This is a genomic window from Oceanimonas sp. GK1 (assembly GCF_000243075.1).
GTDB lineage: Bacteria > Pseudomonadota > Gammaproteobacteria > Enterobacterales > Aeromonadaceae > Oceanimonas.
The window spans coordinates 1,123,396-1,178,120 of sequence record NC_016745.1; the positions used below are offsets into that span (position 1 = coordinate 1,123,396).

General features: G+C 61.5%; 56 protein-coding genes and 4 tRNA genes (1 of these 60 running past the window's edge). 37 read left to right on the top strand and 23 right to left on the bottom strand.

The genetic code is table 11. The features are described from left to right. Positions 1-26: 26 nt before the first annotated feature. Positions 27-1,025 carry a cytochrome-c peroxidase gene (locus tag GU3_RS05360; protein WP_014291525.1) on the top strand — a complete coding sequence of 333 codons (999 nt, stop codon included), beginning with the start codon at positions 27-29 and terminating at the stop codon, positions 1,023-1,025. A gap of 49 nt (positions 1,026-1,074) precedes the next feature. Here GU3_RS05360 and GU3_RS05365 read toward each other — a convergent pair whose 3' ends face one another. Together GU3_RS05365 and GU3_RS05370 are read right to left on the bottom strand one after the other, a co-directional pair. Continuing rightward, entirely contained in the window at positions 1,075-1,944 is an 870-nt protein-coding gene (locus GU3_RS05365) for a phosphoribulokinase (RefSeq protein WP_014291526.1), read from the bottom strand. Between the two features lie 60 nt (positions 1,945-2,004). After that, the gene (locus tag GU3_RS05370) at positions 2,005-2,229 is read right to left on the bottom strand and encodes a YheU family protein (RefSeq protein ID WP_014291527.1); all 225 of its coding nucleotides are present in this window, start codon (positions 2,227-2,229) and stop codon (positions 2,005-2,007) included. Positions 2,230-2,402: 173 nt separating this feature from the next. Here GU3_RS05370 and GU3_RS05375 point away from each other — a divergent pair, with 173 nt between their 5' ends. The 3 genes from GU3_RS05375 (at position 2,403) to GU3_RS05385 (ending at position 5,075) form a co-directional block, all read left to right on the top strand. Continuing rightward, positions 2,403-2,990: a LysE family translocator gene (locus tag GU3_RS05375; RefSeq protein WP_041543524.1), complete on the top strand. Its 588-nt coding sequence runs from the start codon at positions 2,403-2,405 to the stop codon at positions 2,988-2,990. A gap of 78 nt (positions 2,991-3,068) precedes the next feature. Further along, positions 3,069-4,172 carry a 1-acyl-sn-glycerol-3-phosphate acyltransferase gene (locus GU3_RS05380; RefSeq protein WP_041542960.1) on the top strand — a complete coding sequence of 368 codons (1,104 nt, stop codon included), beginning with the start codon at positions 3,069-3,071 and terminating at the stop codon, positions 4,170-4,172. Further along, positions 4,173-5,075, top strand: a complete 903-nt coding sequence (locus tag GU3_RS05385; RefSeq protein WP_014291530.1) for a LysR substrate-binding domain-containing protein — start codon at positions 4,173-4,175, stop codon at positions 5,073-5,075. A 317-nt stretch (positions 5,076-5,392) separates the two neighbouring features. Here the strand turns inward: GU3_RS05385 and GU3_RS05390 are convergent, their stop codons facing one another. The 4 genes from GU3_RS05390 to GU3_RS05405 are packed head-to-tail and all read right to left on the bottom strand — an operon-like array spanning position 5,393 to position 9,287. Further along, complete coding sequence (locus tag GU3_RS05390; protein WP_014291531.1) at positions 5,393-6,235, bottom strand: 23S rRNA (adenine(2030)-N(6))-methyltransferase RlmJ; 843 nt, start codon at positions 6,233-6,235, stop codon at positions 5,393-5,395. 11 nt (positions 6,236-6,246) lie between these two features. Beyond that, the gene (locus GU3_RS05395; protein WP_014291532.1) at positions 6,247-6,672 is read right to left on the bottom strand and encodes a TIGR02444 family protein; all 426 of its coding nucleotides are present in this window, start codon (positions 6,670-6,672) and stop codon (positions 6,247-6,249) included. Further along, a complete protein-coding gene (locus GU3_RS05400; protein WP_014291533.1) occupies positions 6,669-8,567 on the bottom strand; it encodes an ABC transporter ATP-binding protein in 1,899 nt (632 codons plus the stop codon). Before GU3_RS05400 ends, GU3_RS05395 begins: the two co-directional genes overlap by 4 nt. A 30-nt stretch (positions 8,568-8,597) precedes the next feature. Further along, positions 8,598-9,287: a hypothetical protein gene (locus GU3_RS05405; RefSeq protein WP_014291534.1), complete on the bottom strand. Its 690-nt coding sequence runs from the start codon at positions 9,285-9,287 to the stop codon at positions 8,598-8,600. A 62-nt stretch (positions 9,288-9,349) separates the two neighbouring features. Here GU3_RS05405 and GU3_RS05410 point away from each other — a divergent pair, with 62 nt between their 5' ends. Beyond that, positions 9,350-9,550: a YheV family putative zinc ribbon protein gene (locus GU3_RS05410; RefSeq protein ID WP_014291535.1), complete on the top strand. Its 201-nt coding sequence runs from the start codon at positions 9,350-9,352 to the stop codon at positions 9,548-9,550. Between the two features lie 236 nt (positions 9,551-9,786). After that, on the top strand, positions 9,787-10,299 hold the full coding sequence (gene slyD, locus GU3_RS05415) for a peptidylprolyl isomerase (RefSeq protein ID WP_014291536.1): 513 nt from the start codon (positions 9,787-9,789) through the stop codon (positions 10,297-10,299). 87 nt (positions 10,300-10,386) lie between these two features. Here the strand turns inward: slyD and GU3_RS05420 are convergent. From GU3_RS05420 to GU3_RS05435, 3 genes are all read right to left on the bottom strand, one after another. Beyond that, positions 10,387-11,564, bottom strand: a protein-coding gene (locus GU3_RS05420) for an IS3 family transposase (protein ID WP_148265849.1) whose coding sequence is annotated in 2 segments (ribosomal slippage) — positions 10,387-11,273 and positions 11,273-11,564 — 1,179 coding nt in all. Because the reading frame shifts where the segments join, the coding sequence is not laid out codon by codon here. A 109-nt stretch (positions 11,565-11,673) separates the two neighbouring features. Further along, entirely contained in the window at positions 11,674-11,892 is a 219-nt protein-coding gene (locus GU3_RS05430; protein ID WP_014291537.1) for a SlyX family protein, read from the bottom strand. Then, positions 11,882-12,895 carry a WD40 repeat domain-containing protein gene (locus GU3_RS05435; protein WP_083829441.1) on the bottom strand — a complete coding sequence of 338 codons (1,014 nt, stop codon included), beginning with the start codon at positions 12,893-12,895 and terminating at the stop codon, positions 11,882-11,884. The genes GU3_RS05430 and GU3_RS05435 overlap by 11 nt, the downstream gene beginning before the upstream one ends. A gap of 84 nt (positions 12,896-12,979) precedes the next feature. Here GU3_RS05435 and fkpA point away from each other — a divergent pair, with 84 nt between their 5' ends. Further along, positions 12,980-13,780 carry an FKBP-type peptidyl-prolyl cis-trans isomerase gene (gene fkpA / locus GU3_RS05440; RefSeq protein WP_014291539.1) on the top strand — a complete coding sequence of 267 codons (801 nt, stop codon included), beginning with the start codon at positions 12,980-12,982 and terminating at the stop codon, positions 13,778-13,780. 21 nt (positions 13,781-13,801) lie between these two features. Here fkpA and GU3_RS05445 read toward each other — a convergent pair whose 3' ends face one another. Next, the gene (locus tag GU3_RS05445) at positions 13,802-14,110 is read right to left on the bottom strand and encodes a GIY-YIG nuclease family protein (protein WP_014291540.1); all 309 of its coding nucleotides are present in this window, start codon (positions 14,108-14,110) and stop codon (positions 13,802-13,804) included. A 53-nt stretch (positions 14,111-14,163) separates the two neighbouring features. Between GU3_RS05445 and GU3_RS05450 the strand changes: the two genes are divergently transcribed. Next, complete coding sequence (locus tag GU3_RS05450) at positions 14,164-14,874, top strand: SIMPL domain-containing protein (RefSeq protein ID WP_041542962.1); 711 nt, start codon at positions 14,164-14,166, stop codon at positions 14,872-14,874. Position 14,875: 1 nt separating this feature from the next. Here GU3_RS05450 and GU3_RS05455 read toward each other — a convergent pair whose 3' ends face one another. Continuing rightward, entirely contained in the window at positions 14,876-15,307 is a 432-nt protein-coding gene (locus GU3_RS05455; protein ID WP_014291542.1) for a protein-disulfide reductase DsbD domain-containing protein, read from the bottom strand. A 113-nt stretch (positions 15,308-15,420) separates the two neighbouring features. Here GU3_RS05455 and GU3_RS05460 point away from each other — a divergent pair, with 113 nt between their 5' ends. After that, a complete protein-coding gene (locus tag GU3_RS05460; RefSeq protein WP_041543530.1) occupies positions 15,421-15,900 on the top strand; it encodes an FxsA family protein in 480 nt (159 codons plus the stop codon). Between the two features lie 201 nt (positions 15,901-16,101). Here the strand turns inward: GU3_RS05460 and GU3_RS05465 are convergent, their stop codons facing one another. Continuing rightward, positions 16,102-17,454 carry an MATE family efflux transporter gene (locus GU3_RS05465; RefSeq protein WP_014291544.1) on the bottom strand — a complete coding sequence of 451 codons (1,353 nt, stop codon included), beginning with the start codon at positions 17,452-17,454 and terminating at the stop codon, positions 16,102-16,104. Between the two features lie 197 nt (positions 17,455-17,651). Here GU3_RS05465 and GU3_RS05470 point away from each other — a divergent pair, with 197 nt between their 5' ends. From GU3_RS05470 to GU3_RS05485, 4 genes are all read left to right on the top strand, one after another. Continuing rightward, positions 17,652-17,945: a co-chaperone GroES gene (locus GU3_RS05470; RefSeq protein ID WP_014291545.1), complete on the top strand. Its 294-nt coding sequence runs from the start codon at positions 17,652-17,654 to the stop codon at positions 17,943-17,945. Positions 17,946-17,977: 32 nt separating this feature from the next. Beyond that, positions 17,978-19,624 (top strand): chaperonin GroEL, encoded by a 1,647-nt coding sequence (groL, locus tag GU3_RS05475; protein WP_014291546.1) that lies wholly within the window; start codon positions 17,978-17,980, stop codon positions 19,622-19,624. 240 nt (positions 19,625-19,864) lie between these two features. Continuing rightward, entirely contained in the window at positions 19,865-20,362 is a 498-nt protein-coding gene (locus tag GU3_RS05480) for an oxidoreductase molybdopterin-binding protein (RefSeq protein ID WP_014291547.1), read from the top strand. Further along, the gene (locus GU3_RS05485) at positions 20,359-22,317 is read left to right on the top strand and encodes an EAL domain-containing protein (RefSeq protein WP_148265852.1); all 1,959 of its coding nucleotides are present in this window, start codon (positions 20,359-20,361) and stop codon (positions 22,315-22,317) included. Before GU3_RS05480 ends, GU3_RS05485 begins: the two co-directional genes overlap by 4 nt. Here the strand turns inward: GU3_RS05485 and GU3_RS05490 are convergent. Next, complete coding sequence (locus GU3_RS05490; protein WP_014291549.1) at positions 22,301-22,609, bottom strand: hypothetical protein; 309 nt, start codon at positions 22,607-22,609, stop codon at positions 22,301-22,303. The genes GU3_RS05485 and GU3_RS05490 overlap by 17 nt on opposite strands. A 12-nt stretch (positions 22,610-22,621) precedes the next feature. Beyond that, complete coding sequence (gene epmB, locus GU3_RS05495) at positions 22,622-23,641, bottom strand: EF-P beta-lysylation protein EpmB (protein ID WP_014291550.1); 1,020 nt, start codon at positions 23,639-23,641, stop codon at positions 22,622-22,624. Positions 23,642-23,681: 40 nt separating this feature from the next. Here epmB and efp point away from each other — a divergent pair, with 40 nt between their 5' ends. The 3 genes from efp (at position 23,682) to GU3_RS05515 (ending at position 27,003) form a co-directional block, all read left to right on the top strand. Beyond that, positions 23,682-24,248 carry an elongation factor P gene (gene efp, locus GU3_RS05500; protein WP_014291551.1) on the top strand — a complete coding sequence of 189 codons (567 nt, stop codon included), beginning with the start codon at positions 23,682-23,684 and terminating at the stop codon, positions 24,246-24,248. A gap of 120 nt (positions 24,249-24,368) precedes the next feature. Further along, complete coding sequence (locus tag GU3_RS05505) at positions 24,369-25,688, top strand: IS4 family transposase (RefSeq protein ID WP_014290740.1); 1,320 nt, start codon at positions 24,369-24,371, stop codon at positions 25,686-25,688. Between the two features lie 137 nt (positions 25,689-25,825). Then, positions 25,826-27,003, top strand: a protein-coding gene (locus tag GU3_RS05515) for an IS3 family transposase (RefSeq protein WP_148265847.1) whose coding sequence is annotated in 2 segments (ribosomal slippage) — positions 25,826-26,117 and positions 26,117-27,003 — 1,179 coding nt in all. Because the reading frame shifts where the segments join, the coding sequence is not laid out codon by codon here. Between the two features lie 58 nt (positions 27,004-27,061). Here the strand turns inward: GU3_RS05515 and GU3_RS05520 are convergent. Further along, positions 27,062-28,105 carry a GMP reductase gene (locus GU3_RS05520; RefSeq protein ID WP_014291552.1) on the bottom strand — a complete coding sequence of 348 codons (1,044 nt, stop codon included), beginning with the start codon at positions 28,103-28,105 and terminating at the stop codon, positions 27,062-27,064. Between the two features lie 249 nt (positions 28,106-28,354). Here GU3_RS05520 and GU3_RS05525 point away from each other — a divergent pair, with 249 nt between their 5' ends. Both GU3_RS05525 and epmA read left to right on the top strand, forming a co-directional pair. Further along, complete coding sequence (locus tag GU3_RS05525) at positions 28,355-28,771, top strand: VOC family protein (RefSeq protein WP_041542966.1); 417 nt, start codon at positions 28,355-28,357, stop codon at positions 28,769-28,771. Positions 28,772-28,808: 37 nt separating this feature from the next. Then, positions 28,809-29,783, top strand: a complete 975-nt coding sequence (gene epmA, locus GU3_RS05530) for an elongation factor P--(R)-beta-lysine ligase (protein WP_193372537.1) — start codon at positions 28,809-28,811, stop codon at positions 29,781-29,783. Between the two features lie 242 nt (positions 29,784-30,025). Here epmA and GU3_RS05535 read toward each other — a convergent pair whose 3' ends face one another. From GU3_RS05535 to rsgA, 4 genes are all read right to left on the bottom strand, one after another. Continuing rightward, the gene (locus tag GU3_RS05535; protein ID WP_014291555.1) at positions 30,026-30,514 is read right to left on the bottom strand and encodes a DUF4136 domain-containing protein; all 489 of its coding nucleotides are present in this window, start codon (positions 30,512-30,514) and stop codon (positions 30,026-30,028) included. Positions 30,515-30,577: 63 nt separating this feature from the next. Next, positions 30,578-33,904: a miniconductance mechanosensitive channel MscM gene (gene mscM, locus GU3_RS05540; RefSeq protein ID WP_014291556.1), complete on the bottom strand. Its 3,327-nt coding sequence runs from the start codon at positions 33,902-33,904 to the stop codon at positions 30,578-30,580. Between the two features lie 30 nt (positions 33,905-33,934). Continuing rightward, positions 33,935-34,792 (bottom strand): archaetidylserine decarboxylase, encoded by an 858-nt coding sequence (asd, locus tag GU3_RS05545; protein WP_014291557.1) that lies wholly within the window; start codon positions 34,790-34,792, stop codon positions 33,935-33,937. Positions 34,793-34,807: 15 nt separating this feature from the next. Next, positions 34,808-35,842 carry a small ribosomal subunit biogenesis GTPase RsgA gene (gene rsgA, locus GU3_RS05550; RefSeq protein ID WP_014291558.1) on the bottom strand — a complete coding sequence of 345 codons (1,035 nt, stop codon included), beginning with the start codon at positions 35,840-35,842 and terminating at the stop codon, positions 34,808-34,810. An 88-nt stretch (positions 35,843-35,930) separates the two neighbouring features. Here rsgA and orn point away from each other — a divergent pair, with 88 nt between their 5' ends. The 5 genes from orn to GU3_RS05575 all read left to right on the top strand — a co-directional run bounded on the left by orn (position 35,931) and on the right by GU3_RS05575 (position 37,159). Beyond that, positions 35,931-36,476 carry an oligoribonuclease gene (orn, locus tag GU3_RS05555; RefSeq protein WP_014291559.1) on the top strand — a complete coding sequence of 182 codons (546 nt, stop codon included), beginning with the start codon at positions 35,931-35,933 and terminating at the stop codon, positions 36,474-36,476. A gap of 152 nt (positions 36,477-36,628) precedes the next feature. Further along, positions 36,629-36,704, top strand: a tRNA-Gly gene (locus GU3_RS05560). Between the two features lie 139 nt (positions 36,705-36,843). After that, positions 36,844-36,919, top strand: a tRNA-Gly gene (locus GU3_RS05565). A gap of 44 nt (positions 36,920-36,963) precedes the next feature. Beyond that, positions 36,964-37,039, top strand: a tRNA-Gly gene (locus GU3_RS05570). A 44-nt stretch (positions 37,040-37,083) separates the two neighbouring features. Next, a tRNA-Gly gene (locus tag GU3_RS05575) sits at positions 37,084-37,159 on the top strand. Between the two features lie 175 nt (positions 37,160-37,334). On the opposite strand, the gene bluB is transcribed toward GU3_RS05575, so the two are convergent. Together bluB and queG are read right to left on the bottom strand one after the other, a co-directional pair. After that, on the bottom strand, positions 37,335-37,985 hold the full coding sequence (bluB, locus tag GU3_RS05580; RefSeq protein WP_014291560.1) for a 5,6-dimethylbenzimidazole synthase: 651 nt from the start codon (positions 37,983-37,985) through the stop codon (positions 37,335-37,337). A 34-nt stretch (positions 37,986-38,019) separates the two neighbouring features. Continuing rightward, positions 38,020-39,150 carry a tRNA epoxyqueuosine(34) reductase QueG gene (gene queG, locus GU3_RS05585; protein ID WP_014291561.1) on the bottom strand — a complete coding sequence of 377 codons (1,131 nt, stop codon included), beginning with the start codon at positions 39,148-39,150 and terminating at the stop codon, positions 38,020-38,022. Between queG and GU3_RS05590 the strand changes: the two genes are divergently transcribed. The 10 genes from GU3_RS05590 (at position 39,149) to GU3_RS05635 (ending at position 50,404) form a co-directional block, all read left to right on the top strand. After that, positions 39,149-40,666, top strand: a complete 1,518-nt coding sequence (locus tag GU3_RS05590; protein WP_014291562.1) for a bifunctional ADP-dependent NAD(P)H-hydrate dehydratase/NAD(P)H-hydrate epimerase — start codon at positions 39,149-39,151, stop codon at positions 40,664-40,666. The two genes, queG and GU3_RS05590, sit on opposite strands and share 2 nt — an antisense overlap. Next, positions 40,629-41,096 (top strand): tRNA (adenosine(37)-N6)-threonylcarbamoyltransferase complex ATPase subunit type 1 TsaE, encoded by a 468-nt coding sequence (gene tsaE / locus GU3_RS05595; protein WP_014291563.1) that lies wholly within the window; start codon positions 40,629-40,631, stop codon positions 41,094-41,096. Before GU3_RS05590 ends, tsaE begins: the two co-directional genes overlap by 38 nt. After that, complete coding sequence (locus GU3_RS05600) at positions 41,093-42,409, top strand: N-acetylmuramoyl-L-alanine amidase (RefSeq protein WP_014291564.1); 1,317 nt, start codon at positions 41,093-41,095, stop codon at positions 42,407-42,409. Before tsaE ends, GU3_RS05600 begins: the two co-directional genes overlap by 4 nt. A gap of 1 nt (position 42,410) precedes the next feature. Continuing rightward, on the top strand, positions 42,411-44,243 hold the full coding sequence (gene mutL, locus GU3_RS05605) for a DNA mismatch repair endonuclease MutL (protein ID WP_014291565.1): 1,833 nt from the start codon (positions 42,411-42,413) through the stop codon (positions 44,241-44,243). Further along, positions 44,233-45,177 (top strand): tRNA (adenosine(37)-N6)-dimethylallyltransferase MiaA, encoded by a 945-nt coding sequence (miaA, locus tag GU3_RS05610; protein WP_041542968.1) that lies wholly within the window; start codon positions 44,233-44,235, stop codon positions 45,175-45,177. Before mutL ends, miaA begins: the two co-directional genes overlap by 11 nt. 36 nt (positions 45,178-45,213) lie before the next feature. After that, positions 45,214-45,480: an RNA chaperone Hfq gene (gene hfq / locus GU3_RS05615; protein ID WP_014291567.1), complete on the top strand. Its 267-nt coding sequence runs from the start codon at positions 45,214-45,216 to the stop codon at positions 45,478-45,480. A gap of 69 nt (positions 45,481-45,549) precedes the next feature. Then, positions 45,550-46,836, top strand: a complete 1,287-nt coding sequence (hflX, locus tag GU3_RS05620) for a ribosome rescue GTPase HflX (RefSeq protein ID WP_014291568.1) — start codon at positions 45,550-45,552, stop codon at positions 46,834-46,836. A gap of 62 nt (positions 46,837-46,898) precedes the next feature. Next, positions 46,899-48,068, top strand: coding sequence for an FtsH protease activity modulator HflK (hflK, locus tag GU3_RS05625; protein ID WP_014291569.1), 1,170 nt, complete (start codon positions 46,899-46,901; stop codon positions 48,066-48,068). Between the two features lie 3 nt (positions 48,069-48,071). Continuing rightward, entirely contained in the window at positions 48,072-48,959 is an 888-nt protein-coding gene (gene hflC / locus GU3_RS05630; protein ID WP_014291570.1) for a protease modulator HflC, read from the top strand. Between the two features lie 146 nt (positions 48,960-49,105). After that, complete coding sequence (locus GU3_RS05635) at positions 49,106-50,404, top strand: adenylosuccinate synthase (protein WP_014291571.1); 1,299 nt, start codon at positions 49,106-49,108, stop codon at positions 50,402-50,404. Between the two features lie 135 nt (positions 50,405-50,539). On the opposite strand, the gene ispB is transcribed toward GU3_RS05635, so the two are convergent. After that, the gene (gene ispB / locus GU3_RS05640; RefSeq protein WP_014291572.1) at positions 50,540-51,514 is read right to left on the bottom strand and encodes an octaprenyl diphosphate synthase; all 975 of its coding nucleotides are present in this window, start codon (positions 51,512-51,514) and stop codon (positions 50,540-50,542) included. A gap of 235 nt (positions 51,515-51,749) precedes the next feature. On the opposite strand from ispB, the gene rplU reads away from it, so the two are divergent. The 4 genes from rplU to folA all read left to right on the top strand — a co-directional run bounded on the left by rplU (position 51,750) and on the right by folA (position 54,112). After that, entirely contained in the window at positions 51,750-52,061 is a 312-nt protein-coding gene (gene rplU / locus GU3_RS16705; protein ID WP_014291573.1) for a 50S ribosomal protein L21, read from the top strand. A gap of 17 nt (positions 52,062-52,078) precedes the next feature. Then, positions 52,079-52,336 carry a 50S ribosomal protein L27 gene (rpmA, locus tag GU3_RS05650; protein ID WP_014291574.1) on the top strand — a complete coding sequence of 86 codons (258 nt, stop codon included), beginning with the start codon at positions 52,079-52,081 and terminating at the stop codon, positions 52,334-52,336. Positions 52,337-52,452: 116 nt separating this feature from the next. Next, positions 52,453-53,619, top strand: a complete 1,167-nt coding sequence (gene cgtA / locus GU3_RS05655) for an Obg family GTPase CgtA (protein WP_014291575.1) — start codon at positions 52,453-52,455, stop codon at positions 53,617-53,619. 7 nt (positions 53,620-53,626) lie between these two features. After that, positions 53,627-54,112 (top strand): type 3 dihydrofolate reductase, encoded by a 486-nt coding sequence (gene folA, locus GU3_RS05660; RefSeq protein WP_014291576.1) that lies wholly within the window; start codon positions 53,627-53,629, stop codon positions 54,110-54,112. An 81-nt stretch (positions 54,113-54,193) separates the two neighbouring features. Here folA and GU3_RS05665 read toward each other — a convergent pair whose 3' ends face one another. After that, positions 54,194-54,725 carry the 3' portion of a symmetrical bis(5'-nucleosyl)-tetraphosphatase gene (locus tag GU3_RS05665; protein WP_014291577.1) on the bottom strand. The gene runs 284 nt beyond the window's last position, so 532 of the gene's 816 nt are visible here — the last part of the coding sequence; its start codon lies beyond the right edge, outside the window; its stop codon occupies positions 54,194-54,196.

Genomic DNA, 54,725 nt, shown 5'->3' on the forward strand with positions numbered 1-54,725 from the left:
TTCGCCCATCATCAGAAGGAAGCAACATGAAAATGACACTGACCAGCCTGGCTGTCGGTCTGCTGTTGGCAGGCCCGGTGGTTCATGCCCAGGAACTGCGCAGCGAGCCGGTACAGCCGATACCGGTCGCCGAGGTGAGCGACCCGGCCATGGCGGAGCTGGGGAAAAAGCTGTTCTTTGATCCCCGGCTGTCCCGCTCGGGCTTCATTTCCTGCAACTCCTGTCACAACCTGTCGATGGGCGGCACCGACAACCTCAAAACCTCCATCGGCCATAACTGGCAGCAGGGTCCCATCAACTCGCCCACGGTGCTGAATTCCAGCCTCAACCTGGCCCAGTTCTGGGACGGCCGGGCCGCCGATCTCAAAGAGCAGGCGGGCGGGCCCATCGCCAACCCGGGTGAAATGGCCTTTACCCATGAGCTGGCCATCGGGGTGCTGCAGTCCATTCCCGGTTATGTGAGCGAGTTTGAGGCGGTGTTTGGCCAGTCCGAGCTGGACATCGACATGGTCACCGACGCCATCGCCGCCTTTGAGGAAACCCTGGTTACCCCCAACTCGCCGTTCGATCAGTGGCTGATGGGGGATGATGACGCCCTGACCGCCCAGGCCCTGGCCGGTTACCAGCTGTTCAAGCAAAGTGGCTGTGTGGCCTGCCACAATGGTCCCAACCTGGGCGGCACGTCCTTTCAGAAAATGGGGGTGGTGGAGCCCTACCAGTCCGGCTCCGAGGCCCTTGGCCGGGCGGCCGTCACGGGCCGGGATGCGGATCGCTTTACCTTCAAGGTGCCGACCCTGCGCAACGTCGAGCTGACCTATCCCTATTTTCACGATGGCGAGGCGGCGACCCTGGAAGAGGCCGTGGACATCATGGGCCGGCTGCAGCTGGGACGGGTCTATTCGGACCAGGAAATCGGCCAGCTGGTCGCCTTCCTGAAATCGCTGACCGGTGAGCAGCCGCGGTTCGAGCTGCCGATATTGCCGCCGTCCACCAACCAGACCCCGGCGCCGGAGCCCTTTGGCTAAGGGCCGACACGCTCATCACCAGGCCCGGCACCGCCGGGCCTGTTTGCGTTTAGCGGATTTTGCCGGTTTCCAGCAACTGTTCCAGCATGGGGCGTAAAATCAGCTCCATGGCAAAGCCCATCTTGCCGCCGGGCACCACTATGGTGTTGCGCCGGGACATGAAGGAGCCGTCGATCATCGCCAGCAGGTAGGGGAAGTCCACGTTCTTGATGCCGCGAAAGCGGATCACCATCATGCTCTCATCCAGGCTGGGGATCACCTTGGCGCTGAACGGGTTGGAGGTGTCCACCGTCGGCACCCGCTGAAAGTTGATATGGGTGCGGGAAAACTGCGGCGTAATAAAGTTGATGTAATCTTCCATGGAGCGGACGATGGAGTCGGTCACCGCTTCCCGGGAATGGCCGCGCTCGGCGGTGTCGCGAATGAGCTTTTGAATCCACTCCAGGTTGACGATGGGCACCATGCCCACCAGCAGGTCCACATGCTGGGCCACATTGTGCTCGCCGGTCACCACACCGCCGTGCAGGCCTTCATAAAACAGCAGGTTGGTATCATCGGGCAGCTGTTGCCAGGGGGTAAAGGTACCCGGCATCTGATTAAAGGGCACTGCCTCGTCAAAGGTATGCAGATAGCGCCGGAACTGGCCGGTGCCGGTGTCGCCATATTCCTTGAAAAACTGCTCCAGCAGCTCGAAGTCGTTGGCTTCGGGGCCAAAGTAGCTGATGTGCCGGCCCTGCTCCCGGGCCCGGCGAATGGCCACGTCCATTTCCGGGCGGGTATAGCGGTGAAAGCTGTCCCCTTCGAGCACGGCGGCCTTGACCCCGAGCTGGGCGAACATCGACTGAAAGACGTCGGTGGAGGTCGATGTGCCGGCACCCGAAGAGCCGGTCACCGCTATGATGGGGTGCTTGGCGGACATGACGAACCTATATAAATTGATGAAACCGTGAGTGTTTATACGCAGAGCCCCGGGGGCAGGTCAAGGTTTGTGACCGAAGCGCCCGGCCGGCACTATGTTGACGCTGTCGTGCAGCTCGCTGTAGACGATGACCGCTTCACCCCGCTCAAGCTGTTGTTTTACCTCTGATACTTTTTGCTCAAGGGAAACGTCCTGATCGCCGTATTCGGTGCCTTCCTGCAGCACGAAATGCTCGATCAGACTGGTCAGGGTCGCGTCGGGCAGTTCACGAAAGGGAATTATCATGGGGGCTCCTGAGATGAGGCCAAGGGGATTGAATGGGCTCGGTTTGGGCCCTGATCGCCGGCCGCTGCTACCGTACCGGGGAACAAACTGGCGTCCGGGGAAAGTAAAATACTGGGCGGCGCAAATAAAATCGAGTAAAACAGGGCGGTCGTTACCCTGTGAGCCAATCCATGATGGACATGACCCTGCTCGGCCCGGTGGCCGGTTTCGCCCTGGCGGCCTGCGGTACCCCGGGCCCCAATAATATGCTGCTGGCCAGTTCCGGTACCCGCAGCGGCTATCTTGCCAGCCTGAAACTGCTGCTGGGCATCATGCTCGGCCTGCAGGGGCTGTTGCTGCTTACCGCCCTTGGGCTGGGGCGGCTGTTTGAGCTCTGGCCGGTACTGCAGTGGGGGCTCAAGCTGGCGGGCAGCGGCTACCTGCTGTGGCTGGCCTGGCGCATTGCCATGGCGCCGCCGCCTGCTGCCGGCGAACGCAGCATGCGCTGGTACCAAGGGGCGCTGTTCCAGTTTCTCAACCCCAAGTCCTGGCTGATGGCCATTTCCGCCATCAGTGGCTTTACCCTGGCCGGCGAGCAGTACTGGCCCTCGGCACTGGCGGTGCTGGGTATCTTTCTGTTTTTTGGCCTGGTGACCGGCCACCTCTGGACCCTGCTCGGCATGCGGGTGCGCCGCTGGCTGCACACCGACACCCACTGGCGCCACTTTAACCGGGTGATGGGCGCACTGACCGCCGCCTGTGTGGCGATGATCTGGCACTGAATTTGCCGTTAACCGTTAGAGTTTGGGCGCAAAGGGTGTAAAATCTGGCCGGTTTTTTGTCCTCGATCCAAGGCTTTCATGGTTTCTGACACAGATTTGTTTAAAGAGATTCGTCCCTACCGGGATGACGAAGTCGCCGGCGCCCTTGAGCGGTTGATTGCCGACGACGAGTTTATTGGCGCCATCGCCCGTTATCGTTTTGCCGGTTTGTCCCGCCTGAGTCACGGCCTGGTCAAACGGCTGATCCGGCTTTATCTGGGCTGGCGCTGGCGCAAGGTGAACAGCGTGCATCAGGTACAGATGGAAGTGGCCGGCTTTATGGAAAAGATGATCGCCAGCTCCACGGCGGGCGTGACCTATTCCGGCCTGGAGCACCTGCGGCCCGACACCGGTTACCTGTTTATTTCCAATCACCGGGATATCGCCATGGACCCGGCCTTTGTTAACTGGGGCCTGTATACCCAGGGCATGGACACGGTGCGCATCGCCATCGGCGACAACCTGCTGCGCAAGCCCTGTGCCACCGAGCTGATGAAGCTCAACAAGAGCTTTATCGTCAAGCGCTCCGCCCGAGGGCCGCGGGAAATGATGAAGGCCTTTGGCGAGCTGTCTGCCTACCTGCGCCACTCCCTCGACGAGCAGCATTCCATCTGGATCGCCCAGAAGGAAGGCCGGGCCAAGGACGGTGACGACAAGACGGATCCGGCCATCCTCAAGATGTTCTACATGGAAGGCAAGCGGCAGAAAATTCCCTTCAATGACTATATCCGCAGCCTCAACCTGGTGCCGGTGTCCATTTCCTACGAATACGATCCCGGCGACATCGCCAAGGCCCGGGAGCTGCACGCCAAGGAAACCGAAGGCGCCTATGAAAAGAGCGAGTTCGAGGACATTCAGAGCATAGTGCAGGGCATTACCGGCCAGAAGGGTCGGGTACACGTGGCCTTTGGCCGGCCCATGACCGGGGATTTCGATAACGCCGACGAGCTGGCCCGGGCGGTGGATCGGGAAATTCACGCCAACTACCACCTGTTTCCCAGCAACCTGCTGGCGGCGGGGCAGACCGTGGAAGTGGACAGTGCCGCCCGCCGGCGCTTTGAGCAGCACATGAGCGCGGTGCCCGCCGAGCTGCGTGAACGGGTGCTGGCCATGTACGCCCGGCCGGTGCTGAACAAGGGCTGAGTGCTGAACCCCCGGCTTGTGACCAACCGCCGGCTGAGCGGCCTGCGGGTGTTTGTGGTGGCGGCCCGCCATGGCGGCTATTCCGCCGCCGCCGCCGAGCTGTGCGTGACCCAGGCGGCGGTGAGCCAGCAGATCCGAAACCTCGAGTCGTCACTTGGTTGCCGGCTGTTTGTTCGCCGGGGCGCCGGCATGGTGCTCACGCCTGAGGGCCGAGAGCTGCTGCCCTTTGCCGAGCAGGGGCTGGCTCAGCTGGAGCGTGGCCTGGCCCGGCTGACCCAGCCTGCCGCCGGGCCGTTGCAACTCAGCGTGTTGCCTTCATTGGCGGCGCGCTGGCTGATGCCCAGGCTGTGGCGCTTTACCGAGCTTCATCCCCACCTTGAACTGCGCCTGCACCCCAGCCAGCAACTGGCCGACTTTGCCGGTGGCGAAGTGGATCTGGCCATTCGTTACGGCGAAGGCCACTATGCCGGGCTGCACAGTGAACGGCTGATGAGCGATACCGCCTTTCCGGTGTGCGCCCCGGCGCTGGTGGCGCGGCTGCAGCGGGTGGAGGACCTGACCCGCCTGCCGCTGGTGGCCGGGCCTGAATACGCCGGCGTCAGCTGGGCCAACTGGCTGGCCCTGAGCGGTCACGAAGACATACTGCCGCACTGTCGCCAGCTCACGGTAGGCGACGGCAACCTGGGGCTGGAGATGGTGCTGGCGGGGCAGGGGGTGGCGCTCAGCCGCTCGGTGCTGGTGGCGGACTTGCTGCGCCAAGGCCGGCTGTGCCGGCCCTTTGCCACCGAGCTCACGCCCCAACACAGCTACTATCTGGTATGGCGGCCCGACTCTCCCCGCCTGAACGACATTGCCCTGGTGCGGGACTGGCTGAAGCAGGAAGCACAAGCGGCTGCTTGTTAAGCCGTGCGTAGCGGGAAAAGGGCACTGCTTCCTCGGCACGCTGTGAATACCTCCCTGTACGCTCCGTCGCGCCATCCCTGGCGCGAAGGGCCGCTGAAGCAGACACCCTTTTCCCTCCTTACCGTCACTGTGCCGCCTGAAAAATTTAACAGGCGGCGTCAGATAAGCGAGGCAGTAGCAGGGATTGCCGAAGCCGACCGGCAAATGTCATGGATGACATTTGCCGAGCGCCCCATGGAAGGGCTCGAAGCGTGTCGGCGTAGCGCAACCCTGCTACTGCCTCGCGTTACAGAAAGGGAAAAAAACGGCAGACACCGTCAGCCCTTCAGCCATTCCAGGGTAAAGCCGGCCTGGTCATCCAGGGCCAGGGTTTGGCTCAAGGCCGGCAAAAGTTCGGCGAGCTTTTCATCCAGCTTCCAGGGCGGGTTCAGCACCACCATGCCGGAGCCGTGCATGCCAAAGTCATCGGCCTGGGCCTGTACCCTGAGCTCGGCGCACAGCACCTGCTCAAAGCCGAGACTGGCCAGTGCCCGTTTCAGCCCTTCGCTGCGATCCACGGCCTTGGCCAGCAGCGGATACCAGATCGCGTAAATGCTGATGGGCCAGCGCTTGTGGGCCTTTTGCAGGGTGTTGGCCACCCGCTGGTAGTCTTCCTTCAGCTCATAGGGCGGGTCAATCAGCACCAGGCCCCGCTTGGGCGTGGGGGGCAGCAGGGCCACCAGACCCTCAAAGCCATCTCTGTGGTGAATGGCCACACCGTCACCGGTCAGGTTCTGGCGCAGTAGCTCCACCTCGTTGTGGTGCAGCTCCATCAGGGTGAGCCTGTCCTGGGGGCGCTGAAAATGCGCCGCCACCAGCGGCGAGCCCGGGTAGTGCTCCAGATCCTTGCCGGGGTTGATGGCGCGAATGGCGGCGAAATAGCCGGCCAGTGACGGCCACTTTTCCTGCTCATGCCACAGCCGGGCGATGCCGCCCAAGTATTCCGCTTTTTTCTGGGTCCACTCGTGGCTGAGGGCATAGCCGCCGGCGCCGGAGTGAGTGTCGATATAGCTGTAGCCCTTGTCCTTGGCGCACAGCGACTCAAGAATAAAGGCCTGCACCGCGTGTTTGAGTACGTCGGCGTGGTTGCCGGCGTGAAAGGCATGACGATAACTCAGCATGATAATGTCTCTTAACCGGCGAGTTTGAGTTGCCACAGGGGCGCATCGGCCACCGGCAGCAGATTGAGGTAAGTGAGCAAGGCGCCGCTGCCGGGCCGGGGGGGATGGCTGGCCAGCACCAGCAGCAGCTCTTGCTGTTGCCAGCGTTCCAGCTCCAGCTCGTGCTGCAACAACTGGGCGTAGTCGTCGGCTTCCAGCTGCGCTTTCAGCCGCCGGCGCAGGGCCCGCCAGTGTTCGAACAGGCCGCGGCGCTGTTCCAGCAGCGGCAAAAAGGGCGCGATGTTGAGGGTCAGCCCTCGCTCTTCCAGCAACAGCAGCAGCAACAGCAGGTTGACGTTGGCGCCATGCTCGTCCTGCAGCTCGATGCAGGCCCCGGCGACGCCGGGGCGGGCATAGTGCAGTTCGCTGAACTGCCACAGTTCGTCGGCGCTGATCATGGCTGCTCCAGGGTTTCCAGCTGCTCCTGCAGCTCCAGCCATTCCATCTCGGCCTCGGCCAGCTGCTGCTGCAGCGGGCTTTGGTCTTTCAGCAATTGCTGCAACCGGGCCTTGTGCTCGGCGGCGTAAATATCCGGATCCGCCAGCTGCCGCTCGATGTCGGCCAGTTGCTGCTGGCAGCGTTCCATTTGGTTTTCCAGCTGGCTGATGGCCTTGCGCAGGGGCTGGGTTTGCTGGCGCAGCTCGGCCTGGCGGCGTTTTTCCGCCTTGCGCGCCTGGGCCGAGTTGTCCCCGGCCGAAGGGGTGTCGACGGCTTGCTCGGCCTTGTCCTGCTCGGTCAGCCACTGATGGTAGTCGTCGAGATCGCCGTCAAAGGGCTGCACCCGGCCACCGTCCACCAGGTAGAACTCGTCGGTGGTGGCCCGCAGCAGGTGGCGGTCGTGAGACACGATCACCATGGCGCCCTCGAATTCCTGCAGCGCCAGGGTCAGCGCCTCGCGCATGTCCAGATCCAGGTGGTTGGTGGGCTCATCGAGCAGCAGCAGGTTGGGCTTCTGGTAGACAATCAGCGCCAGCACCAGGCGGGCCTTTTCACCACCGGAGAAGGGCCCGACCGGCTCTTTGACCTTGTCGCCGTGAAAATCAAAACCGCCCAGGTAATCGCGCAGGCTTTGCTCGGTGGCCCTGGGGTCGAGCCGGGCCAGGTGGGTCAGCGCCGACTCCTGGGGGTGCAGGCTTTCCAGCTGGTGCTGGGCAAAGTAGCCCAGGGCCACGCCCTTGCTGGCTTCCAGCTTGCCCGACAGCGGCGTCAGCTCGCCCGCCAGCAGCTTGATAAAGGTGGACTTGCCGGCGCCGTTGCGACCCAGCAGGCCGATGCGCGAGCCGGGCACCAGGTTGAGCTTGATGTTGGACAGGATTTCCCGGTCGCCGTAACCGGCGGCCAGTTTCTCCATGGCAATCAGCGGTACCGGCAGGCTGGCCGGCGGGCGAAAGTGGAAACTGAACGGCGAGTCGACGTGGGCCGGCAGAATGCGCTCCATCTTTTCCATGGCCTTGAGCCGGCTCTGGGCCTGCTTGGCCTTGCTGGCCTTGTAGCGGAAGCGGTCGACGTAGCTTTGCATGTGGCTCAGCGCCCGCTGCTGCTTTTCAAACATCGACTGCTGCAGCGCCAGCTGCTCGGCGCGCATGCGCTCGAAGTCCGAGTAGTTGCCGGTGTATTCGTTGAGCTGGCTGTTTTCGATATGAATGATGCGGCCCACCACGGCGTCGAGAAAGTCCCGGTCGTGGGAGATCAAAATCAGGGTGCCGTCGTAGCTGTTCAGCCAGCGCTCCAGCCAGATCACCGCATCCAGATCCAGGTGGTTGGTGGGCTCGTCGAGCAGCAGCAGATCGGAGCGGCAGATCAGTGCCTGGGCCAGGTTGAGGCGCATGCGCCAGCCCCCGGAAAAGTCGCTCACCGGCCGGCCGTGGGCCTCGTTGGCAAAGCCTAAGCCGTGCAGCAGGGCGGCGGCCCGGGCGTGAATGTGATAGCCGCCGTGGTGCTCAAGCCGGCCGTGCAGTTCGGCGATGGCCATGCCGTCGTGGCGGGCTTCGGCCTCGGCCAGGGCCTGGCACAGGCGCCGGTATTGCCGATCGCCGTCAATCACGTAGTCGAGGGCCGAGCAGCTCAGTGCCGGGGTTTCCTGGGCCACGCTGGCCAGCTGCCAGTCGGCGGGCAGGGCGAACTGGCCGCTGTCGACGGTGAGCTCGCCCTTGAGCAAGGCAAACAGGGTGGACTTGCCGCAGCCGTTCTTGCCCACCAGGCCAACCTTCTGGCCGCCGTGAATGGTGGCACTGGCGTCTTTCAACAGGGGGCGGCCGCCCCGAAGCAATTCAATCTGGCTGAGGGTGATCATAGAAACCCGACATGGTGCAAAAGCGGTATTTTAGCCGGTTTTGCCCCCGGTATGACAGGGGCTTCCCAGCCAGTGGCGGCAATCCTGTTCAAACTGGGGAAAGGAGGCGAAACCATGCTCCCTGGCCAGCCGGTCCGGATCCGCGCTTTTGGGCAGATCCCGCAGCATTTGCAGCAGGGCGTACTGACGCTGCCAGCTGCCGGCGTCGCAGCCAAAGCGGCTGCTGAACGCCTGCTGTTCCTCGTCGCTTAGGGAAAAGCCCGCGGGATCCGCCGCCACCCGGGCGGTGAGCGCCTCCATTGATTCGAACGGCAGCAATGGCTGCGTCGGCAGCTCGTCGTACAGTGCCCGGCACAGGCGGCCATGGGGCCCTTGCCAGGCCCGCTCGCCCTGCCAGTCGGCCAGTTTGCCGGCAATGGCCGCCAGCAGTGCCGTGGGCCGAAAGCGGCCGGCCTGCTCCGGCTGGGGAAGCCGGCCGGACAGCTCGATGCGGCTGACCCGGCAATTCGCCAGGGCATGCCAGGCAAACAGGGTGTTGGCGGGCAGAAAGGCCGCTTCGCCGGCTACCAGCGGAAAATAGTGACGGCCGAGCTGCATCAGGCCCGAGCCCCGGTGCATCAGCAGCAGCGTGCCCTTGATATGGCGGCGGCGCTTGCCGGGGGTTAAGTGAGGCAGATCGAAAAGCTGGTGATGAATGCTGTAATGGGCGCTTGCGGTCATTGTGGTTGGTTCGTTTTTGGCGGAGAATTTTAAACATGATTAGTGGTACAGGATCCCGTTCCATGGAAACCCGTCGTAGAAAGCGGTTTATCGCCGGCGCCGTCTGCCCGAAGTGTCAGACGGCGGACACCATGATGCTGTATATGGAGCATGGTGTCGAGAAGGTCGAGTGCGTGCACTGCGGCCACCATCAAAGCCAGGCCGAGGCGAGCGTTGAATCTGCCGCTGGCGGCGACATCATTGGCGTGTTTCGTCCGGAGTAGCGCCTTATTCCCTGCGCTTTGTATGCTTTATGCCCGCTTGCCAGTTTCGGGCTTGGTTCCGCCTGGCCTTTCGGGCTAGACTGGCCCGGCGGCAGAGCGCAAGTTCCATTCCCTGTGTTTTCTTGAATTCTGCCGTGAAATGGCCCTTCGGGGCCATTGTTTGTCTTCACGCCCTTTCGTTTCATCGGGCCCATCATGTATTCTAGGAGCCACCATTTTAATCAGGCTCAACTCCCATGAAAGTATCCGATAACGCAGTGGTAACACTGGACTTTACCGTCAGCAATGCCGCCGGCGAAATTCTGGACTCCACCGAGAACAAGCAACCGCTGCAGTATCTGCACGGTACCGGCTACCTGGTGACCGGCCTGGAAGCCGAGCTGGCCGGCAAGGTGGCCGGTGACGACTTTGACGTGACCCTGACCCCGGACCAGGCCTACGGTGACTATGATGAGGCGCTGGTACAGTCGGTGCCCGGCGAGCTGTTCGACGGCATGGAAGTGTCCGAAGGCGATACCTTCGTGGCGGAAACCGATGACGGTCATCGTCCGGTGACCATCGTCGAAGTGGCCGAGGAATACGTGAAAGTGGACGGCAACCACCCGCTGGCGGGCATGACCCTGTCGTTCCGGGGCGTGGTGCGTGAGGTGCGCGAAGCCACCGAGGAAGAGCTGGCCCACGGCCATGTGCATGGCGATCACGACCATGATCACGACCACGAAGGCGGCTGCTGCGGTCATCACCACTAAGGGCCAGGCCGTCGGTGAGGAGTGAGGGGGCAAGAGTGAGGTGAATTTGCTCTCATTGGAGTGGCCCCGATAAAGTAGACACTTAAGTTAAGCGGCAGCTGCGTAGGCATTGGGAGTTATTCCTCCCAGCGCCATGTGGCGCCGCACTTTCGGGTAATACTCGTCCGTATAATACCGGACTTCATCTGCCATTTCGTCTCTTCCGAGCATTCCTAATGGATGTGTCCATTCCTTCTTGAGCAGCGCGAAGAAGCTTTCCGAACAGGCGTTATCCCAGCAGTTACCTCGCCGAGACATGCTGATGGTGATTCCCCGTGTAGTGAGCCATCTCATCACCTCTTCGCTGCGATACTGACTCCCCTGGTCAGAGTGGAACAACAACTGTGTCCCATCTGGCCGCTGATGTTGCCATGCCTGCTCAAGGGCCTCCAGCACCAGCTGGGCGCTATTGATGGCACCCATGGCTCGGCTCACCACGCGACGTGTACCCAGGTCCAGGACTACTGCGATGTAGAGCCAGCCTTCGTGGCACCGGATTTGAGTAATATCTGATACCCAGACTCGATTTGCCGCACCAACCGAGAAGCGGCGATTCAGCAAGTTCGGTAGCACAGGCAAGAATGATGTCGGCTTTTGATACCCTGCTTTAAGAGCCGTGCATGAATGGTAACCAGCGTCTCTCAGCAAGCGCTGAACCTGGTTCTTGCCGCAGCAGAACCCGGCATCCCGTGCTTCCAGCCACAGCTTGCGATAACCCGGCACATTCTTCTGTTGCCTGGCTCGCTCGAGCAGGAAGGTTTTCAGAGTTTGTCGCTTGATGACACGTTCTCCCGGAGCATGCTGACGTGCTCGCCAACGATAATATCCCGCTCGTGACACATTGAGTACTTCACACATTATCGAGACCCGCCAGCGTTGACTTCGGTGAGCCTCGATAAAGGCAAACCTTACTTGCTGTGCTTGGCGAAGTACTCTTGCGCCTTTTTTAGGATTTCGTTCTCCAGCTCTTTTCGTTCAAGCAGCTTCTTCAGTCGAGCATTTTCACGCTCCAGATCCTGCAAACTTTTTTCTGGTCCGATGTTTTCAACTGCTTTGTCAGATGATTTCTTGGTCATGATCCACTCTCTGCGCCAGCGACTCAATTGGTTAGGATGGATCCCGAGTCTGCCAGCAAGCTGAGCTTGTGTCTCTGTGGTGGATAGCGAGGCCTCGACGGCCTCACGTTTGAATGCATCGCTAAAGTGACGGTGGGGTTTGTACTTCATAACACCTTCTCATTAAATGAAGGTGTCTACTTTTTTCGGGCCAGTCCACTCATCCCTCACTCCTCACTCCTCACTCCTCACTCCTCACCCCTTACCTCTCACCCCTCGTTCAGTAATGGGGCGGCGGGGTTTCTTCCGCCTGGCTGGCAATCTGACCGGGCTGTATTTCCCGAAACTTCTTGCTCAGCAGGCTGAGCTGCTGCTTGAGGCGGGCGATTTCGCCGCCCTGGGCGGTGATTTCCCGATTCAGCAGTTCTATGGTGTCATCCTGAAAGGCCAGCCGGGTTTCCAGTTGCTCCAGCCGGTGCAGCAGTTCGTCATTCATCATTAGGGTCTCTGTGGGTTAACGGCCAGGTTTCGCCCAGGCCGGCGGAGCTGACGCTGTAAAGCCGGTTAGGGCCGGTAAAGGCGACACTATACACCATGGCGCTGGCGGGCCTCAGGTGAGTGTGCAGGCCCACTTGCCAGTGGTGAAGGTGAACGCCGTCGCTGAGCCGCCACAGATCCAGCCGGCGGGCCGTGCCGCCGGTGGCCAGTTGCCCCTGCTCCACATTGAAGCGGGCGCTGACAAAAGTCTGGCCCCGGGCGGGCACCTGCAGCCGGGCCTGCAGCTCACCGCCGGGCAGGCGGTGAATGTCCCCCCGGCCCTGGGCATCGGCGCTGAAGGCGTAGCGGCCCCCCTGATCCAGCCGCACCAGGTTCACGCTGTGCTCATGGCGCCAGCGCGCCAGAATGCCGGCATCCGCGGTTTGCCACAGCATCACCTCGCCATCGTGGCTGGCGCTCAGGGCGTAGCGGCCGTTGGCGGACAGATCCAGGCTGTTGATGCGATCCTGATGCCCCAGAAACTGCAGCCGGCGACCGCTGCTCAGGTTTACAAATTCCACCTCGCCACTTTGGTAACCCAGCAGCAGGGCGCGGCCGTCGCTGGCCAGGGCCAGGGCGCGCAGGGGCTGTTCCAGCCGGTAAAAGCCGAGGTTCTGTCCGCTTGCCAGCGACCACACCGCCACCGTGTACTCGGTGGCGGTGGCTGCGGCCAGGCCGCTGGGGCCGGCGGCCAGCAGCACCACGGGCGTGGTTTCCTCGCCCTGATGCCATTGATACAGGGGCGCGGCGTCGCCCTGCTGCCAGACCTGTACCGGGCCGCTGCCGGTGGCCACCAAGGTAAAGCGGCCATCCGCGGTAGACTCTACCGCCAGCACGCTGCCCTCGGCCAGGGGTTGCCGGGCGAGGGGGGGAGCACTGCGGTCACAGCCGGCCAGCAGCAAAAGGACAAGTCCTGCCGCGCCGGCCAGGCCGGCACGGGTTTTTACCAAGAAGGGGTTTCGCATGGGCAAGTTGCAAGGTTAGTATAAATCCCTGAGTATAAGTCTCTCATTTTCCAAGGTGTCTGTGCACCCGACTCGGAGTTGATAATGAAAAAACTGTTACAGGTCAGCTTGCTGGCCGCCGCCGTGATGGCGGGGTTGAGTGGTTGTAAGGAAGAGCAGGCGGCCTCGACCGCCCCGGCCGCCGAAAACGCGGTGGCGCTGAACAGTTTCGAGGACAAGTCCGCTTACGCCATCGGCCTGTCCATGGGGCGCTATATCGGCTCTACCCTGGAAAAGCAGCAGGAACTGGGCGTGACCCTGAATGACGAGGTCATTCTGCAGGGGGTGAAGGACGGGTTTGGTGCCGAGGGCCAAATGACCGACGAGGAAGTGCAGCAGGCACTGATGGCCTACGACACCCACATCAACGAGCTGATCGAAGCCAAGAACAAGGAAGAAGCCGCCGCCACCCTGAAGGAAGGCGAGGAGTTTCTGAAGGAAAACGCCAAGCGTGACGGCGTGCAGGTCACCGAGTCCGGCCTGCAGTACGAAGTGCTGACCGAAGGCGAGGGAGACAAGCCGGCGGCGGAAGACGTGGTGACCGTGCATTATACCGGCACCCTGGTGGACGGCACCCAGTTCGACAGCTCGGTCGAGCGCGGCGAGCCGGCGAGCTTCCCGCTCAACCAGGTGATCCCGGGCTGGACCGAAGGCGTGCAGCTGATGCCGGTGGGCGCCAAGTACAAGTTCTATATTCCGTCGGCGCTGGCCTACGGTGAGACCGGTGCCGGCTCCATTCCCGGCAATGCGGTGCTGATCTTTGACGTTGAGCTGCTGGACATTGAAAAGGCCGCCGACGCCCAGGAAGCCGTGGCCGCCTCACCGGACGAAGCCGGCACCGAATAAGCAAGACACCGAGGGCGCCCTTCAGGCGTTCCTGTCCAGGAGCAGTTGTTGCCACTCCGAGGGGGCGTGCAGCAACTGCTCTTTTTGTTTTCTGGACAGGCGCTTGAGCCGGTATTCCAGCCGCAGCGCCGTGGATCTGTCGGTGACCGGCTGCTGCCACACCAGGGTGGCGGGACGGCGCGACCACACGTAGCGGGAAGCGAGCCGTGGCACTTGATTGTGCTCGTGGCAGCGGCGCAACGGATCCAGGCTGATGCCACCATAGAAGCTGCCATCCCGGCAGCGCAGTAGATAGAGGTACCAGGGGGCCTCAAGGGCGGTGGAATTCATGGCATGGTTTACAATCGAAACTCGAACATCGGCAAATCCTAACGGGGTTTATCATGAAAGCAAACGGAACAGGGCCGGCGGCGTTGCTGGGTGGGCTAATTGCCCTCGGGCTTATCTGGGGTGGCAGCTATCTCAAGGACGCGGTGCGCATCTGGAAACAGGCGGACCGGGTGGTCTCGGTCAAGGGCCTGGCCGAGCGGGAAGTGCAGGCGGATCTGGTGTTGTGGCCGCTCAGTTTCTCGGTGTCGGCCGACAGCCTGGAAGCGTTGTATGACGCCATTGATCGGAACCGCGCCAGGATCACCGCCTTTTTGCAGCGGCACGGCTTTGAGCAGACCGAGCTGAGCTTCTCTGCTCCGGCGGTACAGGACGTCTGGGCCAGCCAGTATGGTGAACAGCGCGCGCCCCAGCGTTACCGGGCCGATGCGGTGGTGCTGATGCGCAGCAACAAGGTGCAAGAAGTGAAAAACACCCAGCCGGCGGTGGCCGGGCTGGTCAGTCAGGGGGTGCTGCTGACCCAGAGCTATGAGCACAAGACCCAGTATGTATTTACCGGCCTCAACGACATCAAGCCCGACATGATTGCCCAGGCCACCGCCAATGCGCGAGAGGCGGCCCGTCAGTTTGCCAATGATGCCGGCGCCGAGGTGGGCGGCATTCGTGCGGCCCAGCAGGGGTATTTTTCCATCGCCGACCTGGATGCCTATACCCCCGAGATCAAGCTGGTGCGGGTGGTGACCAGTGTCGACTATTTGCTGGAGTGACTCAGTTCAGCGCAAGCACACGCTGTTGGGGGGGGTAGCAAAGACCGGTGGTGCAGCCTTGATAGTGCAGCATGATATGGCCGCCTGAGGTGGCCGAGGCCACCGGCAGGCTCAGGGTGAGCTGCCTTCGGTAGATTTCGCTCTTGCCAAAATATTCGTCTTCATGGGGCTCGCCTGCCGGAGGCTGCCAGTGCCCCAGCTCAACGCCCTGGCCGTCGGCCGAGAGCGTGTGCCGGTACAGGTAGGCATCGGGAGCGATGGTGATATCGACCCGGACGGCGTTGCCGTCGCGGCGGTGACTGATCACAAAGGCCTGCTCCACCGGCAGCACCCGGTTGCCGGGTGGTGGCGACGGAGCGGACCATTCCAGTACAAACGGAGCCAGCATCAGCAGCAGGCCGATCAGGGCCGCGGTCAGCAGAGCAGGTTTCATCAATGTCTCCCTGAGTCGTGGAGCACACAATGACATTTGAAAATGCCATGGTGCGCCCCCACGTTATCGGTTTGACCCCATTGTAAGCCGTGAAACGGCAAAAAGAGGTGATTGTGGGCAGAATACTGTTGTTTTTCATTGGTGCCGGTTTGCTGGAGATCTTCGTGTTGATCGAAGTGGGCTCGGCCATTGGTGCCTGGAGTACCATTGCACTGATCATGCTGACCGCGATCATCGGCATTAGCCTGGTGCGCATTCAGGGGCTGCAGACCCTGATGGAGGCCCAGGCCAAAATCAACCGGGGTGAAACCCCGGCCCGGGAAATGGTGTCGGGCATGATGCTGGCGCTGAGCGGCGTGCTGTTGCTGTTGCCGGGCTTTGTCACCGACTTTGCCGGTGTACTGTTGCTGTTGCCGCCGGTGCGCACCGCCCTGGCGGAGCGCTTTCTCGGCCGTGCCCATGTTCGGGGCACCAAGGGTCATACCTTCAGCGCCGAATATTACTACCATAGCGAAACCCGGGTGAACGACGACGAGCAGAGCAGAAAAGGCGTGACCTTTGAAGGCGAAGCCGAGCGCAAGGACGACAAGTGATCTCTTGAGAAGCTGAACGCGCCATAACCCTGTTCGTCATGCCGGCCTTGAGCCGGCATCTTTTTAGGGTGGTCCTGCATACCGCCTTGGACTCCGGCTCAAGGCCGGAGTGACAATCCTTTCAGTCCCCAGTCCCCAGTCCCCAGTCCCCAGTCCCCAGTCCCCAGTCCCCAGTCCCCAGTCCCCAGTCCCCAGTTTTCGTCAACTCAGCGGATGGCGGATTTTCCAGGGAAAGCGTCGCCAGGCAAATACGCAGGCAAGCAGCCCCGCCAGCAGGTTGGCCAGCAAAATACCGGTAAAAATGCCCTCGGCGCCGGCCAGGGCGGCGCCCAGCCAGGCCAGGGGCAGCAGCAGGCCAAACAGCCTAAGGCCGTTCAGCAGCAGGGAAATCACCGACACTCGCAGGCCGTTCAGGGCCGCCCCCAGCAACATAAAGCACCCTTGCAGGCCGTAACTGACGGGCACCAGCCGCAGGTAGTGCTGCAGCAGGCTGCTCACCTCGGCACTGTCGGTAAACAGTCCCGCCAGCCAGGGCGCCAGCCACCATAGCAACACAAACACACCCAGCTGAAACAGCAGCGCAAAGCGCATCGCCAGCAGCAGGCCGTGGCGGCTGCGCTCATGCAGCCCCGCGCCGGTGTTCTGGGAAATAAAGGGGGCGAGCACCGAGCTCAGCGCCATCATCACGATCAACACCACCGCCTCAATACGGGACGCCGCCCCATAGGCGGCCACGGTTTCGGTGCCAAGGTCGGCCAGCAACAGCATCAGCAGGGCGGTGGCCACCGGGTTGAGCACGCTGGTGAAGGAGGCGGGAATGGCCACGTGCAGCAGTTGGCGCCAGTGTTGCAATAAGGGCGTCAGGGCCGGCCAATGCCAGCTTAGCAGGCGCTCCCGGTGCTGCAGCAGATAGAGTGCCACCACCATGGCCATCAGCCAGGAGCAGGCGCTGGCGATGGCGGCACCGCGAATGCCGAGCGTGGGAAAGGGGCCCAGGCCAAAGATCAGCAGCGGATCGAGCACGCCGTTCACCAGGCCGGCCACCAGCATCACCAGGCCGGGCGTATGGGTGTCGCCGGTGGCACGAATGGCGGCGTTGCACACCATGGGGATCACCAGCATGGGCGAGGCGGCGTACCAGACGATCATGTAATCGTGGATCAGCGGCAGCAGTGCCGGATCGGCCCCCAGCAGGCTAAACAGCGGATCCATACTGGCCAGCCCCAGGCCGGCCAGTATGGTGATCAGCAGCAGGGACAGCAACAGACTGTCGCTGGTAAAGCGGGCCGCCCGCTCATGGCGGCCGGCGCCCAGCGCCTGCCCCAGACTGGCCGACAGCCCGGCCCCCAGGCCCATGGCCAGCGAGGTGACCACAAAGGTCACCGGAAAGGTAAAGGTGACCGCCGCCAGCGGGGCCGTACCGAGCAGCCCGATAAAAAAAGTGTCCACCAGGTTGAACCCCAGGATCGCCACTATGCCCAGCGCCATGGGGCCGGTCATGCGCGCCAGTTGCGGGCCGATGGGAGCGGTGAGCAGGGAATTGGTGCGGGTCACAGAATAACCTTGGTGTGGCGGCGGATGCAGAACTCGGCGGCCATGATAACGCTGCCCCACCCATGATTTTAAAAAAATTTTTGCTTTCCGCTCTTGAAGGCGCCGAATGCGCTCCCATATAGGAAGGCAACGGAACAAGTTTGCGGCCGATGGCCGTTTATCTCACAAGGTAACAACACTCAGCAGGAGAGTTATCGATGAACATTCGTCCATTGCACGATCGCGTCATTATCAAGCGTATTGAAGCCGAGGCCAAGTCGGCCGGTGGCATCGTTCTGACCGGCTCCGCCGCCGAGAAATCCACTCGCGGCGAAGTGCTGGCGGTGGGTAATGGCCGTACGCTGGACAACGGTGAAGTGAAGACCATGTCCGTGAAGGTCGGTGACAAGGTGATCTTCAACGAAGGTTTTGGCGTCAAGACCGAGAAGCTGGATGGCCAGGAAGTGCTGATCCTGTCCGAAAACGACATTCTGGCTATCGTCGAAGAATAATCCGGTTCATCTACTTTTAAGGAAGAGAAACAATGGCAGCTAAAGACGTAAAATTTGGTAACGACGCCCGCGTTAAAATGCTCAAGGGTGTGAACATCCTGGCCGACGCCGTTAAGGTGACCCTGGGCCCGAAAGGCCGCAACGTGGTACTGGACAAGTCCTTCGGTGCCCCCAACATCACCAAGGACGGCGTGTCCGTGGCCAAGGAAATCGAACTGGAAGACAAGTTCGAGAACATGGGCGCCCAGATGGTGAAGGAAGTGGCTTCCAAGGCCAACGACGAAGCCGGTGATGGCACCACCACCGCCACCGTACTGGCCCAGTCCATTGTTAATGAAGGCCTGAAGGCCGTGGCCGCCGGCATGAACCCGATGGATCTGAAGCGCGGCATCGACAAGGCCGTGGTCAAGGCAGTGGAAGAGCTGAAAGCCCTGTCCGTACCCTGTAAAGACACCAAGGCCATTGCCCAGGTGGGTACCATCTCCGCCAACTCCGATGAAAAGGTCGGCACCCTGATCGCCGAAGCCATGGAAAAAGTGGGCACCGACGGTGTGATCACCGTGGAAGAAGGCCAGGGTCTGGAAGACGAGCTGGACGTGGTGGAAGGCATGCAGTTCGACCGCGGTTACCTGTCTCCCTACTTCATCAACAAGCAGGAAACCGGCACCGTTGAGCTGGAAGACCCCTTCATTCTGCTGGTGGACAAGAAAGTTTCCAACATTCGTGAGCTGCTGCCGGTGCTGGAAGGCGTCGCCAAGCAGTCCAAGCCGCTGCTGATTGTGGCCGAAGACGTGGAAGGCGAAGCCCTGGCCACCCTGGTGGTGAACAACATGCGCGGCATCGTGAAGGTGGCCGGCGTCAAGGCTCCTGGCTTTGGTGACCGCCGCAAGGCCATGCTGCAGGACATCGCCATCCTCACCGGCGGTACCGTGATCTCCGAAGAAGTGGGTCTGGAGCTGGAAAAGGCCACCCTGGAAGATCTGGGCCGTGCCAAGCGCGTGGTGATCAGCAAAGACAACACCACCATCATTGATGGCGTGGGCGAAGCCGAAACCATCAACGCTCGCGTGGCGCAAATTCGCCAGCAGATCGAAGAATCCTCTTCTGACTACGATCGCGAGAAGCTGCAAGAGCGCGTGGCCAAGCTGGCCGGCGGTGTGGCCGTGATCAAGGTGGGTGCCGCCACCGAAGTGGAAATGAAAGAGAAGAAGGCCCGCGTTGACGACGCCCTGCACGCAACCCGTGCTGCGGTGGAAGAAGGTGTGGTGCCCGGTGGCGGTGTGGCCCTGGTACGTGCCGCTGCCAAGCTGTCCGGCCTGACCGGTGACAACGAAGATCAGAACGTGGGTATCAAGGTAGCTCTGCGCGCCATGGAAGCCCCGCTGCGTCAGATTGTTACCAACGCCGGCGAAGAAGCCTCGGTAGTGGTATCCAAGGTCAAGGCCAGCGAAGGTAACCACGGCTACAACGCCGGTAACGACACCTACGGCGACATGCTGGAAATGGGCATCCTGGATCCGACCAAGGTGACCCGCTCCGCGCTGCAGTTTGCCGCTTCCGTGGCCGGTCTGATGATCACCACCGAAGCCATGGTAACCGACCTGCCGAAGGACGATGCCGCCTCCATGCCGGACATGGGCGGCATGGGTGGTATGGGTGGCATGGGAGGGATGATGTGATCTGAGTCACATCATTTCCTGCCGGGATCCTTCCCGGGCCATCAAAAAGCCGGACCGAGAGGTCCGGCTTTTTTTTTTTTGACAGCCGTGTCCCTGGCTAAAATTACACTTCAGTTGCATCTAATGTTTTAGGTATGATGGCAGCCCTGTCTTGATGGGACTATTGAGTCCTTGTGGTTGTTCAGGATACCGCTCGAAAGGCTGGGCAAACGCCACCCTTGTGAGCTGAGGAGAGGAAGCATGAAACGGCTCGGCATGCTTATGCTGTGGTTGGTATCGTTTGGGAGCTGGTCTCAGGAGCCGGTGATCCTCACCATCTTCGGCAATATCGAACTGGAAGGGCGCTCCTTTGAGCAGATCGACTATACCCTGCCTGAGCTTCGCGCCCTGCCTCAGGGAGAAATCACCACGGCCCATCCCTGGTCCGAGCAGCCCCGGACCTACCGTGGTCTGGATCTGAGCGCCCTGCTCGACACCCTGTTTGCCCATGGGAAAATCAGGACGCTCTACCTGGAGGCACTGAATGGCTTCAGCGTGGCGGTGGACTGGCAGACGGTGGCTCCCTATGGGCCGCTGCTGGCCTGGAGCGAAAATGGCCGTCTGATGAGCCGGCGCGACAAGGGGCCGCTGTGGCTGATATTGCCCTATGATCAGGCACCCGAGCTGCAGCAGGCGGAGTTTTTGCATTACATGGCCTGGCAACTCAGGTACATCAAAGTTCGAACGGAATCCAAGTGAGGCGATTGTTCATTCCCATTCCCGGCACCGAGCACCAGGGCGCCCTGCATGCGCTCAAGCGGGTCGGGAGCCTGCTGCTGCTGCTGTGCATGCTGTGGTTCGGCATCAGCGCCGGCCAAGCCTTGCTGGGCATTCGCCAGCACAATACCCTGCTTGAGCAGCGTAACTATGAAGTGCCCTGGTCGCTGATGCAGCTCAAGCTGGAAATGAGCCGGTTCCTCGATGCCGTCAGGCTGCGCCATGCCGGCGCCATCAACCACGACGAGCTGATGCTGCGTTACGACATTCTGTGGAGCCGGACGCCGGTGCTGCTCAGCAACCAGCTCAAGGACACCCTGAGCGAACGCCCCGATCTGTGGCAGTTGATCCAGCAGATTGAAAACCGGGTCAGAGCCATGGAGCCCATGGTCAAGGCGATGGGCCCCGGCTCGCCCGACTATCAGCTGCTGCTGGCCGAGCTCAGTCCCTATGATGAGCCCCTGGCCCGCACCATGACCGCCACCATGCACAGCAATGTGCTGTTTTATGCCGAATATGATCAGGCCTACCGAAAACTGGGCCGGGAGCTTTATATCAGCACCCTGGGGCTGGCGGTCAGCGGCCTGTTGCTGTTGCTAATGCTGGGGGCCGAGCTGTTTGGCTACCGCCGCCGCTTGTTGCGGGATCCCCTGACCGGGGTGCCCAACCGGTTTGCCCTGCATCACCGGCTGCAGCAGCTGGTCAGCCGCCAGCAGCCGTTCAGCCTGATCCTGCTGGCGCTGAAGGATTACTCCCGGTATTACCAGCAGTTTGGGTTTGAGGTGGCCGACCAGCTACAGCAGGCCTTTGCCCGTCGCCTTGAAACCAGCCTGTTGCCGGAAGAAAGCATCGCCTCCCTCGGCCGGGAAAGCCTGGTCGTGGTGGCCGAGGGAGTGCGGGAATTATCCGATGTGCGGGTTCGCCTTTCCCGTTTTCGTCAGGCCCTGAGTGCGCTCGAGCCCATGGCCCAGCACGATTTCAACCTGGACCCGGTGATTGGCGTGGTGCTGTATCCGGCGGATGCGGACACCATGGTGGAGTTGCTGGCCCGGGGCGAGCTGGCGCTGGAGCTGAGCCGGCACGAGCAGCTGCCCTATGTCATTTTTGAACCGTCCATGCTCAAGGAAATGGAACGCCGCCAGCAACTGGCCGCCGATCTGCCCGCGGCACTGGAAAGCGACAGCCTGAGCCTGCGTTTTGATCCGCTGGCCACACCGTCCGGCCAGTGCGCCGGGTTGCGGTTGTCATTGCACTGGCGTCACCCTCGCTATGGTGACATCGGCGACAGCGAGCTGCTCCGGATTACCGAGCAGTATCAGTTGTCGGAACGGTTACTGTGGTGGACGCTGGAGCGGATTGGCGAACTGCTGCCCGGCTGGCGGCAAGGGCAGCCGACGCTGTTTGTCAGCCTGGCGTTGCCGCCTTCGGCGTTTCGCCTGTCCCTCGGCGCCCGGCTTGAAACCCTGTTGGCCGGTTACGGGCTGAAGGGCGAGGCCCTGTCCCTGGAGGTGAGTGAGCCCATGGCGATGGAGTCACCGCATCAGGCCCTGGCAATATTGGACGCGCTGAGTCGTCAGGGGGTGCGCATCATGCTGACGGAGTTCGGTACCGGGGGTTCCCGCTGGGGCGCCTTGTCACGGCTGCCGCTGGACTGGTTGCAGCTGGAGGCGTCCTGTTGCAGCGGTATCGAGCAGAATCAAGACGCGAGAACGCAGCTGGCCACCCTGTTTAAGCTGGCCCGGTTGCTGGGGGTGGCTCCGGTCTGCTGCGGCGTGAGCAGCGCCGCGGAGCGCGGGATCATCGCGTCACTGGGCGGCGAGCCCCTGCTGCAGGGGCCCTTTGTCGGTCCGTCACTGGCGGCCATAGAGGTGAAAAACTGGCTCAAAGAGCTGGCGCCGGCGCGGCTGACCGACTTCGACGTCAGTCAAGGCGCATAAACTGCCCCAGGGTGGTGGCCAGCAATTGAATTTTGTGCACCATGCGCGTCAGCAGCGCCTGGTATTCCGCTTCCGAGCTGGAGGACAGCAGCTCCAGCTCCTCGGCCAGCTCCGCCACATAGGGCATAAAGTGATCGGCGTGGGTGATGAAGTCGCTGTCTTCACGCAGCACGGCACTGAACTTGGCCTGCCCCTTGGCGCGCAGGGCGGCCAGTTTCTTGTCGGCGTCGATGGCCTGATGGTAGAGCTCTTTCAGGGTGTCGTTCAGCCTGTCAATTACCGAATCATGCATGAGAATGTGTCCTTAACGGGGTTCAAGGTGTAAATCGAGAGGCGTTTTGCTGTGCTCACCGCCGATCTCACGCACCAGCCGCGGTACCAGAAAGCCCGGCAGCCGGCTCAGCAGCTCGCTTATCAGGGCGCGGGCGTGTTCGTCGCTGACGGCAAAATGGGCGGCCCCGGCCACCTTGTCGAGCTGGTGCAGGTAATAAGGCAGTACGCCGGCCTCGAACAACCGCTCCGACAAGGCTTCAAGGGCGTCGGCGGTGTCGTTGACGCCGGCCAGCAGCACGCTCTGGTTGAGCAGGGTGATGCCGGCCCGCTGCCATGAGTGCAGGCGGCTGGCCAGGTAGTCGTCAACTTCATGGGCGTGGTTGACGTGCAGCACCAGTACCGGGCGCAGCCGGCTTTGAGCGAGGCGGTCACGCAGGCGGTCGGTCAGCCGCGCCGGGATCACCACCGGCAGCCGGCTGTGAATGCGCAGCCGCCTGAGGTGAGCAATGCCTTCCAGCTCGTCCAGCAGCGCAGCTATGTGTTCGTCCCGGGCCATCAGCGGATCGCCGCCGGACAGGATCACCTCGTTGATCTCCGGGTGGGCGGCAATGTAGTCGATGGCCGGTTGCCAGCCGCCCTGGCCGGGGCTGTTGTCGGCATAGGGAAAATGGCGGCGAAAGCAGTAGCGGCAGTTCACCGCACAGCCGCCGCGCAGTACCAGCAGCACCCGGGAGCGATACTTGTGCAGCAGGCCGGGCAGGGCGCTGTCATGCTCGTCGAGGGGATCGGTGACAAAGCCCGGCACCTCGGCAAACTCCTCGACCAGGGGCAGCACCTGGCGCAGCAGCGGGTCGCGCGGGTTACCCTTTTCCATCTTGTCGGCAAAAGGACGGGGAACCCGCATCGGGAACAGGCGGCGGGCCGCCAGCCCCGGTTGCCAGGGCGCAGCATCCAGCCCCAGGTAGTCCAGCAACTGCTCGGGAGTGGTAAAGGCGCGGGCCAGCTCTTTTTGCCAGGGAATATGTAAATCGCCCCCGTTTAGGGGTATCATTGCCGGCATTTTCTGCAACTCTGTCAACTACGAGGGTAAAATGGCCTCCTATAGTACCAATGAATTCAAGTCCGGTCTCAAGATTATGCTGGACGGTGAACCCTGTGCCATTATCGAAAACGAATTCGTTAAGCCCGGCAAAGGACAGGCGTTTAACCGCGTGAAAATCCGTCGCCTGCTCAACGGCAAGGTGCTGGAAAAAACCTTCAAGTCCGGCGATACCGTAGAAGGCGCCGACGTGATGGACGTGGAACTGGCCTATCTGTACAACGATGGCGAGTTCTACCACTTTATGAACAACGACACCTTTGAGCAGATCGCCGCCGACGAAAAAGCGGTTGGTGACACCAAGCTGTGGCTGAAGGAGCAGGATGTGTGCACCCTGACCCTGTGGAACGGCGCCGCCATCTCTGTCACTCCGCCCAACTTTGTGGAGCTGGAAGTGGTGGAAACCGATCCGGGCCTGAAGGGCGACACCGCCGGCACCGGCGGCAAGCCCGCCACCCTGAGCACCGGCGCCGTGGTACGGGTACCGTTGTTCATTCAGATTGGTGAAGTGCTGAAAGTGGACACCCGCTCCGGCGAGTACGTGTCCCGGGTAAAATAAGCGATTCGCAGACACAAAAAACGGCGCCTTTCGGCGTAATGCCGATCAGTTAAGCCAAATCGCTTGACGATCCCGCTCAGAAGATCAAAATCCGATGATCACAGGTCATCGGATTTTTTTATGCTGCTTTCTGACGCACTGGCTCGCACCTCCCTCAATCGCACCGTTGAATTTCACAGCCTGGCTGAGGTGCTCGACCCCGAGATAATCCAAGCTTGTCTGGCTTCAAACGGGGTGGCGACGGTGCGCAAGCGCAAACTTCCGATGGAAGCCATGGTCTGGGCAGTCATTGGCATGGCGCTGTTTCGTGGCGATTCCGTACGCCAGCTCATCAATAAGCTGGATATCGTCCTGCCACAAGAAGTCGACTCGGTGGTGCGCAGCGCGGTCACACAAGCACGTAAAAAGCTGGGCAGCGACGTGGTGCGCGATATCTTCAGGCAAACCAGTGCCAACTGGCATGCGCAGGCTCAGCATCCGCACTGGAGCGGACTGAACCTGTATGGTGTTGACGGCGTAGTCTGGCGCACTCCGGACTCACCACCGAATGCCGGTGCCTTTGCCCGCACCGCCAACCAATCCACGGACGCCGCTTATCCCCAGGTGCGCATGGTGTGCCTGATGGAGCTGAGCAGCCATTTGTTGGTGGACAGCGCCTTTGACAGCGTCGCGGTCAATGAAATGCAGCTGGCGGTCCGCTTGCTGCCGAGCATACCGGACCATAGCCTGACGCTGTTTGATAAAGGGTTCTACTCATTGGGGTTGCTGCATGCCTGGCAACAAGGGCAGCAACGGCACTGGTTGCTGCCGTTGCGTAAAGGCACGCAGTATGAGGTGGTGCGCAACCTGGGCCGCGATGACAAACTGGTGCGGTTGACCCCCAGCCCGCAGGCAAGAAAAAAGTGGCCCGACTTATCGGAGACGCTGGAAGCGAGACTGCTGAGTAAAACCGTCAAGGGAAAGCTCGTTCATATCCTGACCTCTCTGACCGATGCCATGGCCTATCCGGGTCGGGATATTGTGGATTTATATGCCCATCGCTGGGAAATCGAGCTGGGCTATCGAGAAATGAAGCAGCACCTGCTGGACAGTCGCTTCACCTTGCGTAGCCAGTTGCCGGAGCTGATACACCAGGAGTTATGGGGTGTGCTGCTGGCCTACAACCTTATCCGCTACAAAATGATCTTGATGGCTCGAGTGTTACCGGCGACCTATCCGAATCAGCTGAGCTTCAGGGAAGCCTCGTCCTACATCATCTTCAAGCTGAGCCAGCTGCCCAGTGTGGCACCGGGCAACTTGCCAAGAGAGGTATTTGCCCCAGAGAAACAGGCCAAACAGTTCAAGCTGGAGGGGAAACGAGAACGAAGTTATCCAAGAGTGCTGAAAGCTTCCAAAAACACCTATCCGGTCAGAAAGAAAAATGCCGCTCACCTTAAGTGAACGGCATTACGCCTTTCGGCGCCGTTTTTGATGGTGAGGTGTGAGGGGACAAGTGTGAGGAGAAAATGTTTTCGCTTTTTACCCCTCACTGGACTGGCCCGAAAAAAGTAGACACCTTCATTTAATGAGAAGGTGTTATGAAGTACAAACCCCACCGTCACTTTAGCGATGCATTCAAACGTGAGGCCGTCGAGGCCTCGCTATCCACCACAGAGACACAAGCTCAGCTTGCTGGCAGACTCGGGATCCATCCTAACCAATTGAGTCGCTGGCGCAGAGAGTGGATCATGACCAAGAAATCATCTGACAAAGCAGTTGAAAACATCGGACCAGAAAAAAGCCTGCAGGAGCTGGAGCGCGAGGTGGCTCGGCTGAAGAAGCAGCTTGAGCGGAAAGAGCTGGAGAACGAAATCCTAAAAAAGGCACAAGAGTACTTCGCCAAGCACGGCAAGTAAGGTTTGCCTTTATCGAGGCTCACCGAAGTCAACGCTGGCGGGTCTCGATAATGTGTGAAGTACTCGATGTGTCACGAGCGGGATATTATCGCTGGCGAGCACGTCAGCACTCGCCGGGAGCGCGTACCATCGAGCGACGGACGCTGAGCACCTTCCTGCTCGAGCGAGCCAGGCAACTGAAGAATGTGCCGGGTTATCGCAAGATGTGGCTGGAAGCACGGGATGCCGGGTTCTGCTGCGGCAAGAACCAGGTTCAGGGCTTGCTGAAAGACGCTGGTTATCGTTCATGCACGGCTCCTAAAGCAGGATATCAAAAGCCAGCATCATCCTTGCCTGTGTTGCCGAATCTGCTGAATCGCCAGTTCTCGGTGGGGTCAGCGAACCGAGTTTGGGTATCAGATATCACCCAAATCCGGTGCAGTGAAGGCTGGCTCTACATTGCTGCAGTCCTGGACCTGGGCACACGCCGCGTGGTGGGCCGAGCCATGGGTGCGATCAATAGCGCTCAGCTGGTGCTGGAGGCCCTTGAGCAGGCATGGCAACATCAGCTGCCAGATGGGACACAGCTGTTGTTCCACTCGGACCAGGGGAGTCAGTATCGGAGCGAAGAGGTGATGAGATGGCTCAATACACGGGGAATCACCATCAGCATGTCACGCCGAGGTAACTGCTGGGATAACGCCTGTTCGGAAAGCTTCTTCGCGCTGCTCAAGAAGGAATGGACACATCCATTAGGAATGCTCGGAAGAGACGAAATGGCAGATGAAGTCCGGTATTATACGGACGAGTATTACCCGAAAGTGCGGCGCCACATGGCGCTGGGAGGAATAACTCCCAATGCCTACGCAGCTGCCGCTTAACTTAAGTGTCTACTTTATCGGGGCCACTCCACACCCCTCACGTCTTACCTCAAACGTCTCACTCTTTACCGTAGACGTTGTTTTCCTGCTCGCGCACGCGAATGAAGGTGGTGCGCTTGGTCAGCTCCTTCAGTCGCTGGGCACCCACGTAGGTACAGGTGGAGCGTACGCCGCCGAGCACGTCCTGCACGGTGTTTTCCACCGGGCCGCGATAGGCCAGCTCAACGGTCTTGCCTTCGGCCGCGCGGTACTTGGCCACACCGCCGGCGTGCTTGTCCATGGCGCTGGCGGAGCTCATGCCGTAGAACTTCATGAACTGCTGGCCATCGCGCTCGATGATCTCGCCGCCGCATTCCTCGTGGGCCGCCAGCATGCCGCCCAGCATCACGAAGTCGGCGCCGCCGCCAAAGGCCTTGGCCACGTCACCGGGGCAGGTGCAGCCGCCGTCGCCGATGATCTGACCGCCCAGACCGTGGGCGGCGTCGGCACATTCGATGATGGCGGACAGCTGGGGATAGCCCACACCGGTCTTGACCCGGGTGGTGCACACCGAGCCCGGGCCGATGCCGACCTTGACGATGTCGGCGCCGCACAGGATCAGCTCTTCCACCATTTCACCGGTCACCACGTTGCCGGCGATGATGGTGTGGCGGGGGCATTGTTCGCGCACCCGGCTGACGAAGGACGCGAAGTGCTCGCTGTAGCCGTTGGCCACGTCGATGCAGATAAAGCCCAGCTCGTCGGACAGGGCCAGGATCTGGTGCAGTTTTTCAAAGTCACGCTCGGAGGTACCGGTGGACACGATCACGTGTTTGAGCACGTCGGCGCCGGCGTCGTTGACAAAGGCCTGCCATTGTTCCACCGAGTAGTGTTTGTGAACCGCGGTCAGCATCTCATGGCGGGCCAGCGCGCGGGCCATTTCGAAGGTAGCAACGGTGTCCATGTTGGCGGCGATAACCGGCACACCGGACCAGCGGCGACCTGAATGCTTAAAGGTGAACTCCCGGTTCAGTTCGACCTGAGCGCGGCTGTTGAGGGTGGAGCGCTTGGGGCGAAACAGCACATCCCTAAAGCCCAGTTTCAAGTCTTCTTCGATACGCATTGGTATTACCTCAGTAAATGACAGGCATAAAAAAACCGGGGGTTTTTAAGGCCCCCGGTTTTCGGCATTCTAGCCACGGGAAACTTTTTTGCAACCATTCCTGACTGTGAGTTCAGAAATATTACCGTCGTTGGCGTCGGGACGTCCTATGCGGGCCCTCGGCCGGGCCTGACCATGGGGCCGGCAGCGGCTTTTATTTTGTGTGAAATTGCGCCATTATTGGCTCATTCATGGGGCGAGGGTGACGTCATGTTCAGGGTAATGGGGCTGGATCATCTGGTGCTGAGGGTGCGTAACCCCCAGCGTATGCTGGATTTTTACTGCAAGGTGCTGGGCTGTTGCCTGGAACGTGAGAAGGGCGAAATCGGGCTTTACCAGCTGCGTGCCGGCGATCAGCTGATCGATCTGGTGGATATTCGCGGTCCGCTGGGCGGCGATGGCGAGGCCGCCGATCAGTGCCGGGCCAACATGGATCACTTCTGTTTGCGTATCGATCCTTTCGAGCCAGATGCGCTGCTCAATTATCTCAGCCTGTCGGGGGTGATCTGTGAGCCTCCGGTCATGCGCTATGGGGCCCAGGGAGAAGGGCCGTCGATTTATCTGTTTGATCCGGAAGGCAACCAGATTGAGCTGAAAGGTCATATCGAGACTGCCCGTCGGGACTGATCCGCAGTACACTCGGGCTTTTTGCGAGTGCTGTGTTATGACAATGTCTTCCTGGTCTCCCACCGCCGAGGTGGCGCTGTTGCGCGGGCGGGCCGAGCTGTTGGCCCGCATTCGCGGCTTTTTCGCCGAACGCGGTGTGCTGGAAGTGGATACGCCCACCCTGGCGGCGGCCGGGGTCACCGATGTGCATCTGGAAAACTTCGTCACCCGTTTTACCGGCCCCGGCATGGCCGAGGGGATGGACCTCTACCTGCAGACGTCCCCGGAATTTCATATGAAACGGCTGTTGGCCGCCGGCAGCGGTCCCATCTATCAGATCTGCAAGGCCTATCGCAATGAAGAGTCGGGTCGGCTGCACAACCCCGAGTTCACCATGCTGGAGTGGTATCGGCCGGGCTTTGATCATCACCGGCTGATGGATGAAATGGCCGAGTTGCTGCAAGCCGTGCTGGGCTGCGGTGAGCCCGAGCGCATGAGCTATGGCGCCGCCTTTGAACAGGCACTGGGGGTGTGTCCGCTGAGCGCTACCCTGGCTGAGCTGCGTATCGCCGGACAAGGGCTGGGGGCCGACGAGCTGCTGGCGCTGGAAGACGATCGCGATACCCTGCTGCAACTGCTGTTTGCCTTTGGGGTGGAGCCGGTGATTGGCCAGCAGGTGCCCTGCCTGGTGTATGACTTTCCCGCCAGCCAGGCGGCGCTGGCCCGCATTAGCCCGGCCGACGCCCGGGTGGCCGAGCGTTTTGAGGTGTATTTCAAGGGTATTGAGCTTGCCAACGGGTTTCATGAGCTGAGTGACGCCGTCGAGCAGCGGGCCCGCTTTGAGCAGGACAATCAACAACGCCTTGCGCGGGGGCTGACCGCCAAACCGGTGGATGCATACCTGCTGGCAGCACTGCAGGCGGGGCTGCCCGACTGCGCCGGCGTGGCCTTAGGGGTAGACCGGCTGATCATGCTGGCGCTCGGTGCCGAGCGGCTGGAGCAGGTGATTGCCTTTCCGGTCACCCGGGCGTGAAAGCCGTCTGCCACTTGGGTGCAAGGTGAAGCACCAGCAGGGTTGCCTCCTTCGACACGCTTCAAGCCCTTCCGTGGGACGCTCGGCAAATGCCTTCCTTGGCATTTGACGGTCGAATCCGGCAATCCCAGCTGTTGCTTCGTACGATAAAGGTGCTGTTTGTCGATGGCACTCAGACGAAGCGAAAGTAACCGAGGAGGGCAAAGGCTCGAAGATAGGTCATTCTCCTCACCCCTTACCCCTCACTGCTCCGGCGGATAATTTTCCAGCAGCTCGGCCACCTGTTGGGTGATGTTGTCGCTGCGGGCGGTGCCGCGTACCCCGTCACCGGGAAAGGCGTTGGGGTGGCGGCTTTTCCACAGCACTCGGCCCGAGTCGGGCTGCTCCAGCCACAGTACCAGATGCCATTCGCGCCGGGCGCCGTACACCCGCTCTTCATCCCAGAAGCCACTGCGGCCAAACATGTTGGGCATGGTGGTCAGCAGTCGCAGGTTTTCATCCAGCCGGTAGTTGAGCCAGAGCGAGGCTTGCTCCGGCGTGGTGACGGCAAGGCCGCGAGTGGGCAGCAGCGCCTCGGCGGCGGCGGCGATGCGGGCGCCGTCCAGTGAGTCTTGTTCCATCTTCGGCGCCAGCGCCACCGTCTTGAAGCGGCTGAAGTCGGTATCTTCCGCGTAATCGTAGGGGGCGGCACAGCCGCCCAGCAGCAGGATCAGGGTGAGCACGCGTAACATGACCGCCTCCCGGTGTGATGGCGCCAACACCCAAGCGTGGCTCAGCCTTGGGCAAAGTGCAAGTTAGCCTGGTTCGGCGGCCTTGTTGGAGGTGCCGGCCAGGGCCGCGTTGTGCTCGCCCACCAGCCGAATGTCCACCTGTTGATGGGGAATTCGAATATCATGCCGGCGCAGCCGCTCCAGCAGCAGGTTGTGCAGTTCGTGGGTCATGGGCATGCGATGGCCCATGTCGTTTACATAGACCCGCACCTCGTATACCAGGGCAGAATCGGTCAGCTCCACCAGGAAGGCTTCGGGCACCGGGTTGTCGAGGATCAGGCTGCACTCGTCAATGGCTTCCTGCAGCAGCCCCTGCACCAGCTCCACGTCCGCGTCCAGCCGCACCCGCACATAGAGTTTGACCCGGGTAATGGCGTCCGACAGCGACCAGTTGACAAACTGCTCGGTAATAAAGGCCTTGTTGGGCACGATGATCTCGCGTCTGTCCCAGTCCACTATGGTGGTGGCCCGGGTCTTGATCTTGGAAATGGTACCGGTGAGATCCCGAATGGTGACGGTGTCGCCGATGCGAATGGGCTTTTCAAACAAAATGATCAGGCCCGAGACGAAGTTGGCGAAAATCTCCTGCAGGCCAAAGCCCAGGCCTACCGACAGCGCCGCCACCAGCCACTGCAGCTTGGACCAGTCGATGCCGAGCATGGCAAAGGTGGCAAAGGCACCGAACACCAGCACCAGGTATTTGGAAATGGTGGTGATGGCAAAGCCGGTGCCGGGAGACAGATCCAGGTGCTGCAGCACGCTCAGCTCCATCAGACCCGGCAGGTTGCGGGCGGTCACCAGGGTGAGCACCACCAGAAAGACCGCAATCACCAGATCCTTGAGTGAGATGGGCACCAGGGTATCTTCCCCGGCCAGGCTGCTGGACACGTGCCAGACTTCGATGCTGTCGAGAAAGCTGAAGGCGGTGTTGATCTCGGACCACAGCAGCATCAGGGTGAGAATGTAGCCCAGCATCAGCACCGAGCGCAGCAGCCCCAGCGACTGGGCACTGATGGCGTCGAGATCCACCTCGGCCACGGCGGCGGCCTCCGCTTCGGGGCTGGGCGGCGTTTCCTGGGGTTCGTCCCGCTCTTTTTCCTTGCGCTGGGCCAGGATTTCCGCCCGCCTTGCCTTGGCCCGTTCAAAAGCCAGGCGCCGGCGCTGCAGCAGCATCCAGCGGCGCACCGAAAAATACGCCATCACAAAGCCCAGGCCGGCCAGCACCGAGATTTCCAGCTGGCGCAGCAGGGTATGGGCGGTGAACAGATAGCCCATGATGGCGGCGGCCAGAGCCAGCAGCGGCGCGGTGATCAGCAGCCCCCATAGCAGGTGGTTGGCCAGGGTCAGGTGCTCCTGGCGCGGTGATGACACCAGCAGCGGCATGTCCTGACGGTAAAGTCGCCAGGAAAACAGGCTCATCAGCACGCAGGTATAGACAAAGGCCAGCCGCCCCAGGGTGTCGTAGAGGGAGAACTCCCTGAATTCCCGGGAGGTGTATAGCAGCAGCAGCATGGGCAGTAGGCTCAGCATCAGGGTGCGGAACTGGCGCCAGACCCGGCGTACCTGCTCGGCAGGCAGGTTGAAATGCATCACCAGCAGCCCTTTTGGCAGGGTCAGGTTACCCACCAGCAGCAGAATGAACACCGGCAGCATCAGCTCCCGCAGCGCCGCCGACAGCGACACCACTATGGGCGAGGCCAGGGGCGAGTCGATGGCATGGGACAGCAGCGACAACAGCGCCGGCAGCGGCAGGGCGGTGAGCAGACTCAGCAGCAGGGTATTGAAGGTGTAGCCGTACTTGTCCTGGGTGACGTTGCCAATGCGCGGGCTGATCCGTGTCAGGTAATCTCGCAGGCTGCGCCGGCTCAGCAGCCAGAGGTAGAGCACCACCAGGGTGCTGATACCGTACAGGGTCAGGCTGGCGCCGCCCTGCTGCTGCAGCGCCTTGGGCAGGGCGGTCCAGGTGGCGCCCAGAGTCAGCCACTCCAGGGTTTCCCGCAGGGCGGCGGGAAAGCCGCTGCCAACGGGGCGCAGGTCCGGCAGCCAAAACAGTCGCTCTTCGGTCAGCGCCCGGATTTCTTCCAGCTGGCCGTTCTGCCGGCTGTAGGCCACCTTGAGCCGGGTCTGCTCGTGGATCTGAGTGTCGGTGGCGGCCTGCAGCCGCTCCAGCAGGCGGGCCCGGGTGGTGAGCAGTTCGTCGAGCAGCAACAGCTGTTCTTCGCTCAGACCCTGCTCCAGGGTCAGCAGCCGGTTGCGGTAGCTGTTGTTGGCAATGTCGTCGAGATCTTCCTGATAGCTGTATTTGTCTACCCGGCTTTGCACGATGCGGGCTTCCAGCTGAGGCAGGGGGTAGGGGGTTGGCAGCTCGCTCAGGCGGTTGCGCAGGTTCTCGCCAAAGCCCCGGCTGACCTCCAGCCACTCCAGTTGCTCCTTGAGGTTGTTCTTGAGGGTGGTGAGCTCGCTGACGGCGCTTTCCACCGCCTGGTTTTCCAGTTGCAGCGACTCGATGGTGCGGCTGCGCTCCACCAGGGTGGCCGACAGTTGCTGGTTGCGCTCCTGCTCCCGGGCCAGCAAAGGCGAGTCGGTCTGCACCTCGTCCAGCAGCCGTTCGCTTTCGGCAATGGCCGCCTCGGTGGTGGCCCGGCGCAGCTCATTCTGCCGGTTTTGCAGGGCGTCGATGTACTGGTCGAGATCCGTCAGCCGGCTTTGCAGTATCTCCAGCCTGAGCTTGTTGAGGGTGTCCCGGTTGCCGGAGGACAGCTGCTCCAGCTCCAGCATCTGAATGCGGCGCTGCAGGCTCTGCTCCCGCACCATGGCCAGAATACGGTTGGCGTTCTGTTGCCGGCCCTGCTCCTCGGTAAACTGCAGCTGATCCAGGTTCTGCTGGGTCTGGCGCAGTTGCTGGCGCAGCTCGTCGAGCTGGTTGTGCAGGCCGCTGTTGCTGAGCTCCTGCAGGTTGAAGGTGTTGGCCAGCTCTTCCCGCTGGCGCCTGAGCTCCAGCCGCCGTGCCTGGGCGTCCACCAGCGCCTGCTCGAGATCCGGGCCGTCGAGCAGGGGAATGCTCTCGGTGGAGGTGCCCTTGAGCGCCGCTTTTTCCTGCTCCAGCTTTTTCAGCGCGTTCGGGTAGTCGTCCATGAACTGGCGCAGGCGGTCGGTTTGCTGTTGATAGCGTTCGCCTTCCCGCACCAGTTGCAGCGCCTGGTTGTAACTGTCGCGCAGTTTTTGCAGCTCGGGCTTGTCCCCTTCCGGAATTTCCTTCAGCAGGGCCTCGATATCGGCCACGCTCTGATCCGCCGGCACCGGGGCCGGCAGCAACAACAGCATCAAAAACAGCAGAATGGGCGCAAACACGGCGGCGTCTCTCAATCGGGCAAGTTCGGGTTATGACAACAGGCGACCAAATTCGGTGCCCATGCGGGTGGGCGTACCGGGTGTCAGCCGCTCGCTCAGGGCGACCCGATCCGGGCCAAACAGGCACACCACTGTGCTGCCCAGCTTGAATCGGCCCATTTCCTCGCCTTTCGCCAGCCGCGGCGCCGTGTCGGCATCGTAGTTCCAGCGTTGCACCCGCTTGCCCGGAGGCGGGGTGACGGTGCCGGCCCAGACGGTTTCGATGCTGGCGACGATGGTGGCCCCCACCAGAGCCATGGCCATGGGGCCGGCGCTGGTATCGAAGATGCACACCACCCGCTCGTTGCGGGCAAACAGCTCGGGCACCCGGGACGCGGTGAGCGGATTCACCGAGAACAGCTCGCCGGGCACGTACACCATGGTTCTGAGTACGCCGTCGAGGGGCATGTGAATGCGGTGATAATCCCGGGGCGCCAGGTAGATGGTGGCGAAATCGCCGCCCATAAAGGGCGCGGCCAGATCCTTGTCGCCGCCGAGCAGGGCGCGGGCGCTGTAGTCGTGGCCCTTGGCCTGAATGATGCGGCCCTGCTCAATGGGCGCCAACTGGCTGATGGTGCCGTCCACCGGCATGGCCAGCACGTCGTCGCCGTCCACCAGCGGGCGGGCGCCGTCCTTCAGCGGGCGGGTAAAGAAGGCGTTGAAGCTTTTGTAATGACCGGGCTCGGAATGAGCGGCCTCGCTCATGTCCACCTTGTAGCGGCGAATAAAGGTGTTGATCAGCCACTGGGTCAGGGCGCCGGCCTCGGCGGCGGCGAGTCTGCCTACCAGGCGGGACAGCAGGTGTTTGGGCAGCAGATATTGCAGCAAAATCTTGAAATGGTCTTTCATTCTGGAGTCACACGGTCAGGAGTTGGGATGATAGCGGTCGGGTTTGTCCGCCATGGCATCCATGATGCGGTGGTAGCTGTCGAGCCGCTCTGAGTGAATGCGGCCGTCGGCGGCGGCTTGCTGCAGCAGGCAACCGGGATCGGTGCCGTGCTTGCAGTCGCGAAAGCGGCAACCGCCCAGGTAGTCGCGAAATTCGCGGAAGCACCAGGCCACCCGATCGGGATCCAGGTGCCAGAGCGAAAACTCGCGAATGCCGGGAGAATCGATGAGCGAGCCGCCAGTGGGAAAATGATACAGCCGGGCGGTGGTGGTGGTGTGCTGGCCGAGGCCCGAGTTGTCGGACACGGCGCCGGTCTGGACGTCCACATGGGGCATAACGGCGTTCACCAGGGACGACTTGCCCACCCCGGACTGGCCCACAAAAATACTGGTGTGGCTGCTCAGCGCCTGTTGCAGCTCGTCCAGGCCTTCGCCGGTGTCGCAGCTCACCAGCAGCACCCGGTAACCGATGTCCCGATAGCGCTGCAAGTCGCGTTCGGCGTCACGGCGTTGCTCGTCGCTCAGCAGATCCACCTTGTTCAGCACCAGCATGGGCGGCATTTCCACGTCCTCGGCGGCCACCAGGTAGCGGTCGATGATATGGCAGCTCAGCTCGGGCAGCACGGCGGACACCACCACTATCTGGTCGATATTGGCGGCCACCGGCTTGATGCCGTCGTAGTAGTCGGGGCGGGTGAGCACGGTGGCGCGCGGGTGCACCGCTTCCACCACGCCGCTGATACCCTGCAAGATATCGGTGCCCGGGCGCCAGACCACCCGGTCGCCGGTCACCAGTGAGCCCAGGGTTCGGCGTAGGTTGCAGCGATGGATCTTCCCCTCGCTGTCCTCAATGTCCGCGTGCTGGCCAAAGCGGCTGATCACCACGCCTTCCTGAGGCGGGCCCAGCAGGGTGTCGTCGATCACCTCGGCCTGCTGCTTTTTCAGCCGGCGGCTGTGGTTGTCGCTTACGCGGCGTTTCTGGCCTTTGCTCAGGCGTCTCTTCTTGGTCACGCTGTCCTCGAACCTGTTTTCACTGCCGGCTATGATACACTTTCCCCTTCAATCTTGTCCCTATTGCCACGTCGCAGGAAAGTAACCCATGAGCCAAAGTGCCGAAAATCTGGTGTGGATCGATCTGGAAATGACCGGTCTGGAGCCCGACGAACACCGCATTATTGAAATTGCCAGTATCGTCACCGACAAGGAGCTGAACATTCTGGCGGAAGGGCCGGTGCTGGCCATTCACCAGAGCGAGGCGGAGCTGGGCAAGATGGACGACTGGAACGTGCGCACCCACACCGGCTCCGGCCTGGTGGCGCGGGTGCAGGCCAGCACCATCAGCGAAGCCGAGGCGGTGGCGCAGACCCTGGCTTTTTTGCGCCAGTGGGTGCCGCAGGGCAGTTCGCCCCTGTGCGGCAACTCCATCGGCCAGGACCGGCGTTTTCTGGCCCGGCACATGCCGGAACTGGAAGCCTTTTTCCATTACCGCAACGTGGACGTGAGCACCATCAAGGAGCTGGTGCGCCGCTGGCAGCCGGCGTTGCTGGAGCAGTTTACCAAGAAGGGCAGCCATCAGGCGCTGGACGACATTCGCGAGTCCATTGCCGAACTGCAGTTCTACCGCCAGCATGTGTTTACCATTTAATCGGGCACCAGGCATTTTTTGAACGATTGGTCGCATTTTCGGCAAACGAAAATGGGGGCGAAAAAAAAGGCTTGCATTCAACGTAACCGCTCTTATAATTCGCCTCCCGTAGCCAAGAGGAAATGCGAAGCAAGCCGCTGGTTACTGTGAGTGCGGGAATAGCTCAGCTGGTAGAGCACAACCTTGCCAAGGTTGGGGTCGCGAGTTCGAATCTCGTTTCCCGCTCCAAATTGAAAAACATGGGTCACCAGGCCGGTGTTTGAAAGCAAGTTAAAATTGCGGGAATAGCTCAGCTGATACAGAGCTTGACCTTGCTGAAGTTGATGAGGGTCGCACCGCGGCCCCATGCACAAGTTTAAAGTTTTACGCGGGAATAGCTCAGCTGGTAGAGCACAACCTTGCCAAGGTTGGGGTCGCGAGTTCGAATCTCGTTTCCCGCTCCAAGTTACAACGATGGCGTTTCACCAGAACGGTATCTAAAAGTTTTGCGGGAATAGCTCAGCTGGTAGAGCACAACCTTGCCAAGGTTGGGGTCGCGAGTTCGAATCTCGTTTCCCGCTCCAAGTTACAACGATGACGTTTCACCAGAACGGTATCTAAAAGTTTTGCGGGAATAGCTCAGCTGGTAGAGCACAACCTTGCCAAGGTTGGGGTCGCGAGTTCGAATCTCGTTTCCCGCTCCAAATTAAAAAGCCGACTTCAGAGTCGGCTTTTTGCTTTTCTATTCTCACATGCTTCGTGCACAACCTTGCCGAGGTTGGGGCGGGACGCGGCGTCTCGCGAGTTCGAATCTCGTTTTCACGCTTCAAAATTAAAAAACCGACCTCAGGGTCGGTTTTTTGCTTTTCGGCTGGCGTATTAACCATCATAGCCTTCACTGAACACTACCTGTTCCAGCAATTTGCGTTTTTCCCATTGCAGACTTTCCAGCTCGGGGGTTGCCGGAAAGTCGGTAACATGGCCAATGCAGAGGTAGGCTACCAGCTTGTTCTGCTCGGGTGCTTTCAGCAATCGTTTAACGCGCTCCGGGTCGAGAATACTGACCCAGCCCATGCCGAGGTTCAGTGCCCGGGCCATCAGCCACATGTTCTGTACCGCGCACACCACGCTGTAAGGTCCCATTTCCGGCATGGCGGTCTGCCCGAGCACCGCTTTTTGCTCCGGCTTGTAGAAGACCGCCAGGTTAACCGGGGCCTCGGTAATGCCTTCCAGTTTCAGCCGGCGGTATGCTGCCTGGCGGGTATTCCCGAAACGGGCCGCTTCCTGCTCAGTTGCCCGTTGAAAACTGGCCGCAACTTGCTGTTTGATGGCCGGGTCGCGCACTACCACGAACTCCCAGGGCTGGGAAAAGCCGACAGATGGGGCGTTCAGTGCCGCCAGCAGCAGCTTTTCCATTGCCTCGTCCGAGACCGGCTGGTGGGTGAAGCGGTTACCGCGGATATCCCGCCGGTGGGCGATAATTTCTTCGAGCAGGCGGCATTCGTCCTGGGAAAACAATCTGGAAATCATGGCGTCGGTATTGGTATTCCGTTGATTCGGGAAGTCAGCGGGCGTGCGTCGGCATGCCCTTGTCCACGGCGCGAATAAGCCGGGCGGTCTTGCGATCCTGCCGGGCCAGCTTTTGCTGTTGTTGGGCCAGGGCCCAGTCGATATGCTCCCGCACCATGTCATCCACCAGATCCCGTTTTTGCTCCAGGGCAAACACCACCATGGGGCTGGCCGGTGCGTTGCCCAGGGCCACGGCGATATTGCGCAGCCAGCGCCGGTGGCCGATGCGGCGAATGGGGCTGCCTTCGGTCATCTTCAGAAAGTAATCTTCGCTCCAGTCAAACAGCGCCAGCAGTTGCGGGGCATGCAACGGCTCCCGGGGGGCAAAGTCCGGCTCCTGGCTGGCGTTGGCAAAGCGGTTCCAGGGGCAGATCAGCTGGCAGTCGTCGCAGCCGTAAATGCGGTTGCCCATCAGCGGGCGGAACTCCTCCGGAATGGGGCCGTCCAGCTCAATGGTGAGGTAGGAAATGCAACGCCGGGCGTCCACCACGTAGGGCTCGACAATGGCCTGGGTGGGGCAGATGGTGAGGCAGGCCACGCAATGGCCGCAGCCGTCCTCCGTTTCCGGCACATCCACCGGCAGCGGCAGGTTGACCAGCAGCTCGCCCAAAAAAAAGAAGGAGCCCTGCTCGCGGTTGATGACCAGGGAGTGCTTGCCAGTCCAGCCCAGGCCGGCGTTGGTCGCCAGTGGCCGTTCCAGCAGCGGCGCCGAGTCCACAAAGGGGCGGGCTACCAGGCCTTCGGCCCGCTCGGCGATTCGGTCCGCCAGTTTCTTCAGCCGGTTGCGCAGCACCTTGTGGTAATCCCGGCCAAGCGCGTAGCGGCTGACATAGCCTTTTTCCGGGTCACTCAGCACATGGGCGATGGCGGCGTGCTCGGGCAGGTAATTCATGCGTACCGAAATCACCCTGAGCGTGCCCGGCAGCAGCTCCTGGGGGCGGGCGCGCATCATGCCGTGGCGGGCCATGTAGTCCATCTCGCCGTGGTAGCCTTTTGCCAGCCAGGCGGCCAGTTGGGGCTCGTGTTTGGACAAATCGGTACCGGTAATGCCGGCCTGGTCAAAGCCTAGCTCTGCCGCCCAGAGCTTGATATCGTGAGCCAACGCATCGAAATCGGGAGTGGTCATGAGCATTACCGGTCTGGAAAAGCCCCATAGTCTAACACAAGGGCTCTGGCTGCCGGAGCAGATCAAACAGGGCGAGCGGCAGGCCGCCGCGGCCATGGGCATGGCCCTGTTCGAGCTGATGTCCCGGGCGGGGCTGGCGGCCTTTGAGCTGGCACGGCGGCAATGGCCCCAGGCCCGGCACTGGTGGGTGTTCTGTGGCGGTGGCAACAACGGCGGCGATGGCTACGTGGTGGCCCGACTGGCCCGGGCCGCCGGCATTCGGGTGCAGCTGGTGCAGATGGGCGATGCCGAGGCGCTGACCGGGGATGCCGCCATCGCCCGGGATCATTATCGCGCCGATGGCGGTGCCATTGAGACCCTGGACGCCCTGCAGGGAACGCCGGATTTGGTGATCGACGCCCTGCTTGGCACCGGGCTCAGCGGCGAACCCAGAGCGGTGGCCCGGCAGCATATTGCCGCCATCAACCGGCTGAGCGTGCCGGTGCTGGCGGTAGACCTGCCTTCCGGCCTGTGCGCCGATACCGGTCGTATTCCTGCCGAGGCGGTGGCGGCCGCGGCCACCCTCAGTTTTGTCGGGCTCAAGCCCGGCCTGCTCACCGGCCGGGGGCCGGACGTGTGCGGCCGAGTGTGGCTGGCGGATCTGGGCATTCAGCTCCGGCTGGAACAACAACCGGCGCTACAATTGCTGCACTGGGACTCGCAACGCAGTCACTTGCCTCGGCGGCGGCGGGGCGCCCACAAGGGCGAGACCGGCCGGCTGCTGGTGGCTGGGGGCCATTCAGGCATGAGCGGCGCCATTCGGCTGGCGGGGGAAGCGGCACTGCGCTGTGGTACCGGCCTGGTACGGTTGGTGAGCCACCCTGATCATGTGTCACTGCTCAACCTGACCCGCCCCGAGCTGATGACCGCCGGTTTTCCCGGCTTTGACCAGTGGGCCTGGGCTGACGCCCTGGTGCTGGGACCGGGATTGGGCCGGGACGACTGGAGCCGGGAGTTGCTGGCCGCGGCACTGGCCGCCGGCAAGCCCATGGTGATCGACGCCGATGCCCTGCATTTGCTGAAGGGCAGGGCACCGGCCAATGCCGTGCTCACGCCTCACTCGGGGGAAGCCGCCGCCCTGCTCGGTTGTACCGCCGCCGAAGTGGACGCCGACCGGCTTGGCGCGGTGCGGCAATTGCGGGAACAAACCGGCGCCGTGGTGGTCCTCAAGGGCGCCGGCAGCCTGATTGCCGGTGATCAGGGCCTGGCCCTGTGTCCCCATGGCAATCCGGGTATGGCGTCGGGAGGCATGGGGGATTTGTTATCTGGTATAATCGGCGCCTTTCTGGCCCAGGGCCTGGCACCGGAGGCCGCGGCCCGGCTGGGCGTATGCCTTCATGCCAGGGCCGGCGATCTGGCCGCCGGCGCCGGTATTGTCGGCATGCTGGCATCGGATTTGCTTATACCCATTAGAAGCCTTATCAATCAGACGGATGAACATGACAACAACAAGCCTGACCCTGACACTGGCCGATGAAGCCGCCACCCTGGCGCTGGGCGCGAGCCTGGCCCGGGCCTGTGATGATGCCTGCGTGATTTTTTTGCACGGTGAGCTGGGTGCGGGCAAAACCACCTTCAGCCGGGGCGTGATCCAGGCCCTGGGCCACCAGGGCAAGGTGAAAAGCCCGACCTACACCCTGGTAGAGCCCTACCAGTGCGGCCACCGTGGCGTTTACCACTTCGATCTTTATCGGCTGGCGGATCCGGAAGAGCTGGAATACATGGGGATTCGTGATTATTTCACCGGCAACAGCCTGTGCCTGGTGGAGTGGCCGGAGCGGGGCCAGGGCATGCTGCCGGGGCCGGATCTGGACATTACCCTCAGCTATAACGGCGAGGCCCGCCGGGCGTTGCTGGAGGCCCGTACCGAGACCGGCCGCAACTTGCTGAAGGCGGTGCCGGCATGAAAACCCTGCTGACCTTGTTCTGTCTGTTGTGCTCCGTCAGCGTCTGGGCCAATCAGCTGGAAGGCATTCGCATCTGGCCGTCGCCGGATAACACCCGCATTGTGCTCGACATGCAGGCTGCGCCCCGTTTCGACCACTTTATGCTGAATGGCCCGCACCGGCTGGTGGTGGATTTGGCGCATACCCAAAACCGGGTCAACTTCGCCGCCATCAACAACAGCAGCGAGCTGATCACCCGCATTCGCGACAGCAAACCGCCCCAGGCCGGCAGTCAACGGCTGGTGTTTGAGCTCAAGGCCTCAGTGAAGCCGGTGGTGTTTCCCCTGGCGCCGGCGGGAAATTATGGCCACCGCCTGGTGATCGACCTGCCTTATCAGGATCAGAGCCGCAAGCCCGCTCCCGCCGTACGCAAGCTGGCGCCGGCCGGGCTGCGCGAGCTGGTGGTCGCCATTGATGCCGGCCATGGCGGCGAGGATCCGGGGGCCATCGGCCCGAAAAAGAACCGGGAAAAACACATTACCCTGGCCATTTCCCGCAAGCTGGCGGAGCTGATTAACAAAGAGCCGGGCATGCGGGCGGTCCTGACCCGCACCGGCGACTATTACGTCAACCTCAACCAGCGTTCGGAAATCGCCCGCAAGGCCCGGGCCGATCTGCTGCTGTCCATTCACGCCGACAGCGTGGCCAACCAGGGGCCGCGGGGCGCCTCGGTCTGGCTGCTGTCGTCCAACCGGGCCAACCGGGAAATGGCCGGCTGGCTGGAGAAACAGGAGCGTCAGTCGGAGCTGCTGGGAGGCGTGGGCGAGGTGATCTCCCAGACCGATGGCAACCCCTATCTCACCCGCACCTTCCTCGATCTGTCGATGGACAAGTCCCGGGCCGACAGTTACGCCATCAGTGAGCACATTCTGGCGGAAATGGCCAAGGTGGTGCGGCTGCACAAGCGCAAGCCCGAGCACGCCAGCCTGGCGGTACTAAAATCCCCGGACATTCCCTCGCTGCTGATCGAGGCGGGCTTTATCTCCAATCCCCATGAAGAGCAACTGCTGCTGACCTCTGCCCATCAGCAGAAAATTGCCCAGGCCCTGCTCAATGGCGTCAAATCCTATTACCGGCAAAATCCGCCCAACGGCACCATGATGGCGGCCAGCGCCGCCCCCGGCGGGGCCATTCGTCACACCGTGAAAACGGGGGAAAGCCTGTCGGTGATCGCCCGTCGCTATGGCGTCTCGGTCAATCGCATCAAGGGCCATAACGATCTGAGTTCGGATGTGGTGCGGGTGGGCCAGGTGCTGAACATTCCGGGAAGCTGATATGCCGATACAAATACTGCCGGCCCGGCTGGCCAACCAGATTGCCGCCGGCGAGGTGGTGGAACGGCCCGCCTCCGTGGTGAAAGAGCTGGTAGAAAACAGCCTGGATGCGGGCGCCACCCGCATTGAGGTGGACATCGAAAAGGGCGGTGCCAAACTGATCCGCATTCGTGACAACGGCGGCGGTATCGGCAAGGATGAACTGACCCTGGCGCTGTCGCGCCATGCCACTTCCAAGGTCAGCAGCCTGGCGGATCTGGAGGCCATTCTCAGTCTTGGCTTTCGCGGCGAGGCGCTGGCCTCCATCAGTTCGGTGTCCCGGCTGGTGCTCACCTCCCGACCCGCGGAGCAGGAGCAGGCCTGGCAGGCCATGGCGGAAGGCCGGGATATGGCGGTGCAGTTGCAACCGGCGTCCCACCCCGTCGGCACCACGGTGGAAGTGAGCGATCTGTTCTTCAACACCCCGGCCCGGCGGCGCTTTATGCGCACCGAGAAAACCGAGTTCGGCCATATCGACGAGGTGCTCAGGCGCATTGCCCTCAGTCGCTTTGATGTTGGTATTACCCTGCGTCATAACGGCAAGCCGGTGCGTCAGTATCGGGCCGGCACCCTGCCGTCCCAGCACGACAAGCGATTGGCGGCGGTGTGCGGCCCGGCCTTTGTCAGCTCGGCCCTGAAATTCGACAGCGATCACCACGGCCTGCGCCTGTGGGGCTGGCTGGCGCCGCCGTCGGCAGCCCGGGCCCAGCCGGATCTGCAATACACCTACGTCAATGGCCGCATGATGCGCGACAAGCTGCTCAATCACGCGGTGCGTCAGGCTTATGGCGACCGGCTGCCGGCGGAAGGCCACGGTGCCTTTGTGCTGTATCTCGAACTGGATGCCCATGAAGTGGACGTGAACGTGCATCCGGCCAAGCACGAGGTGCGTTTTCATCAGGCCCGGCTGGTGCACGACTTCATTTACCAGGTGCTGCACCAGACTCTGGAGGACACGCACAGCGTGCCGCCGGCCTCGGCCCAGGAGCCGGACGCCGGTTATGAGGCCGAAGCCTATGAGCCTGCGCCCATTGCCGCGTCCCCCCGTTATGCGCCGGCCGGCCATGGTTACGGCCGTGGGGCGGAGCAACCCCGCCACAGCGGTATCAGCCAGCATGGTTATGGGGCGGAACGGACCCACGACAGCGGTATTACTCAGGGGCAGTGGCAAGGGCTCGACGGTCTGATGACCACGCTGCCCGCGTCGGGCGCTAGCGCATCCGCCCCGGTGGCGGCATCCGCCGCCGATGCCCAGGATAACCTGCCCCTGCTGCTGGAACGGGAACGGTTCCTGGTGGTGCTTTACCGCGGGCGGCTGTGGCTGTGCGAGTTGAACCAGGCCAGCGTCTGGCTCAATGGCCGGGCCTTGCTGGCGGCCTGGCAACAGGGGCTGACGCCCCAGCCGCTGTTGCTGCCCATTCGGCTGGCCTTGCCGGCAGAGCAGCAGCAAGCCCTGGCAAGCCACCAGGCATTGCTGACAAAGCTCGGGCTGGAGTTGAAAACCGGTCCCGGCGACACCATTATTCTGACCCGGGTACCCCAGCCCCTGCGCCATGCGGATCTGGCGCGGCTGTTTCCCGAGCTGCTGGCGCGACTGGAGCGGGAAGACGCCCGCCAGCCCGAGGCCCTGTGTCAGTGGCTGGCGCAGCAGGCCCTGGCCGACGAAGCCTGGAACTGGCGCCGGGCCACGGCATTGTGGCAGCAGCTCGGGCCCGAACTGAATGAGGTACCGCCGGACGTGATGCGCCCGGTGGAGATGGAACAGCAACTGAACAGGTGGACACATGGGGACTAAGCCCCCGGCGATATTCCTGATGGGGCCGACGGCGTCGGGCAAGACCGGTCTGGCCATGGCCTTGTGCCGCGCATTGCCCTGCGAGATCATCAGTGTCGACTCGGCACTGGTCTACAAGGGCATGAACATCGGTACCGCCAAGCCCACCGCCGAGGAGCTGGCCGCCACGCCGCACCGGCTGATCGACTTGATCGATCCTGCCGAGGCCTATTCCGCCGCCGACTTTCGCCGGGACGCCCTGGCTGCCATGGCCGAGATCACCGCCGCCGGCCGTATTCCGCTGCTGGTGGGCGGTACCATGCTCTATTTCAAGGCCCTGCTGGAAGGGCTGTCGCCGCTGCCGTCGGCGGATCCGCAGGTGCGCGCCGGCATTGAACGGGATGCCGCCGAGCGCGGCTGGCAGAGCCTGCATCAGGATCTGGCGGCCATCGATCCGGTGGCCGCTGCGCGCATTCATCCTAACGATCCCCAGCGCCTTTCCCGGGCGCTGGAAGTTTTTCGCATTTCCGGTAAAACGCTCACAGAATTGACGGCAAGCAAGGGTGATCCCTTGCCTTACAAAGTGTTACAGTTTGCGATTGCGCCCGCCGAGCGCGCCGAGCTGCACCGGCGTATTGCCGAGCGGTTTCACTTGATGCTGGAGCAGGGCTTTGAGCATGAAGTCAGGCAGCTGTATCAGCGCGGCGATCTGCATCCCGAACTGCCGTCCATTCGCTGTGTGGGCTACCGGCAAATGTGGGATTACCTGGCCGGCAATGTTGGCTATGATGAAATGGTGCAGCGAGGCGTAGCAGCCACTCGCCAGCTGGCCAAGCGACAACTGACCTGGTTACGAGGCTGGCCCGGACTGATCTGGCTCGACACCGACGACAAGGACGCGGGGCGGCAACTGATTGAGCAGGTCCGGCAGGCCGGTCAGGCAACAAAAAAATAATAATTTTTCACTATTACAAAAGATAAGGACAACAAAATGGCTAAGGGGCAATCACTGCAGGATCCGTTTCTGAACGCGCTGCGTCGCGAACGGGTTCCCGTTTCCATCTACCTGGTCAACGGCATCAAGCTTCAGGGACAGATCGAGTCTTTCGATCAGTTCGTTATTCTGCTGAAAAACACCGTCAGCCAGATGGTCTACAAGCACGCCATTTCCACCGTGGTGCCGGCCCGACCGGTGCATCATCTGACCCCCTCAAGCGGCGGGCAGGAGCAGGCCGACAGCGAGCAGGGTGAAGGTTGAGCCTGAATTCGTTCCCTCACCACAGCAGTAACACTGTGAACATACCGGCCAAACCACGGAGGACACACCTTGTTTGAGCGTTATCAGGGTGGCGAATCCGCCATTTTGGTTCATATCAATTTTACCGACGACAGCGAGCGGGAAGATCTCGAAGAGCTGCAGTTGCTGGCCGACTCCGCCGGCGTCACCACCTGTGCCGTGGTCACTTCCAGCCGTGCCGCGCCCCAGTCCAAGTTTTTCATCGGTACCGGCAAGGTGGAAGAGCTGGCGTCGCTGGTGCAGATGCACCAGGCCGACGTGGTCATTTTCAACCACAGCCTGTCTCCGGCCCAGGAGCGTAACCTGGAGCGGGAAGTCAAATGCCGGGTGCTGGATCGCACCGGCCTTATTCTCGATATCTTCGCCCAGCGGGCCCGTACCCACGAGGGCAAGCTGCAGGTGGAGCTGGCCCAGCTGCGTCACCTGTCTACCCGGCTGGTGCGGGGGTGGACCCACCTGGAGCGGCAAAAGGGCGGCATTGGTCTGCGCGGTCCGGGTGAAACCCAGCTGGAAACCGACCGGCGTTTGCTGCGCGAGCGCATCAAGTACATTCAGAAACGGCTGGAGAAGGTGTCCCGCCAGCGTGAACAGGGGCGACGGGCGCGTCAGCGCAATGAAATTCCCACGCTGTCTCTGGTGGGGTATACCAACGCCGGCAAGTCGACCCTGTTCAACCGCCTCACCGAGTCTGATGTGTACGCGGCGGATCAGCTGTTCGCGACCCTGGACCCCACCCTGCGCAAGATTGAACTGCCCGATGCCGGCCTCGCCATTCTGGCCGACACCGTGGGCTTTATTCGTCATCTGCCCCACGATCTGGTGGCGGCGTTCAAGGCCACTCTGCAGGAAACCCGGGATGCGGATCTGCTGCTGCACGTGGTGGACTGCGCCGACGAGCAGATGCGGGACAATATCGACGAGGTCAACTCGGTGCTTGAGCAGATTGAGGCCGACGAGATCCCGGTGCTGATGGTGTTCAACAAAATCGACAAGCTCGATCCGCCTGAACCCCGCATCGAGCGGGACGATCAAGGCAGGCCCAGAGCGGTATGGGTGTCGGCGCAACAAGGACTGGGCATTGACGGTCTGTTGAAGGCACTGAACGAGTTGCTGGCCGGCACCCTGGTCGAGCACCGGCTGACCCTGCCACCCTCGGCCTCGCGACTGCGCAGCCGGCTGTATGCCCTTAACGGCATAGTGACAGAGTCTTTTGGAGACCAGGGCGAGTACGTGGTGGAGATACGTTTGCAGCAGGCCGACTGGCACCGTCTGCTGAAACAGGAAGGCGAGCAACTGGAACGCTTTATAAGCGATTGATTGCCTGAATGATCAATTGCTTGGTAGAGTTATTTTCATAAACCAGAAAGACGGAGATACAAATGGCTTGGAATGAGCCTGGAAATGGTGGCAAAGACCGTGATCCCTGGGGGAATGACGGCAAGCATCAGGGCCCGCCGGATCTGGACAAGGTGATTCGCAACCTGAGCGGAAAACTGGGTGGGTTGCTGGGTAACCGCGGCTCCGGCAGCGGTGGTGGCCTCGGATCTTTTGGGATTACCGTGGTGCTGGTGATCGCCCTGGCGGTGTGGGTGGTGAGCGGTTTCTACACCATCGGCGAAGCCCAGCGGGGCGTGGTGCTGCGCTTTGGCAAGTTCTACCAGACGGTAGAGCCGGGCCTGAACTGGAAGGCGACCTTTATCGATCGGGTGTATCCGGTGGATGTGGAAACCGTGCGTTCACTGCCGGCGTCCGGCTTTATGCTGACCCGGGACGAGAACCTGGTACGGGTGGAGATGGACGTGCAGTACCGGGTCATTGAGCCCCGTGACTACCTGTTCAACGTCACCAATGCCGACGACAGCCTGCATCAGGCCCTCGACAGCGCCCTGCGTTACGTGGTGGGTCACAGCACCATGGACGACGTGCTGACCGTGGGTCGTGAACGGGTACGTCAGGAGACCCGTGCCCTGCTGGAAGAGATCATTGATCCCTACCAGCTCGGACTGATGATCCTGGATCTCAACTTCCTACCGGCTCGTCCGCCGGAAGAGGTGAAGGACGCCTTTGACGATGCCATCGCCGCTCAGGAAGACGAACAGCGCTTTATTCGTGAAGCCGAAGCCTATGCCCGGGAAATCGAGCCCAAGGCCCGGGGTCAGGCCCAGCGTCTGCTGCAGGAGGCCGAGGCCTACAAACAGCAGGTGGCCCTGCGCGCCGAGGGTGAGGTGGCCCGCTTCCGCGAGCTGCTGCCCCAGTATGAACTGCAACCGGACCTGACTCGTCAGCGTATCTACCTGGAGACCATGGAAGAGATCTACAGCAAGGTCAACAAGGTGGTGGTGGACACTCCGGAAGGCAGCAACAGCCTGATGTACCTGCCGCTGGACAAGCTGATGGAGCAACAGGCGACGCGTGAAGCCCGTGTGGACCCCAATGTGATCACGTCCGACTATCTGAACAACAACAATGTGTCTTCCGGTCAGGACAGCGGCCAGCTTCGGCCCGGCTCCGACAGAACCAACATTCGTCCGACGACAGGGAGAAACTAAGCGATGAAAAGATTGTTAATCGTGGTGCTGGCCCTGCTGGCGGTACTGCTGTTCTCTTCGATTTTTGTGGTGGCCGAGGGCGAGCGCGGCATCGTGCTGCAGTTCGGCAAGGTCAAGCGCGAGCAGGGCTCGGAGCTGCCGGTGGTCTATCAGCCGGGCCTGCACTTCAAGGTGCCGCTGATCGATCAGGTGCGCAAGCTCGATGCCCGTATTCAGACCCTGGATGATCAGGTGGATCGTTTCGTCACCTCCGAGAAAAAGGACTTGATCATCGACTCCTACGTGAAGTGGCGTATCGACAACTTCGAACAGTACTACCTGGCCACCGGTGGCGGTAATCGGCTGCAGGCCGAAAGCCTGCTGCGCCGGCGGATCAACAACAGCCTGCGCTCGGAGATCGGTAGCCGCACCATTCGCGATATCGTCTCCGGCGAGCGGGGCGATGTGATGGAAAGCGCCCTCAAGGGGCTGCTGGAGTCGTCGTCTGAGCTGGGTATCAAGGTGCTGGATGTGCGCATCAAGCAGATCAACCTGCCCACCGAGGTGTCCAACTCCATCTACCAGCGCATGCGCGCCGAGCGGACCGCGGTGGCCCGGGAACACAGATCCGAGGGGCGTGAGCAGGCCGAAGTGATCAAGGCCGAAGCCGATCGCCGGGTGACCATCATGATTGCCGATGCCCAGCGTAACTCCCGTACCCTGCGGGGTGAAGGGGATGCCGAGGCGGCGAAGATCTATGCCGATGCCTACGCCGCGGACCCGCAGTTCTTCAGCTTTATCCGCAGCCTCGAGGCCTATCGCAAGAGCTTTGAGCAGGGCGGCGACATGATGATCCTCAAGCCGGAAGGCGACTTCTTCCGCTTCCTTAAGGATCCTTCCGGATCCAACTGATGGCACGCACAATCCCATAACAAAGGCCCGGGCAACCGGGCTTTTTTATTGCCTGGCAATATTTTCAGCAATCCGGCCGTCTGGCAGTTCCGGCCTTGGTTAAAATTTGTTAGACTCCATTTTTAACAACTCGACAGTTAGTGAAAATGGGACAAAACGTTGTTGTACTTGGCACCCAGTGGGGTGACGAAGGCAAGGGCAAAGTTGTCGATCTGCTGACCGACAAGGCTCGTTATGTTGTACGTTATCAGGGCGGCCACAACGCCGGACACACCCTGGTCATCGACGGCAAGAAGACCGTCCTCCATCTCATCCCCTCCGGTATCCTGCGCGACAATTGCACCTGTATCATCGCCAACGGCGTGGTGCTGTCTCCCGACGCGCTGCTCAAGGAAATGGCCGGCCTGGAACAAAGCGGTGTACCGGTTCGCGAACGCCTGAAGCTGAGCGAAGCCTGTCCGCTGATCCTGCCTTACCATGTCGCCATGGATCAGGCCCGGGAAAAAGCCCGTGGCGCCAAGGCCATCGGCACGACCGGCCGTGGTATCGGCCCCGCCTATGAAGACAAGGTGGCTCGTCGCGGTCTGCGCGTGGGTGATCTGTTCGACATGGACACTTTTGCCGGCAAGCTGAAGGAAATTGTGGCGTACTACAACTTCCAGCTGAAAGGCTTTTACGGCGAAGAAGAAGTGTCCTACGACGCCGTGCTGGAGCAGGCCAAGGGCTATGCCGAGCTGCTGACCAGCATGGTGGTGGACGTGACCGACATGCTCGACAAGGCGCGCCGCAACGGTGACCGCATCATGTTTGAAGGGGCCCAGGGCACCCTGCTGGACATCGATCACGGCACCTACCCCTACGTGACCTCGTCCAACACCACCGCCGGCGGCGTGGCCACCGGTTCCGGTTTTGGTCCCTGCTATGTGGACTATGTGCTGGGTATCATCAAGGCCTACACCACTCGGGTGGGCTCGGGTCCGTTCCCCACCGAACTGTTCGACGAAGTGGGCGAGCACCTGGGTGTGAAAGGGCACGAATTTGGCGCCACCACCGGCCGCAAGCGCCGTACCGGCTGGCTCGACATCGTGGCCATGAAGCGGGCCATTCAGGTCAACTCCATCACCGGTTTCTGCCTGACCAAGCTCGACGTGCTCGATGGTCTGAGCGAGGTGAAGATCTGCACCGGCTACCGCATGCCCGATGGCTCGGTGAAGGATGTACCGCCCATGGCCGCAGAAGGCTACGAGACCGTGACCCCGGTATACGAGTCCATGCCCGGCTGGAGCGACAACACCGTGGGTGTGACCACCCTGGAAGGCCTGCCCCAGGCGGCGCGCGATTACATCAAGCGCATCGAGGAGCTGACCGGTGTACCGGTAGACATCATCTCCACCGGTCCGGATCGCGCTGAGACCATGATACTGCGTCATCCGTTCGAGGCCTGATGTCCTGACGGCACGCAGAAAAAACGCCGGCTCACTGAGCCGGCGTTTTTGTTTGTGGTGAGGGGGAGAAGTGAGGAGAAAAAAGCAGCTCGCTTCGGCTCCTCACTCCTTACCCCTCACATTTCACTGCCAGCCTCAGCTGCTGCGCTCTACCGCCATATGGGCCAGGTCTACCAGCGCGGCCTTGTGCTCGGAGTCGGGGAGCACGCTCAGGGCGTTGATGGCCTTTTGGGCCTCTTCCCGGGCACGCTGCCGGCAGTAGTCCAGCGCTTCGGTCTGCTCAAGAATGGCCATGATCTCATCCAGGTGAGCCATGCCGGTGCGGTTGGCGATGGCGTCGCGAATGCGCTCCCGCTGGGCATCGGTGCCCTTTGCCATGGCCCGCAGCAGGGGCAGGGTGGGTTTGCCTTCGGCCAGATCGTCGCCCACGTTCTTACCCATGTCGGCTGCCTCGGAGCAATAATCCATCACGTCGTCCATCAGCTGGAAGGCGGTGCCCAGGTACTTGCCGTAGTCGAGCATGGCCTGTTCAATGGCGTCGGGCTGTTGGGTCAGTACCGCCGCTAGGCGGGTAGCCGCCTCAAACAGCTTGGCGGTCTTGCAGTAGATCACCTGCATATAGCTGGCTTCGGTGGTGTCGGGATCGTTGCAGTTCATCAACTGCAGCACTTCCCCCTCGGCGATCACGTTGGTGGCGTCGCTCAGCAGTTGCATGATGCGCATGCTGTCGAGCTCGGTCATCATCTGAAAGGAGCGGGTGTAGAGGAAGTCGCCCACCAGCACGCTGGCGGCATTACCGAACAGGGCATTGGCGGTGTCCCGGCCCCGGCGCAGATCCGACTCGTCGACCACGTCGTCGTGCAGCAGGGTGGAGGTGTGAATGAATTCGAGCAGGGCGGCGAGCTTGATATGATCCTGGCCTTCATAGCCCAGGGCCCGCGCCGTCAGCACGGTCAGCATGGGACGCATGCGTTTGCCGCCGGCGCTGACGATGTAAAAACCCAGCTGGTTAATGAGGCTCACATCCGATTGCAGCCGGGTCATAATGAGCTCGTTGACCGCTTGCATGTCCTGCTCGGTCAGTTGTTTGATCCTGTTGATATCTACCATAAAGTTATAAGCCGGACGATGCAGTGTGAATTCATTGGTGGTAGGATTTTACACGATTCGTCAAAGGGATAAACCTGTCCGGGCGGGCGAGCTCCGCAAGGCGGACGGGCATCATTTTTTTGCGCTCTCGCCCCTTGTCTCGGGGGATCAATTTGCGTACAATGCGCGGCCATTGTAGAACAGTTTTAGTGCACGGCCCTTTACGGGCAAAAGTGCCATATTCGGAGTTAAAATCATGTACGCGGTAATCCAAAGCGGCGGAAAACAGCACCGTGTAGCCGAAGGCCAGGTTGTTCGTCTGGAAAAGCTGGACGTAGAAACCGGCGCTGCTGTCGAGTTCGACAAAGTGCTGATGGTGGCCCAAGGTGAAGACGTTAAAGTCGGTGTACCCTATGTTGACGGCGGCAAAGTGACTGCAGAAGTCGTTGCTCACGGTCGTGGCAAAAAGGTCAAGATCGTCAAGTTCCGTCGTCGCAAGCACTCTCGCAAACAGCAGGGTCACCGTCAGTGGTTCACTGAAGTGAAGATCACTGGTATCAGCGCCTAAGAGAGGAGTTAAGTTCCATGGCACACAAAAAAGCAGGCGGCTCTACTCGTAACGGTCGCGACTCAGAAAGCAAACGTCTTGGTGTAAAGCGTTACGGTGGTGAATCTGTCCTGGCGGGCAACATCATCGTTCGTCAGCGCGGCACCAAATTCCATGCCGGCGACAACGTTGGCCTGGGCAAGGACCACACTCTGTTCGCCAAGGCCGATGGCAAGGTGAAGTTTGAGGTTAAAGGTCCCCAGAACCGCAAGTTCGTCAGCATTGTAACCGAGTAAGTTACAATCAGAACTACTAAAAGCCCCGCCACCCGGCGGGGCTTTTTGCTTTATTCAAGGCACGTTCGGCATGAGCCGGATAGACAGGCTCAGAAAACGAATGGGAGAGCAGTGAAATGAAATTTGTCGATGAAGCGGAAATCCGCATCGAGGCGGGAGATGGCGGCAACGGCTGTGTGAGCTTTCGCCGGGAGAAATACATTCCCAATGGTGGCCCGGATGGGGGCGACGGCGGCGATGGCGGCGACGTCTACCTGCTGGCCGACGAGAACCTCAATACCCTGATCGACTATCACTTCGAGCGCTTCCACCGGGCCGAGCGGGGCGAAAACGGTCGGGGCGGTAACTGTACCGGCAAGCGCGGCAAGGATCTGGTGCTGACGGTGCCGGTGGGTACCCGTGCCAAGGACGAGATGACCGGCGAGATCCTCGGCGATCTGACCCGTCACGGTCAGAAACTGCTGGTGGCCAAGGGCGGTTTTCACGGCCTGGGCAATACCCGCTTCAAGAGCTCGGTCAACCGGGCGCCACGGCAGAAGACCAACGGTACCCCGGGTGAGGTGCGCAACGTGTTGCTGGAGCTGTTGCTGCTGGCCGACGTGGGCCTGCTGGGCTTGCCCAATGCCGGCAAATCCACCTTTATCCGTTCGGTATCGGCAGCCAAGCCCAAGGTGGCGGACTACCCCTTTACCACCCTGGTACCCAACCTGGGGGTGGTGCGCTGTGACGGCCAGAAGAGCTTTGTGGTGGCGGACATTCCGGGGCTGATTGAAGGCGCTGCCGATGGCGCCGGTCTGGGGATTCGCTTTCTCAAGCACCTGGAGCGCTGTCGCGTGCTGCTGCACATTATCGATGTGCTGCCCATCGACGGCTCCGATCCCGCCGACAACGCCGATATCATCGTCAATGAGCTCAGCCAGTACAGCGACGCCCTGGCCAACAAGCCGCGCTGGCTGGTGTTCAACAAGCTGGATCTGGTGGATGACGAACAGGCAGAAGAAGTTATTGCCCGTGTGACCGAGCTGCTGGACTGGCAGGGCCCAGTACACCGCATGGCCGCCATCAGTAAGGACGGCACCCGTGAACTGACCCAGGCGCTGATGGCGTTCCTGGAAGCGCACCCGCGCAGCCAGGAAGAGCTGGAAGCGGCCCGGGAGCCGGTCAGCTTCAAGTGGGATGAATACCACCAGGCGGCGTTGAACGAAGTGGAAGCAGACGGCGACGATGATGATGACTGGGATGATGAGGAAGACGACGGCCATGTCATCTACACCCGCGAATAAGGCCGGTATGACGCTGTCGATGATTGTCGCCATGACCCGGGATGGCATTATTGGCCTGAATAATGCCATGCCTTGGCACCTGCCGGCGGATCTGGCCTATTTCAAGCAGACCACCCTGGGCAAACCGGTGGTGATGGGGCGCAATACTTATGAATCCATCGGCCGTCCCTTGCCGGGACGGCGTAATGTGATTGTCAGTCGCTCCCTTGTTGAGGCACCGGCCGGCACCGAACTGGTGCCGTCTCCCGAGGCGGCGCTGGCCCTGCTGGCAGAGGCCGAAGAAGTGATGGTGATGGGCGGGGGCCAGCTGTATGCCGCGCTGCTGCCGCTGGCTCAGCGGCTCTACATTACCCGTATCGACGCCCGCATTGACGGTGATACCCGTTTCCCGGCCATGAATGAGCAGGAATGGCGGCTGGTGAGCGAGCAGTACCGGCCCGCCGATGAGCGCAACGGCTACGACTGTCGCTTTCAGGTGCTGGAACGGATGTGATAAAAAGCCCGGCAAGTGCCGGGCTTTTTATTAAAGGCTGTCATGCCGGGCTTGACCCGGTATTTTTAGCAAGTTACTTCCTTAGGCATGCACCGGGCAGGGAGTGCTGATGCGTTCGCCTGTTTCCCAGCACAGCAGGGTCAGGCTGCCTCCCCAGACACAGCCGGTATCCAGCGCGTGAATGCCGGGCTGGCTGCAGTGTCCTTCCAAGGCTGCCCAGTGGCCGAAGACCAGCGGCGGATCCTGATGCGCTCCCCGAAGATCAAACCAGGGGTGCAGATCCACCGGCGCACTCTTCAGGCCTTCCTTGTAATCAAAATCCAGCCGGCCATCGGCATGGCACAGGCGCATGCGGGTAAAGGCGTTGATGGTAAAGCGCAGTCGCTCAAGCTCGTCGAGCTGTTCACGCCAGCCATCCGGCTGGTTGCCGTACATGTCCCGTAGCCGCTCCCGGTAGTGGCCGGAGCGCAGTTCGTCCTCGGCGGCCCTGGCCGCGTCCCGGGCCTGCGCGACCGTCCACTGGGGGGGAATGCCGGCGTGGGTCATGACGAAGCCGTGCTCGGGATGTTCGGCCAGCAACGGCTGATGACGCAGCCAGTACAGCAGGTTGGCC

Excerpts from the sequence above, each read along its gene's own strand:
- GU3_RS05535 (WP_014291555.1), bottom strand. The coding sequence starts at position 30,514 with ATGTTACGCGTGCTCACCCTGATCCTGCTGCTGGGCGGCTGTGCCGCC.
- GU3_RS05430 (WP_014291537.1), bottom strand. The coding sequence starts at position 11,892 with ATGATGAATGACGAACTGCTGCACCGGCTGGAGCAACTGGAAACCCGG.
- GU3_RS05410 (WP_014291535.1), top strand. The coding sequence starts at position 9,350 with ATGGAAACCCGTCGTAGAAAGCGGTTTATCGCCGGCGCCGTCTGCCCG.
- GU3_RS05455 (WP_014291542.1), bottom strand. The coding sequence starts at position 15,307 with ATGAAACCTGCTCTGCTGACCGCGGCCCTGATCGGCCTGCTGCTGATG.
- GU3_RS05635 (WP_014291571.1), top strand. The coding sequence starts at position 49,106 with ATGGGACAAAACGTTGTTGTACTTGGCACCCAGTGGGGTGACGAAGGC.
- GU3_RS05490 (WP_014291549.1), bottom strand. The coding sequence starts at position 22,609 with ATGCATGATTCGGTAATTGACAGGCTGAACGACACCCTGAAAGAGCTC.
- ispB (WP_014291572.1), bottom strand. The coding sequence starts at position 51,514 with ATGGTAGATATCAACAGGATCAAACAACTGACCGAGCAGGACATGCAA.
- GU3_RS05360 (WP_014291525.1), top strand. The coding sequence starts at position 27 with ATGAAAATGACACTGACCAGCCTGGCTGTCGGTCTGCTGTTGGCAGGC.
- groL (WP_014291546.1), top strand. The coding sequence starts at position 17,978 with ATGGCAGCTAAAGACGTAAAATTTGGTAACGACGCCCGCGTTAAAATG.
- orn (WP_014291559.1), top strand. The coding sequence starts at position 35,931 with ATGAGCCAAAGTGCCGAAAATCTGGTGTGGATCGATCTGGAAATGACC.
- GU3_RS05380 (WP_041542960.1), top strand. The coding sequence starts at position 3,069 with ATGGTTTCTGACACAGATTTGTTTAAAGAGATTCGTCCCTACCGGGAT.
- queG (WP_014291561.1), bottom strand. The coding sequence starts at position 39,150 with ATGACCACTCCCGATTTCGATGCGTTGGCTCACGATATCAAGCTCTGG.
- GU3_RS05375 (WP_041543524.1), top strand. The coding sequence starts at position 2,403 with ATGGACATGACCCTGCTCGGCCCGGTGGCCGGTTTCGCCCTGGCGGCC.
- rplU (WP_014291573.1), top strand. The coding sequence starts at position 51,750 with ATGTACGCGGTAATCCAAAGCGGCGGAAAACAGCACCGTGTAGCCGAA.
- epmB (WP_014291550.1), bottom strand. The coding sequence starts at position 23,641 with ATGATACCCCTAAACGGGGGCGATTTACATATTCCCTGGCAAAAAGAG.
- GU3_RS05435 (WP_083829441.1), bottom strand. The coding sequence starts at position 12,895 with ATGCGAAACCCCTTCTTGGTAAAAACCCGTGCCGGCCTGGCCGGCGCG.
- GU3_RS05520 (WP_014291552.1), bottom strand. The coding sequence starts at position 28,105 with ATGCGTATCGAAGAAGACTTGAAACTGGGCTTTAGGGATGTGCTGTTT.
- GU3_RS05590 (WP_014291562.1), top strand. The coding sequence starts at position 39,149 with ATGAGCATTACCGGTCTGGAAAAGCCCCATAGTCTAACACAAGGGCTC.
- hfq (WP_014291567.1), top strand. The coding sequence starts at position 45,214 with ATGGCTAAGGGGCAATCACTGCAGGATCCGTTTCTGAACGCGCTGCGT.
- rpmA (WP_014291574.1), top strand. The coding sequence starts at position 52,079 with ATGGCACACAAAAAAGCAGGCGGCTCTACTCGTAACGGTCGCGACTCA.
- GU3_RS05405 (WP_014291534.1), bottom strand. The coding sequence starts at position 9,287 with ATGACCGCAAGCGCCCATTACAGCATTCATCACCAGCTTTTCGATCTG.
- GU3_RS05480 (WP_014291547.1), top strand. The coding sequence starts at position 19,865 with ATGAAACGGCTCGGCATGCTTATGCTGTGGTTGGTATCGTTTGGGAGC.
- hflC (WP_014291570.1), top strand. The coding sequence starts at position 48,072 with ATGAAAAGATTGTTAATCGTGGTGCTGGCCCTGCTGGCGGTACTGCTG.
- GU3_RS05390 (WP_014291531.1), bottom strand. The coding sequence starts at position 6,235 with ATGCTGAGTTATCGTCATGCCTTTCACGCCGGCAACCACGCCGACGTA.
- GU3_RS05365 (WP_014291526.1), bottom strand. The coding sequence starts at position 1,944 with ATGTCCGCCAAGCACCCCATCATAGCGGTGACCGGCTCTTCGGGTGCC.
- GU3_RS05525 (WP_041542966.1), top strand. The coding sequence starts at position 28,355 with ATGTTCAGGGTAATGGGGCTGGATCATCTGGTGCTGAGGGTGCGTAAC.
- GU3_RS05400 (WP_014291533.1), bottom strand. The coding sequence starts at position 8,567 with ATGATCACCCTCAGCCAGATTGAATTGCTTCGGGGCGGCCGCCCCCTG.
- GU3_RS05600 (WP_014291564.1), top strand. The coding sequence starts at position 41,093 with ATGAAAACCCTGCTGACCTTGTTCTGTCTGTTGTGCTCCGTCAGCGTC.
- mutL (WP_014291565.1), top strand. The coding sequence starts at position 42,411 with ATGCCGATACAAATACTGCCGGCCCGGCTGGCCAACCAGATTGCCGCC.
- bluB (WP_014291560.1), bottom strand. The coding sequence starts at position 37,985 with ATGATTTCCAGATTGTTTTCCCAGGACGAATGCCGCCTGCTCGAAGAA.
- asd (WP_014291557.1), bottom strand. The coding sequence starts at position 34,792 with ATGAAAGACCATTTCAAGATTTTGCTGCAATATCTGCTGCCCAAACAC.
- GU3_RS05450 (WP_041542962.1), top strand. The coding sequence starts at position 14,164 with ATGAAAGCAAACGGAACAGGGCCGGCGGCGTTGCTGGGTGGGCTAATT.
- miaA (WP_041542968.1), top strand. The coding sequence starts at position 44,233 with ATGGGGACTAAGCCCCCGGCGATATTCCTGATGGGGCCGACGGCGTCG.
- tsaE (WP_014291563.1), top strand. The coding sequence starts at position 40,629 with ATGACAACAACAAGCCTGACCCTGACACTGGCCGATGAAGCCGCCACC.
- GU3_RS05370 (WP_014291527.1), bottom strand. The coding sequence starts at position 2,229 with ATGATAATTCCCTTTCGTGAACTGCCCGACGCGACCCTGACCAGTCTG.
- GU3_RS05505 (WP_014290740.1), top strand. The coding sequence starts at position 24,369 with ATGCTGCTTTCTGACGCACTGGCTCGCACCTCCCTCAATCGCACCGTT.
- cgtA (WP_014291575.1), top strand. The coding sequence starts at position 52,453 with ATGAAATTTGTCGATGAAGCGGAAATCCGCATCGAGGCGGGAGATGGC.
- fkpA (WP_014291539.1), top strand. The coding sequence starts at position 12,980 with ATGAAAAAACTGTTACAGGTCAGCTTGCTGGCCGCCGCCGTGATGGCG.
- hflK (WP_014291569.1), top strand. The coding sequence starts at position 46,899 with ATGGCTTGGAATGAGCCTGGAAATGGTGGCAAAGACCGTGATCCCTGG.
- GU3_RS05395 (WP_014291532.1), bottom strand. The coding sequence starts at position 6,672 with ATGATCAGCGCCGACGAACTGTGGCAGTTCAGCGAACTGCACTATGCC.
- GU3_RS05445 (WP_014291540.1), bottom strand. The coding sequence starts at position 14,110 with ATGAATTCCACCGCCCTTGAGGCCCCCTGGTACCTCTATCTACTGCGC.
- folA (WP_014291576.1), top strand. The coding sequence starts at position 53,627 with ATGACGCTGTCGATGATTGTCGCCATGACCCGGGATGGCATTATTGGC.
- efp (WP_014291551.1), top strand. The coding sequence starts at position 23,682 with ATGGCCTCCTATAGTACCAATGAATTCAAGTCCGGTCTCAAGATTATG.
- slyD (WP_014291536.1), top strand. The coding sequence starts at position 9,787 with ATGAAAGTATCCGATAACGCAGTGGTAACACTGGACTTTACCGTCAGC.
- epmA (WP_193372537.1), top strand. The coding sequence starts at position 28,809 with ATGACAATGTCTTCCTGGTCTCCCACCGCCGAGGTGGCGCTGTTGCGC.
- GU3_RS05470 (WP_014291545.1), top strand. The coding sequence starts at position 17,652 with ATGAACATTCGTCCATTGCACGATCGCGTCATTATCAAGCGTATTGAA.